The 56,899-nt window shown below is 74.0% G+C and carries 54 protein-coding genes and 2 pseudogenes (2 of these 56 cut by a window edge); 29 read left to right on the top strand and 27 right to left on the bottom strand.

What is annotated here, in order from left to right:
• Positions 1-750, top strand: partial view of a diacylglycerol/lipid kinase family protein gene (locus AB2L28_RS13000; protein ID WP_370719385.1) — the 3' portion only. The gene continues 174 nt to the left of window position 1, outside the view; only the last 750 of its 924 coding nucleotides appear in the window; its start codon lies off the left edge, out of view; it ends in the stop codon at positions 748-750.
• Between the two features lie 34 nt (positions 751-784).
• Positions 785-3,601, top strand: coding sequence for a DEAD/DEAH box helicase (locus AB2L28_RS13005; RefSeq protein WP_370719386.1), 2,817 nt, complete (start codon positions 785-787; stop codon positions 3,599-3,601).
• Positions 3,602-3,680: 79 nt separating this feature from the next.
• On the opposite strand, the gene AB2L28_RS13010 is transcribed toward AB2L28_RS13005, so the two are convergent.
• Positions 3,681-4,589: a 5'-3' exonuclease gene (locus AB2L28_RS13010; RefSeq protein WP_370719454.1), complete on the bottom strand. Its 909-nt coding sequence runs from the start codon at positions 4,587-4,589 to the stop codon at positions 3,681-3,683.
• 175 nt (positions 4,590-4,764) lie between these two features.
• On the opposite strand from AB2L28_RS13010, the gene AB2L28_RS13015 reads away from it, so the two are divergent.
• The 4 genes from AB2L28_RS13015 to AB2L28_RS13030 all read left to right on the top strand — a co-directional run bounded on the left by AB2L28_RS13015 (position 4,765) and on the right by AB2L28_RS13030 (position 9,940).
• Positions 4,765-5,661, top strand: a complete 897-nt coding sequence (locus AB2L28_RS13015; protein ID WP_370719387.1) for an SCO4651 family lipoprotein — start codon at positions 4,765-4,767, stop codon at positions 5,659-5,661.
• A gap of 131 nt (positions 5,662-5,792) precedes the next feature.
• Complete coding sequence (locus AB2L28_RS13020; RefSeq protein ID WP_370719455.1) at positions 5,793-7,379, top strand: amidohydrolase; 1,587 nt, start codon at positions 5,793-5,795, stop codon at positions 7,377-7,379.
• 378 nt (positions 7,380-7,757) lie between these two features.
• The gene (gene lnt, locus AB2L28_RS13025; RefSeq protein WP_370719388.1) at positions 7,758-9,404 is read left to right on the top strand and encodes an apolipoprotein N-acyltransferase; all 1,647 of its coding nucleotides are present in this window, start codon (positions 7,758-7,760) and stop codon (positions 9,402-9,404) included.
• Positions 9,401-9,940 carry an FxsA family protein gene (locus AB2L28_RS13030; protein WP_370719389.1) on the top strand — a complete coding sequence of 180 codons (540 nt, stop codon included), beginning with the start codon at positions 9,401-9,403 and terminating at the stop codon, positions 9,938-9,940. The genes lnt and AB2L28_RS13030 overlap by 4 nt, the downstream gene beginning before the upstream one ends.
• A gap of 63 nt (positions 9,941-10,003) precedes the next feature.
• On the opposite strand, the gene AB2L28_RS13035 is transcribed toward AB2L28_RS13030, so the two are convergent.
• The 4 genes from AB2L28_RS13035 to AB2L28_RS13050 form a co-directional block, all read right to left on the bottom strand.
• Positions 10,004-10,351 carry an RNA polymerase-binding protein RbpA gene (locus tag AB2L28_RS13035; RefSeq protein ID WP_370719390.1) on the bottom strand — a complete coding sequence of 116 codons (348 nt, stop codon included), beginning with the start codon at positions 10,349-10,351 and terminating at the stop codon, positions 10,004-10,006.
• 168 nt (positions 10,352-10,519) lie between these two features.
• Complete coding sequence (locus AB2L28_RS13040; RefSeq protein WP_370719391.1) at positions 10,520-11,911, bottom strand: MFS transporter; 1,392 nt, start codon at positions 11,909-11,911, stop codon at positions 10,520-10,522.
• Between the two features lie 18 nt (positions 11,912-11,929).
• Complete coding sequence (locus AB2L28_RS13045; protein WP_370719392.1) at positions 11,930-12,730, bottom strand: glycerophosphodiester phosphodiesterase family protein; 801 nt, start codon at positions 12,728-12,730, stop codon at positions 11,930-11,932.
• The gene (locus AB2L28_RS13050; protein WP_370719393.1) at positions 12,730-14,040 is read right to left on the bottom strand and encodes a D-alanyl-D-alanine carboxypeptidase family protein; all 1,311 of its coding nucleotides are present in this window, start codon (positions 14,038-14,040) and stop codon (positions 12,730-12,732) included. Before AB2L28_RS13050 ends, AB2L28_RS13045 begins: the two co-directional genes overlap by 1 nt.
• A 263-nt stretch (positions 14,041-14,303) precedes the next feature.
• On the opposite strand from AB2L28_RS13050, the gene AB2L28_RS13055 reads away from it, so the two are divergent.
• The 6 genes from AB2L28_RS13055 (at position 14,304) to AB2L28_RS13080 (ending at position 19,704) form a co-directional block, all read left to right on the top strand.
• Positions 14,304-15,482, top strand: coding sequence for a PucR family transcriptional regulator (locus AB2L28_RS13055; protein WP_370719394.1), 1,179 nt, complete (start codon positions 14,304-14,306; stop codon positions 15,480-15,482).
• Positions 15,483-15,693: 211 nt separating this feature from the next.
• On the top strand, positions 15,694-16,659 hold the full coding sequence (locus AB2L28_RS13060) for a TerC family protein (protein WP_370719456.1): 966 nt from the start codon (positions 15,694-15,696) through the stop codon (positions 16,657-16,659).
• A gap of 82 nt (positions 16,660-16,741) precedes the next feature.
• Positions 16,742-17,065: a hypothetical protein gene (locus AB2L28_RS13065; RefSeq protein ID WP_370719395.1), complete on the top strand. Its 324-nt coding sequence runs from the start codon at positions 16,742-16,744 to the stop codon at positions 17,063-17,065.
• Positions 17,065-17,880: a nitroreductase family protein gene (locus AB2L28_RS13070; protein ID WP_370719396.1), complete on the top strand. Its 816-nt coding sequence runs from the start codon at positions 17,065-17,067 to the stop codon at positions 17,878-17,880. The genes AB2L28_RS13065 and AB2L28_RS13070 overlap by 1 nt, the downstream gene beginning before the upstream one ends.
• Before the next feature lie 9 nt (positions 17,881-17,889).
• Complete coding sequence (locus AB2L28_RS13075; protein ID WP_370719397.1) at positions 17,890-18,840, top strand: nucleoside hydrolase; 951 nt, start codon at positions 17,890-17,892, stop codon at positions 18,838-18,840.
• Positions 18,841-18,912: 72 nt separating this feature from the next.
• Positions 18,913-19,704: a CDP-alcohol phosphatidyltransferase family protein gene (locus AB2L28_RS13080; RefSeq protein WP_370719398.1), complete on the top strand. Its 792-nt coding sequence runs from the start codon at positions 18,913-18,915 to the stop codon at positions 19,702-19,704.
• Here AB2L28_RS13080 and AB2L28_RS13085 read toward each other — a convergent pair.
• Positions 19,635-20,918, bottom strand: a complete 1,284-nt coding sequence (locus AB2L28_RS13085; protein WP_370719399.1) for an EAL and HDOD domain-containing protein — start codon at positions 20,916-20,918, stop codon at positions 19,635-19,637. The two genes, AB2L28_RS13080 and AB2L28_RS13085, sit on opposite strands and share 70 nt — an antisense overlap.
• Positions 20,919-21,074: 156 nt before the next feature.
• On the opposite strand from AB2L28_RS13085, the gene AB2L28_RS13090 reads away from it, so the two are divergent.
• The 3 genes from AB2L28_RS13090 to AB2L28_RS13100 are packed head-to-tail and all read left to right on the top strand — an operon-like array spanning position 21,075 to position 24,222.
• Positions 21,075-22,613: a glucose-6-phosphate dehydrogenase gene (locus AB2L28_RS13090; protein WP_370719400.1), complete on the top strand. Its 1,539-nt coding sequence runs from the start codon at positions 21,075-21,077 to the stop codon at positions 22,611-22,613.
• A gap of 42 nt (positions 22,614-22,655) precedes the next feature.
• Complete coding sequence (locus tag AB2L28_RS13095) at positions 22,656-23,183, top strand: DUF421 domain-containing protein (protein WP_370719401.1); 528 nt, start codon at positions 22,656-22,658, stop codon at positions 23,181-23,183.
• Positions 23,184-23,199: 16 nt separating this feature from the next.
• On the top strand, positions 23,200-24,222 hold the full coding sequence (locus AB2L28_RS13100) for a YihY/virulence factor BrkB family protein (RefSeq protein ID WP_370719402.1): 1,023 nt from the start codon (positions 23,200-23,202) through the stop codon (positions 24,220-24,222).
• 70 nt (positions 24,223-24,292) lie between these two features.
• Here AB2L28_RS13100 and AB2L28_RS13105 read toward each other — a convergent pair whose 3' ends face one another.
• Positions 24,293-25,576: a GDSL-type esterase/lipase family protein gene (locus AB2L28_RS13105; RefSeq protein ID WP_370719403.1), complete on the bottom strand. Its 1,284-nt coding sequence runs from the start codon at positions 25,574-25,576 to the stop codon at positions 24,293-24,295.
• Positions 25,577-26,291: 715 nt separating this feature from the next.
• Positions 26,292-26,576 (bottom strand): annotated as a pseudogene (locus AB2L28_RS13110) (transposase); the annotation flags it as partial.
• Between the two features lie 300 nt (positions 26,577-26,876).
• Between AB2L28_RS13110 and AB2L28_RS13115 the strand changes: the two are divergent.
• On the top strand, positions 26,877-27,290 hold the full coding sequence (locus tag AB2L28_RS13115; protein WP_370719405.1) for a YunG family protein: 414 nt from the start codon (positions 26,877-26,879) through the stop codon (positions 27,288-27,290).
• 54 nt (positions 27,291-27,344) lie between these two features.
• On the opposite strand, the gene AB2L28_RS13120 is transcribed toward AB2L28_RS13115, so the two are convergent.
• Both AB2L28_RS13120 and AB2L28_RS13125 read right to left on the bottom strand, forming a co-directional pair.
• A complete protein-coding gene (locus tag AB2L28_RS13120; protein WP_370719406.1) occupies positions 27,345-27,794 on the bottom strand; it encodes an NUDIX domain-containing protein in 450 nt (149 codons plus the stop codon).
• Between the two features lie 267 nt (positions 27,795-28,061).
• On the bottom strand, positions 28,062-28,367 hold the full coding sequence (locus AB2L28_RS13125) for a hypothetical protein (RefSeq protein WP_370719407.1): 306 nt from the start codon (positions 28,365-28,367) through the stop codon (positions 28,062-28,064).
• Between the two features lie 191 nt (positions 28,368-28,558).
• Here AB2L28_RS13125 and AB2L28_RS13130 point away from each other — a divergent pair, with 191 nt between their 5' ends.
• Positions 28,559-29,584: a tyrosine-type recombinase/integrase gene (locus tag AB2L28_RS13130; protein WP_370719408.1), complete on the top strand. Its 1,026-nt coding sequence runs from the start codon at positions 28,559-28,561 to the stop codon at positions 29,582-29,584.
• Between the two features lie 12 nt (positions 29,585-29,596).
• Positions 29,597-30,067 (top strand): hypothetical protein, encoded by a 471-nt coding sequence (locus AB2L28_RS13135; protein WP_370719409.1) that lies wholly within the window; start codon positions 29,597-29,599, stop codon positions 30,065-30,067.
• Positions 30,068-30,092: 25 nt separating this feature from the next.
• On the opposite strand, the gene AB2L28_RS13140 is transcribed toward AB2L28_RS13135, so the two are convergent.
• The 7 genes from AB2L28_RS13140 to AB2L28_RS13170 form a co-directional block, all read right to left on the bottom strand.
• Positions 30,093-30,416, bottom strand: a complete 324-nt coding sequence (locus AB2L28_RS13140; RefSeq protein ID WP_370719410.1) for a hypothetical protein — start codon at positions 30,414-30,416, stop codon at positions 30,093-30,095.
• A gap of 37 nt (positions 30,417-30,453) precedes the next feature.
• Complete coding sequence (locus AB2L28_RS13145; protein ID WP_370719411.1) at positions 30,454-30,894, bottom strand: MarR family winged helix-turn-helix transcriptional regulator; 441 nt, start codon at positions 30,892-30,894, stop codon at positions 30,454-30,456.
• Between the two features lie 95 nt (positions 30,895-30,989).
• The gene (locus AB2L28_RS13150) at positions 30,990-31,466 is read right to left on the bottom strand and encodes a MaoC family dehydratase (protein WP_370719412.1); all 477 of its coding nucleotides are present in this window, start codon (positions 31,464-31,466) and stop codon (positions 30,990-30,992) included.
• Positions 31,463-32,377: an amidohydrolase family protein gene (locus tag AB2L28_RS13155; RefSeq protein WP_370719413.1), complete on the bottom strand. Its 915-nt coding sequence runs from the start codon at positions 32,375-32,377 to the stop codon at positions 31,463-31,465. The genes AB2L28_RS13150 and AB2L28_RS13155 overlap by 4 nt, the downstream gene beginning before the upstream one ends.
• Positions 32,378-32,382: 5 nt before the next feature.
• A complete protein-coding gene (locus tag AB2L28_RS13160; protein WP_370719414.1) occupies positions 32,383-33,315 on the bottom strand; it encodes an SDR family oxidoreductase in 933 nt (310 codons plus the stop codon).
• Between the two features lie 35 nt (positions 33,316-33,350).
• Complete coding sequence (locus tag AB2L28_RS13165) at positions 33,351-33,809, bottom strand: DUF3237 family protein (RefSeq protein ID WP_370719415.1); 459 nt, start codon at positions 33,807-33,809, stop codon at positions 33,351-33,353.
• Entirely contained in the window at positions 33,806-35,482 is a 1,677-nt protein-coding gene (locus AB2L28_RS13170) for an acyl-CoA synthetase (protein ID WP_370719416.1), read from the bottom strand. Before AB2L28_RS13170 ends, AB2L28_RS13165 begins: the two co-directional genes overlap by 4 nt.
• Before the next feature lie 63 nt (positions 35,483-35,545).
• Here AB2L28_RS13170 and AB2L28_RS13175 point away from each other — a divergent pair, with 63 nt between their 5' ends.
• From AB2L28_RS13175 to AB2L28_RS13185, 3 genes are read left to right on the top strand one after another with little or no spacing between them, the layout of a single operon-like run.
• Positions 35,546-36,370, top strand: coding sequence for an IclR family transcriptional regulator (locus AB2L28_RS13175; RefSeq protein ID WP_370719417.1), 825 nt, complete (start codon positions 35,546-35,548; stop codon positions 36,368-36,370).
• Positions 36,367-37,530 (top strand): aromatic ring-hydroxylating dioxygenase subunit alpha, encoded by a 1,164-nt coding sequence (locus AB2L28_RS13180; RefSeq protein ID WP_370719418.1) that lies wholly within the window; start codon positions 36,367-36,369, stop codon positions 37,528-37,530. The genes AB2L28_RS13175 and AB2L28_RS13180 overlap by 4 nt, the downstream gene beginning before the upstream one ends.
• The gene (locus tag AB2L28_RS13185; RefSeq protein ID WP_370719419.1) at positions 37,527-38,522 is read left to right on the top strand and encodes a PDR/VanB family oxidoreductase; all 996 of its coding nucleotides are present in this window, start codon (positions 37,527-37,529) and stop codon (positions 38,520-38,522) included. Before AB2L28_RS13180 ends, AB2L28_RS13185 begins: the two co-directional genes overlap by 4 nt.
• 1 nt (position 38,523) lies before the next feature.
• Here the strand turns inward: AB2L28_RS13185 and AB2L28_RS13190 are convergent, their stop codons facing one another.
• A complete protein-coding gene (locus tag AB2L28_RS13190) occupies positions 38,524-40,071 on the bottom strand; it encodes a methyl-accepting chemotaxis protein (protein ID WP_370719420.1) in 1,548 nt (515 codons plus the stop codon).
• A 69-nt stretch (positions 40,072-40,140) separates the two neighbouring features.
• Positions 40,141-41,478 (bottom strand): M20/M25/M40 family metallo-hydrolase, encoded by a 1,338-nt coding sequence (locus tag AB2L28_RS13195; protein ID WP_370719421.1) that lies wholly within the window; start codon positions 41,476-41,478, stop codon positions 40,141-40,143.
• A 33-nt stretch (positions 41,479-41,511) separates the two neighbouring features.
• On the opposite strand from AB2L28_RS13195, the gene AB2L28_RS13200 reads away from it, so the two are divergent.
• The 6 genes from AB2L28_RS13200 (at position 41,512) to AB2L28_RS13225 (ending at position 47,293) form a co-directional block, all read left to right on the top strand.
• On the top strand, positions 41,512-42,168 hold the full coding sequence (locus tag AB2L28_RS13200) for a GntR family transcriptional regulator (protein ID WP_370719422.1): 657 nt from the start codon (positions 41,512-41,514) through the stop codon (positions 42,166-42,168).
• Between the two features lie 163 nt (positions 42,169-42,331).
• Positions 42,332-43,255: a sugar phosphate isomerase/epimerase family protein gene (locus AB2L28_RS13205; protein WP_370719457.1), complete on the top strand. Its 924-nt coding sequence runs from the start codon at positions 42,332-42,334 to the stop codon at positions 43,253-43,255.
• A 22-nt stretch (positions 43,256-43,277) separates the two neighbouring features.
• Positions 43,278-44,987, top strand: a complete 1,710-nt coding sequence (locus AB2L28_RS13210) for a dihydroxyacetone kinase family protein (protein ID WP_370719423.1) — start codon at positions 43,278-43,280, stop codon at positions 44,985-44,987.
• 14 nt (positions 44,988-45,001) lie between these two features.
• Entirely contained in the window at positions 45,002-45,502 is a 501-nt protein-coding gene (locus tag AB2L28_RS13215; RefSeq protein ID WP_370719424.1) for a ribose-5-phosphate isomerase, read from the top strand.
• Positions 45,503-45,535: 33 nt separating this feature from the next.
• Positions 45,536-46,309, top strand: a complete 774-nt coding sequence (locus AB2L28_RS13220; RefSeq protein ID WP_370719425.1) for a triose-phosphate isomerase family protein — start codon at positions 45,536-45,538, stop codon at positions 46,307-46,309.
• Positions 46,310-46,318: 9 nt separating this feature from the next.
• Positions 46,319-47,293, top strand: a complete 975-nt coding sequence (locus tag AB2L28_RS13225) for a 3-hydroxyacyl-CoA dehydrogenase family protein (protein ID WP_370719426.1) — start codon at positions 46,319-46,321, stop codon at positions 47,291-47,293.
• A 165-nt stretch (positions 47,294-47,458) separates the two neighbouring features.
• Here AB2L28_RS13225 and AB2L28_RS13230 read toward each other — a convergent pair whose 3' ends face one another.
• The 3 genes from AB2L28_RS13230 to AB2L28_RS13240 are packed head-to-tail and all read right to left on the bottom strand — an operon-like array spanning position 47,459 to position 50,263.
• Positions 47,459-48,238, bottom strand: coding sequence for an ABC transporter ATP-binding protein (locus AB2L28_RS13230; protein ID WP_370719427.1), 780 nt, complete (start codon positions 48,236-48,238; stop codon positions 47,459-47,461).
• The gene (locus AB2L28_RS13235) at positions 48,235-49,188 is read right to left on the bottom strand and encodes an ABC transporter substrate-binding protein (protein WP_370719428.1); all 954 of its coding nucleotides are present in this window, start codon (positions 49,186-49,188) and stop codon (positions 48,235-48,237) included. Before AB2L28_RS13235 ends, AB2L28_RS13230 begins: the two co-directional genes overlap by 4 nt.
• Positions 49,189-49,198: 10 nt before the next feature.
• Complete coding sequence (locus AB2L28_RS13240) at positions 49,199-50,263, bottom strand: FecCD family ABC transporter permease (protein ID WP_370719429.1); 1,065 nt, start codon at positions 50,261-50,263, stop codon at positions 49,199-49,201.
• Positions 50,264-50,350: 87 nt separating this feature from the next.
• Between AB2L28_RS13240 and AB2L28_RS13245 the strand changes: the two genes are divergently transcribed.
• Positions 50,351-51,118, top strand: coding sequence for an alpha/beta hydrolase family protein (locus AB2L28_RS13245; protein WP_370719430.1), 768 nt, complete (start codon positions 50,351-50,353; stop codon positions 51,116-51,118).
• Between the two features lie 718 nt (positions 51,119-51,836).
• Here the strand turns inward: AB2L28_RS13245 and AB2L28_RS13250 are convergent.
• Positions 51,837-52,539, bottom strand: a pseudogene (locus AB2L28_RS13250) (dihydroxy-acid dehydratase domain-containing protein); the annotation flags it as partial.
• 6 nt (positions 52,540-52,545) lie between these two features.
• Here AB2L28_RS13250 and AB2L28_RS13255 point away from each other — a divergent pair.
• Positions 52,546-53,559 carry a site-specific integrase gene (locus tag AB2L28_RS13255; protein ID WP_370719431.1) on the top strand — a complete coding sequence of 338 codons (1,014 nt, stop codon included), beginning with the start codon at positions 52,546-52,548 and terminating at the stop codon, positions 53,557-53,559.
• A gap of 62 nt (positions 53,560-53,621) precedes the next feature.
• On the opposite strand, the gene AB2L28_RS13260 is transcribed toward AB2L28_RS13255, so the two are convergent.
• The 4 genes from AB2L28_RS13260 to AB2L28_RS13275 form a co-directional block, all read right to left on the bottom strand.
• Positions 53,622-54,863: a Dyp-type peroxidase gene (locus AB2L28_RS13260; protein WP_370719458.1), complete on the bottom strand. Its 1,242-nt coding sequence runs from the start codon at positions 54,861-54,863 to the stop codon at positions 53,622-53,624.
• A 98-nt stretch (positions 54,864-54,961) separates the two neighbouring features.
• Positions 54,962-55,720, bottom strand: a complete 759-nt coding sequence (locus tag AB2L28_RS13265) for a copper chaperone PCu(A)C (protein ID WP_370719432.1) — start codon at positions 55,718-55,720, stop codon at positions 54,962-54,964.
• A gap of 92 nt (positions 55,721-55,812) precedes the next feature.
• Positions 55,813-56,457, bottom strand: coding sequence for a copper resistance CopC family protein (locus AB2L28_RS13270; RefSeq protein ID WP_370719433.1), 645 nt, complete (start codon positions 56,455-56,457; stop codon positions 55,813-55,815).
• Positions 56,454-56,899, bottom strand: the final stretch of a protein-coding gene (locus AB2L28_RS13275; protein WP_370719434.1) for a PepSY-associated TM helix domain-containing protein. The gene runs 1,135 nt beyond the window's last position; 446 of the gene's 1,581 nt are visible here — the last part of the coding sequence; the start codon falls outside the window, past its right edge; the stop codon is at positions 56,454-56,456. The genes AB2L28_RS13270 and AB2L28_RS13275 overlap by 4 nt, the downstream gene beginning before the upstream one ends.

Below are 56,899 nucleotides of genomic sequence, written 5' to 3' on the forward strand. Positions count from 1 at the left end.
GAGTTCGAGGCCCTCGTCGTCGTCGGCGGCGACGGCCTCGTGCACGCCGGGGTCGAGGCCGTCGCCGGCACCGGCACCCCGCTGGGCATCGTCCCGGCCGGGACGGGCAACGACATCGCCCGTGGTCTGGACCTCGCCCTGGGGAACCCGGTGGCCGCCGCGGAGTCCGTCGCCCGGGCCCTGCACGCCGGCAGCCACCGCCGCGTCGACGCCGTCCGCGTCGAGCACGCCGGTGGTGCGGGCTGGTTCGCCAGCATCCTCTCCTCCGGCGTGGACGCCCTCATCAACGATCGCGCCAACGCGTGGCGCTGGCCCAGGGGCCCGGCCCGCTACACGCTCGCCGCGCTGCGGGAGCTGGTGGTGGTGCGGGCGGTGCCCGTGCGCCTGACCCTCGACGGCGTCGCCCACGACCTCGACAGCCTCCTCGTCGCGGTCGCCAACACCCGCTGCTACGGCGGCGGCATCCTCATGGCCCCCGAGGCCGACCCCGCCGACGGCCTGCTCGACGTGGTCGTCGTGGACCGCCTCAGCCCGGTGGCGGCGTTGCAGCTGTTCCCGCGCGCCCGGCGCGGCCGGCACGTCGGGCTGCCCGAGGTCAGGGTCCACCGGGCCCGGCGCGTGGTGCTCGAACCCCTGGGCGACGGGGGGCGGGAAGGGCGCAGACCCCGGCCCCACGCCGACGGTGAACCCCTCGGCGGGACGCCCGTGACCTGCGAGGTCGTGCCGGGGGCCCTGACCGTCCTGGCGTGAGCGGGCCCGGGGACCACGATGTACTGTCGCGACCATGGCAAGCCCCGCGGAACGCTACGCGGCAGCGCGCCGCCGCACCGAGGAGTCCCGCACCGAGCTCGCGCAGTTCGCCGGCACCCTCGGGTTCGACCTCGACGGTTTCCAGCTGCAGGCGTGCCAGGCCCTGGAGTCCGGTCGCGGTGTCCTCGTCGCCGCCCCCACCGGTGCCGGCAAGACGGTGGTGGGCGAGTTCGCCGCCCACCTGGCCCTGCGCACCGGCCGCAAGGCGTTCTACACCACGCCCATCAAGGCGCTGTCGAACCAGAAGTACGCCGAGCTCGTCGCCCGGCACGGCTCCGGTGCCGTCGGTCTGCTCACCGGGGACAACTCGGTCAACGGTGAGGCGCCCGTCGTCGTCATGACGACCGAGGTGCTGCGCAACATGCTGTACGCCGGGTCCTCCCTGCTCGACGGCCTCGGCTACGTCGTCATGGACGAGGTGCACTACCTCGCCGACCGCTCCCGCGGGGCGGTCTGGGAGGAGGTGATCATCCACCTGCCCTCCGACGTCGTCGTCGCCTCGTTGTCGGCGACCGTCAGCAACGCCGAGGAGTTCGGGGCGTGGCTGGACACCGTCCGCGGGGACACCGAGGTGGTGGTCTCCGAGCACCGTCCCGTCCCGCTGTGGCAGCACCTGCTCGTCGGGAACCGCCTGTACGACCTGTTCACCGACCCCGACGGCGACCCGCTGGAGGGCGATGAGGGGTCCCTCGTGCCCGGCGCGATCGTCAACCCCGAGCTCGTCGCGATGTCCCGCCAGCAGGTCCGCACCGACCGGCTCGCCTCGCACCCCGGGCGTGGCCGGCGGCGCGGGCAGGCCCGGCCCGCCCCCCGCGGCGGTGGTGGTGGTGGGCACGTCGGTGGGGGCCGGCGCCCGGCCTCGCGGGCGCAGGTGCTCGACACCCTCGACCAGGCGGGGCTGCTGCCGGCCATCACGTTCATCTTCAGCCGCGCCGGCTGCGACGCGGCCGTGGAGCAGTGCGTGGCGTGGGGGCTGCGGCTCACCACGCCGGAGGAGGGCAAGGAGATCCGCGCCGTCGCCGAGGAGCGCTGCGCGGAGATCCCCAGCTCCGACCTGGCCGTCCTGGGCTACTGGGGCTGGCTGGAGGGGCTGGAACGCGGCCTGGCCGCCCACCACGCCGGGATGCTGCCGGTGTTCAAGGAGACCGTCGAGCACCTGTTCGCCCGCGGCCTGGTCAAGGCCGTGTTCGCCACCGAGACCCTCGCCCTGGGCGTGAACATGCCGGCGCGCTCGGTGGTGCTGGAGAAGCTCGTGAAGTGGAACGGGCAGACCCACGTCGACGTGACGCCGGGGGAGTACACCCAGCTCACCGGCCGCGCGGGCCGGCGCGGAATCGACGTGGAGGGCCACGCCGTCGTCGTCTGGTCCGGCAGCACCGACCCCGAGGCGGTCGCCGGGCTCGCCTCGCGGCGCACGTGGCCGCTGCGCTCCAGCTTCCGCCCGACGTACAACATGGCCGTCAACCTCGTCGAGCAGGTCGGGCGCGACCGGGCCCGCGACATCCTGGAGACGTCGTTCGCGCAGTTCCAGGCCGACCGCGCCGTCGTCGGGCAGGCCCAGCAGATCAAGAACCAGACCGAGGCCCTCGCCGGGTACGCCGAGGCGATGACGTGCCACCTGGGGGACTTCGGGGAGTACTTCGCGCTGCGGCAGGCCGTCGGGGACCGGGAGAAGGACCTGTCCCGCGCCGGGGCGGCCGCCCGGCGCGCCGAGGCCCGCGCCACGGTCGAGAACCTGTCCCGCGGGGACGTGGTCCGGCTGCCGGGGGGCCGCCGGTCCAGCTTCGGCGTCGTGCTGGACCTGGTGCCGGGCAGGGGTTTCGACGGCCCCTCGCCCCGGATCCTGTCCCAGGACCGGCAGGTGCGGACCATCGACGTCCACGACTTCTCCGGCGCCGTCGACCCGGTCGCCCGGGTCCGCGTCCCGAAGGGCTTCAACTGGCGGTCCCCGCAGGAGCGGCGCGACCTCGCCTCCTCGCTGCGCAACGCCCTCGCCGAGACCGGCGGGGGTGACCCGCCGCCGCGGCGCCGGCAGGGCTCGGGCGCGCAGGAGGACGCCGAGCTGGCCCGGCTGCGCGAGGCCGTGCGCGCCCACCCCTGCCACGGTTGCGCGCAGCGGGAGGAGCACGCCCGCTGGGCCGTGCGCGAGGAGAAGCTGCGCCGGGACACCCAGGGGTTGCAGCGCAAGATCGAGGGCCGCACCGGCACCATCGCCCGGACCTTCGACCGGGTGTGCGACCTGCTGGCCGAGCTGGGGTACCTCACCGCCGACGGCGGTGCCGTCACCGACGCCGGGCGCACCCTGCGCCGGATCAACGCCGAGACGGACCTGCTCGTGGCGCAGTGCCTGCGCCAGGGCGCCTGGTCGGGGCTGCCACCGGCCGACCTGGCCGCGGCGGTGTCCACCCTCGTGCACGAGTCCCGCCGCGACGAGGGCGGCCGGCCCGACCGGATCCCGCGCCGCACCGAGAACGCGATCGCCGCGACGCACCGGTTGTGGAGCGACCTCACCGACCGCGAGGACCACCACAAGGTGCCGATGACGCGGGAACCGGACCCGGGACTGGCGTGGGCGGTGCACCGGTGGGCCAGCGGGCACCGCCTGGACGCCGTGCTGCGCGAGGCCGACCTCGCCGCGGGCGACTTCGTCCGCCGCTGCAAGCAGCTGGTGGACCTGCTCGACCAGATCGGTGCCGCCTCGCTCGACCCGGGTCTGCGGTCCGCGGCGCGCGAGGCCGTCGACGCCGTCCGCCGCGGTGTCGTCGCCCACACCTCCCTCACCGAGACCTGAGCGCGGCGCGGGTTCTGCCTCGTTGCCTCCCCGCGGCCGGTCATCGGCCGCGGGGAGGCAACGAGGCCACTGCGCGCGGTCAGCCTCGAGCGAACGCGGCCAGGACGCGGTCGACGCTGGAGCGCAGGCCCCAGCGCTGCGCGAGCGCCTCCAGCCGTCCGGCGTCGGCGGGTGCGGTGGGCAGCGCGTCCTCGACCTCACCCAGCGGCACGTCCCGCACCGTCTGCACGACGACGGGCGCGGCGGCGAGGTAGTCCCGCGCGGCGAGCAGCTTGGCGCGCTGACCCGCCGGCAGCTGCGCACCGGGGTCGTCGGCGGCGGCGAGCAGGCCCGCGAGGTCGCCGTACCGGCTGACGAGCGCGGCCGCGGTCTTCTCCCCGATCCCGGCCACCCCGGGCAGCCCGTCGGAGGGGTCCCCGCGCAGGACGGCCGCGTCGGCGTAGGCCGGCCCGGTGCCGACGCCGTACCTGCCCCGCAGCCACGCCTGCGTGACGACCTCGGCCTTGCGGACGCCCTTGCCGCAGTAGAGGACGCGCACACCGGCGGCGTCGTCGACGAGCTGGAACAGGTCCCGGTCACCGGTGACGACGTCGACGGGGTCACCGCTCGTCGCGGTGCAGCGGGTGGCGAGCGTGGCCATGACGTCGTCGGCCTCGTAGCCGGCGGCGCCCACCCGCGCGATCCCCAGCGCGGCGAGCACACCCGCGATGACGTCGACCTGGGGCAGCAGCAGGTCCGGGGCGTCCTCGGTGCCGTCGGCGCCGACGCGGTGGGCCTTGTACGAGGGCAGCGCGTCGACGCGGAAGGCCGGGCGCCAGTCCTCGTCCCAGCACGCCACCAGCCGGGTCGGGCCCCACGTGCCCACGAGGTGGGCCAGGGAGTCGAGGAACCCGCGCACCGCGTTGACCGGGGTGCCGTCCGGGGCCGTCACCGAGTCCGGCACACCGTGGAACGCGCGGAAGTACAAGGACGCGGAATCGAGCAGCATCAGCCGACCGGCGGGGTGGGACACGCGGGGCAGTCTCCCAGAGCCCTGCCTCCGGGGGCGGGGGTCATCCGGACGGAGCGGACGAAGGCACCGTACGGGTGACCCGGACAGGCGACCGGCCGCGCAGACTGTGACAGTAGTCCCGCACATCAACGGCTCGACCAGGGGGAACACCATGACCACGCACTCGACCACTCGCCCGACCTCGCGGCGCCGGCGCCGCATCGGGACGCTGGCGGCCGGCGGTGCGGTCGTCCTCGCGCTCGGCCTGGGGGCCTGCGGTGGCGGCGACGACTCCGCCTCCGGCACCCCGTCGCAGGGCACGGCGGCCTCCTCGCCCGCCACCCAGCTCACCGCGTTCGAGGCGGTCAAGGCCTCGGCGCGCAACTCCGAGGAAGCCGGGAGCGCGAAGTTCGCGCTGACGATGTCCGGCACCGGCGAGGCGGCCTCCGTCGGGGACGTCTCGGCCGAGGGGTCCTTCGACTCGGCCCAGGGCGCCGTCGAGATGACGATGACCCTGCCCGCGCAGGCCGGCGGGACCGAGCTGACCATGCGCCTCGTCGACGGCACGGCGTACCTGTCCGGCGCCCCGCTGACGGCCGAGGGCCAGTGGGTGCAGGTGCCGCTGGACCAGATGGGCGCCGCCGGCGTGGACACCGCCGCGATGGACCCGACCCAGCAGCTCCAGCAGCTGCAGGCCGTGGCCGAGGACGTTCGGGAGCTGCCGGCGCAGGACGTCCGCGGCGTCCAGGCCAAGGGGTACTCCGGCACCATCGACGCCGCGAAGGCGATCGAGCAGCTGCCCGCCGAGCAGCAGACGCAGGAGGCGAAGGAAGCCGCCGCGCAGGTGGGCTCCATCCCCTTCACCCTCTACGTCGACGACCAGGACCGCCCGGTCCGCATGACCGAGGAGGTCACCGTCGAGGGCTCCACGCTGAACGTCCAGATGGACTTCTTCGACTGGGGCTCGACGGTCGACGTGGCGGCTCCGGACCCGGCCACCGTCACGGAGATGCCCGGGGCGGGTGCGATGACCGGGGGGACGACCGGCGAGGCGCCGGCCGCCGCCTGAGGCACCTGACCGACGGTCCACGTCGGGCGGCTCCTACGCTGCCCGACGTGGACCGTTCTGCTGCCCGCCCGGCTCGTCGTCTCTACCGGGGCGGGGCGGTGTACTCCCCGGCCGACCCGTTCGCGACGGCGATGCTCGTCGAGGGCGCGACCGTGGCGTGGGTGGGACCGGACGAGGCCGCCGCAGCCTGGACCCGCGAGGGGGACGAGGTCGTCGAGCTCGAGGGCCGGCTCATCACCCCCGCCTTCGTCGACGCCCACGTCCACCTCACCGAGACCGGTCTGCGGCACACGGGGCTGGACCTGCACGGGGTCACCGGCCCGCGCGAACTGCTGGACGCCGTCGCCGCGCGCGCGGTGCCCGGGGAGCTGCTGGCGGGGTTCGGCTGGGACGAGTCGCGCTGGGGCGGGGCCCCGGTGCCCACGCGGGCCGAGCTGGACCGCGCCGCTCCCGGCACCCCCGTCGTCCTGTCCCGCGTCGACGGGCACAGCGCCCTCGTCAGCTCCCCCCTCACCGACGCGGCCGGACTGCGCGACCTGCCCGGCTGGGACGAGGACGGCTGGGTGCGCGCCGCCGCCCACCACGCCGCCCTCGACGCCCGCTGGGCGGCGCTGACCCCCGGTGCCGCCGACCGGGCCCGGCGCAGCGCCCTGCACGCCGCCGCCGCCGCAGGCATCGGCACCGTGCACGAGATGTCGGGTCGCTGGCTCGCACCGCCCGGTGACCTCACCGCCCTGCAGCGCCTCGCCGCGACCGAAGCCCTGCCGCACGTCGTGGGGTACCTCGCCGAACGCGTCACCTCCGCCGAGCAGGCCCGAGCTGTCCTGGGCGCTGCGGCCCGGGAGGGCGCCGAGCTCGCCGGGCTCGGTGGTGACCTCACCGTCGACGGGGCCCTCGGATCGCGCACCGCGGCCCTGCGCGCGGACTACGCCGACGCCCCCGGCTCGCGCGGCGCGCTGCACCTGGACGCCACGGCCGTGGCCGACCACCTCCACGCGTGCACCCTGGCGGGCGTGCACGCCGCGTTCCACGCCATCGGTGACGCCGCCCTCGACGTCGTCGTGGACGCGCTGGAGGCGGTCGCGGCCGACCTCGGCGTCCCCGCCCTCGCCTCGGCGGGGCACCGGGTCGAGCACGCCGTCGTCGCCGACCCCGGCCACGTGCGGGCCCTCGCCCGCCTCGGCACGGCGGTCAGCGCCCAGCCGGCGTTCGGGGCCACGTGGGGCGGCCCGGGCGGGGTCTACGCGCAGCGGCTGGGGGAGCGCGAGCAGCACGTCCAGGACCTCGCGGCGTTCGCCGCCGCCGGGGTGCCGTTGGCGTTCGGGTCCGACACCCCCGTGACGCCGTTCGCGCCGTGGGCGGCGGTGCGGGCCGCGGGGTTCCCGGCCCGCGAGGAGCACGCCGTCTCGGTGCGGGCCGCGTTCTTGGCCCACACCCGCGGTGGGCACCGGCTCGCGGGCCGCGGCCACCCCGGGGTGCTGCGCCCCGGCGCCCCCGCCACGTACGTGGTGTGGGACGTGCAGGACCTGCTCGTGCAGGCGCCGGACCGGCGGTTGTCGGGGTGGAGCACCGACGCCCGCTCGGGCACCCCGGGACTGCCCGACCTGTCCCCGGGGGCCCCCGAGCCGGTGTGCCGGCGGACCGTCGTCGACGGCGTCGTCGTCCACGACGCCCCCTGGTCCGACGCGCGGCCCGACACGCCGGGCGACACGCCGTGAACGTCGACGGGAACCACCTCCCGTGACCCGGCTGTGACCTGCCCCGATGGGCGTTCGCGCAGGTCACGGGCTGGTTGACACGAGGCGGCGACGGAGTAGCTTCGATGTGCAGTCCACGAGCAACACGACCGGCCAGACCCCCGTCCCGCCGTCGTCGCAGCCGCACCACCTGCGACGACGACCGGGCCGCTCGTCCAGCCGGTGTGGACGTGGTCGAGTCCGCGCGCCCTTAGACAACGGCGCGCTCCTCGTGGCCGACGGGGAGCGCGACGGCCCGACGGGTGCGTGGACTCGGCCCCTGACCACCGTCCGCCGCCGGGTCGTGCTGGCTCGTGCGGTGGGGAACCAGCGGCCGACGGTGGCGGTTACCCTCTCGTGGTGTCTCCCCGCCCGGTCGACCCAGCCCCGCTGCGGCTGCCGCTCAGCCTGCTCCTGGCCGTCTTCGGCGGGGTCGCCGCCTGGGCGGCGTTCCCGGGAGCGGTCTCGCGGCAGGGGTGGTGGTTCACCGCCGTCCTCGCCGTGACCCTGCTGGCGCTGGCCACCCACCGCGTCCGGGCCCGGCGGGGTTTCGCCGCCGGTCTCCTGTTCGGCCTGGCGTTCATGTTCCCGCACCTGTCCTGGAGCGGCACCTACGTCGGTCTCCTGCCGTGGTCGGCCCTCACCGTCGCCTGCGCGCTCTTCTACGCCGTCCTCGGCGCGGTCCTGCCGCGTCTGCAGCGCGCCCGCTGGCGCCTCGCGCCGCTGGCCGTGGCGACCGGGTGGGTCGCCCTGGAGGCCGCCCGCGCCCGGTTCCCGTTCGAGGGGTTCCCGTGGGGCCGGCTCGCCTTCTCCCAGGCCGACGCCCCGACGCTGGGGCTGGCCGCCCTCGGCGGTTCCCCGGCCGTGACGTTCGGGGTGGCGCTGTCCGGGGCCCTGCTCGCCTCGGCGGTCCTGGCGCTCCTGCGGCTGCCGGCACCTGCGGGCGCTGCGCGCGGGGTGCCGCGGCTTCGGCCCGCGGTCCTGTTCGCGGTGGCGGCCGTCGCCGTCGCGGCCTCGGGGGCGCTCGTCCCGCGGCCCACGGCCGCGCAGGACGGGACGAGCTCCGTCGCCGCGGTGCAGGGCAACGTCCCCGAGGCCGGGCTGGAGTTCAACGCCGAGCGCCGCGCCGTCCTGGACAACCACGCCCGCGCGACCGAGGCGCTGGCTCGCGCGGTCGAGGCCGGTACCGCCCGGCAGCCGGACGTGGTGCTGTGGCCGGAGAACTCCAGCGACATCGACCCTTACGAGAACCCCGACGCGGCCGCCGTCATCGAGCGGGCCGCCCGCGACGTCGGCGCCCCGCTGCTCGTCGGCGCGGTCCTGGACGGGCCGGGCCGCTACGTCTCCAACACCGGGCTGGTCGTCACGCCCGAGGACGGGCTGGCCGGTGCCCGCGACGACGACGCGCGGCACTACGTCAAGCAGCGGCCCGCCCCGTTCGGCGAGTACATGCCGTACCGGTCCTTCTTCCGCGTGTTCAGCGACAAGGTCGACCTGATCTCCCGCGACTTCGCCCACGGCGACCACGTCGGGCTGCTGCGGATGGGCGGGGTCCCCGTCGGTGACGTCATCTGCTTCGAGGTGGCCTTCGACGACACCGTGCGCGACTCCGTCCGCGCCGGCGCCCAGTTCCTCGTCGTGCAGACCAACAACGCGACGTTCGGCTACTCCGACGAGGCCGTGCAGCAGCTGGCGATGTCGCGCCTGCGGGCGGTGGAGTCGGGGCGGGCCGTCGTGCAGATCTCGACCGTCGGCGTGAGCGCGATCATCAGCCCCGACGGCGTGGCCCACGAGGAGTCCTCGCTGTTCACCACGGACGTGCTCACCGGTGAGGTCCCCCTGCGCTCGGCCCGGACGATCGCGACCCGCGTCGGGGACGCCCCGGAGCTGGTCCTGACCGGTCTGGCGCTGCTCCTGCTGCTCACCGCGCGGTCCGGGGATCGTCGCCGACCCCGTGGTGGGCGGCCGGTGCCGGCGCGGTCGGCCGACCCGGTGCCGACCGCGTGAGCGGGCCCCGGGCGCCGAGGCGTCGCTGGACAACCTGGATCCCGCTGGCGCTGGTCCTGCTCGTCGTGCTGGAGGTGTGGCTGCTCGTCCAGCTCGGCCACGTCGTCGGCGGCGGGTGGGTGCTGGTCCTGCTGCTGGCCGAGACGTTCGGTGGGCTGCTGGTGCTGCGTCGCGCCGGCCGGCGGGCCCTGGGGGCGTTCCGCCAGACGGCGTCCGTGCCCTTCGGTGCGCCGGTGCCCGGCCAGGAGCCGGGCGTGGTCGGTGACGCGGTCCTCACCGGTCTCGGTGGGGTGCTGCTCGTGGTCCCCGGGCTGCTCAGCGACGTGCTGGGTCTGCTGTGCCTGGTGCCGGCCACCCGGCGGCTGCTGCAGCGCCTGTTCGTCCGCACGGTCCGGCGGCGGGTCGAGCGTGCCGTGCGCGAGGCCGGGGGCACCGTCCCCGGCCGCGTCGTCGACGGTGACGTGGTGGGCGGTGACCCGGTGGACGACGTGGTGGACGGTGAGGTCGTGGAGGACCCGCGCGAGCTGGGTCGCTGAGCCCGGGGTCACGACGAAGGCCGGCCCACCCGTGCGGGTGGGCCGGCCTTCGCGGTGCGCCGCTCAGGCGCTGCGCTTGATGAGCTCGCGGCTGCGGAGCAGTTCGAGCCTCTCGTCCAGCAGCACCTCGAGGTCGGCGATGGAACGCCGCTCCAGGAGCATGTCCCAGTGCGTGCGGGCCGGCTTGCCGGCCTTCTTCTCCGGGGCGTCGGTGTCGGACCGCAGCGCCTCGGCGCCGCAACGGCACTCCCACAGCGGAGGCACGTCGGCCTCCAGCGACATGGGCACCACGACGGTGTGACCGTTCGGGCAGTGGTACGTGACCTGCTGGCGCTCGGCCGGCTCGACGCCGGCTTCGCTCTCGAGGCTGGCGCCTCCGAGACGGGACCCTCGTAGGTTGCGCTCGCTCATGTGACCTCCCCACCGTCCCCTCCGTACGGCGGCCCCCGGGGATCCGAGGGGGTGAAGGGGACTCGTTGGTTGAACGCGGTGCCCACCCCGGCTGTTCCCGCGACCACCACGACCGGGATGTGGAGGTCGTGTGCGCGTCGGGACCGAGCCCGTACAGGAGGGCGTCACTCAACGTACTGGATCTGCACCCCGCTGTGCCTGCTGAACCCCGGCGGCGACGTCCACCCGGGTGAGCAGGACCGCACCGACGACGAAGAAGGCCAGCAGGGCCACGAGGGCGGGCCGGTAGGACCCGCTCAGCTGCGCGACCAGACCGAAGACGAGCGTGCCGAGCCAGCTCGTCCCGCGTTCCCCCGCCTGGTAGAGACTGAAGTACTCGGCTTCGGCCCCCCGCGGCACCAGCCGGCTGAACAGGGAGCGCGACAGCGCCTGCGTCCCCCCGAGCACGAGACCGATGAGGACGGCGAGCGCCAGCCAGGTGCTGAACGCCCCGCGCGGCACGCCGAAGGCACCCAGGACGACGACGATCCACAGCCCGAGACCGCCGAGGATCGTGCGCTGGGCGCCGAGGCGCCCGGCGATCCGGCCGAAGAGGAGAGCTCCGGCGAAGGCGACGGCCTGCACGAGCAGCACGGTGGTCAGCAGTTGCGCCGAGCTGAAGCCCAGCTGCTCCTGGCCGTAGACGCTGGAGGCCGCGATGACGGTCTGGATGCCGTCGTTGAAGATCAGGTAGGCCAGCAGGAACCGCAGGACCTGCGGGTGGTGGCGCAGCCCCCGCAGCGTGGTCAGGAGCTGGCGGAACGGTGCGGTGAGCGAGCGGGCCTGCGCGGGGGTCTGGTCGGGGGTCTGGTCGGGGGTCTGGGCGAGGTCGAGCACGGGGCGCGGTGGCAGCCGGCGCAGGCCGAGGACGGGGACGACGGTGAACAGCCCCCACCACAGGCCGGCCGAGGCGAGGGAGACGCGCACGGCCCACTCGTCGGTGAGCCCGAAGGTGGCGGGGCTGGAGACGACGAGCAGGTTCAGGGCGAGCAGCGTGAACCCGCCGAGGTAGCCGGCGGCCCACCCGCGCGAGGACACCGCGTCGCGCTCCTCGGGGGCCGAGACGTCGCAGAGCAGGGCGTCGTTGACGACCAGGGAGCAGGTCAGGCTGACGACGGCGACGAGGGCGAGCAGGACGCCGAGCCACCAGCGGTCCCCGCCCATGGCCACCATCGCGGTGGCCGCGGTGGCACCGACCCAGGCGAAGCCGCCGAGCAGCCGGTGCCGGTGCGGGGTGCGGTCGGCGAGGGCGCCGACGAAGGGCAGCAGCACCGCGGACAGCAGCGTGGCGACGGTGATCGTGTACAGGGCCAGTGAGCCGGGGGCGACGGGCAGCCCGAGGACGGACAGGTCGCGCGTGCACCCGGTGGGCTGGTCGGGGCAGGCGGCGCGGCGGGCCAGGACGGTGAGGTAGGGGGAGAACAGGACGGTCTGCGTGGTCGTGACGAAGGCGGAGTTCGCCCAGTCGTAGACGTACCAGGACCGGCGCGCCCGCAGCAGGGTCGGGTCCACCGCGTTCATCGGGGGCTCACCACGGGATCAAGCGTGCCACCGGCCCCGGGCGAGGAGGACGTCCTTGAGCACGTCGGCGCGGTCGGTGATGATCCCGTCGACGCCGAGGTCGAGCAGCGCGCCGATCTGGCCGGCGTCGTCGACGGTCCAGACGTGCACCTGGGCCCCGGCGCGGTGGACGGTGTCGACGAAGCGGGCCGAGACCACCTCAAGGCCGCCGTGCCGCACGGGCACCTGGACGGCGTCGACCCCGGCCAGGGCGTGACGGGCCAGGGCGGGCAGGTGCAGGGCGTTGCCGGCCAGCGCCAGCGCGGTGCCGGTCGAGGCGGCCGAGGTGGCCTCGCCGCCGCCGGCGGCGGCGAGGGCGGCGCGCCGGCGCCGGTCGGCGAAGGCGGTGACCAGGACCCGGCCGTGGGCGCGGGTGCGGCGCAGCACCTCGCCGAGCCCGGCGACCGCGGCCCGCGTCTTGACGTCGAGGTTGAAGCGGGCGCCGGGGAAGGTGCCCAGGACGTCCTCCAGGCGCGGGACGGCCTCGCGCCCGGCGACGCGCAGGTGCCGCACCTGCTCCCAGGTGAGGTCGGACAGGTCGCCGCGACCGTCGGTGACGCGGTCGAGGTGCTCGTCGTGGAAGGCGACGAGCACCCCGTCGGCCGTGGCCCGCACGTCGGTCTCGAGGTAGGTGTACCCGAGCTCGACGGCGGCCGCGAAGGCCGGCAGCGTGTTCTCCAGGCCCCGGGCCGGGCCGGTGGCGGAGAACCCGCGGTGGGCCATCGCGATCGGCCCGTCCCACGCGCAGAACGCGTGCCGGGCCGGCGGCCGGGGGACCATCAGCCCGTGAACTCCCAGTGCCAGGGCTCGAACTGCCCACCGCGGTTCTGCGCCCAGGCCGGGTTGATCCAGCCGTAGAGCGCGGCGTTGCGGTCCATCCACAGGTGCTGGGCCGAGGTGGCGTTCTGGATCCCGCCGCCGAGGTCGACCGCGATGCCCAGGCCGTGCCGGCTGGTGCCGGGTCGCGCGGCGAGCGTGGGCTTGCGGGCCTTGACGTCGATCTGCTCGGCGAGGGTGCGGTAGGAGTCGGTGATGGCGATGTTCGTCCCGAACTGGGAGGCGTAGGCCTGGTTCAGGGCGGCGAAGGCGTTGGCCGCGTCCGAGCGCAGGACGTGGCGCGGCGCGCTGGCGAGCGGGCACAGGGCGTTGCGCGGGATGAGGCCGTTGGCGAACCCGGAGAGGTTGACGCCGGTCTCGCAGTCACCGACGGCGGTGTAGCCGCCGGCGGTGGCCGCGGCCGCGGCCGCCGCCGCCTGGGCCTGGGCGGCGGCGAGGTTGGCGGCGAGGTCGGCGGCGAGCCCGTCGGCGCGGGCGGAGTCGGAGGTGGCGGTGCCGGCGGCCGCGGACTGCAGGACGGCGAGGGCCTCGACCTGGCTGCGCTGCTGGGCGAGGAGGTCGTCGGCCTGCTGCTTGGCGGCGACGGCGATCCCTGCCTGGCGGACCGCCTCGGCGGCGGCGTCGGCGGCGCGGGTGGTGGCGTCGGCCTGGACCCGCTGAGCCTCTTCGAACGCCTCGACGGCGCTGGTGCGCCCGTCCCCGATGCGCTTGGCCGAGGCCACCGCGCTGGCGGTGTCGTCGGTGGCGCCGCTCTTGAGCACCGAGACGAGCCCGGAGTACTGCTCCAGGGAGGCCCCGCCCCGGTAGGTCTGGGAGGCCCACTGGCCCAGGTCCTGGCGGCCCTGCTCCAGGGCCGCCTCGGCCTCGGCCAGGCGCTGGCGCTGCAGGACCTCCTCGTTCTGGGCGGCCCACTGGGCCTCCATCGCCTGCTGGTACGCCTCCAGCGCGGTGCTGGCCTCCCGGGCCAGGGCGTCCAGACGGCCCTGGGCGGCGGCGAGGTCGGCCTGCGCCTGCGTGAGCTGGGCGGCGGACTCGGCGGCCTTCCGGCGAGCCTCGTCGACCTGGGCCTGCGTGGGGGGCTCCTCGGCGCGCACGGCGGCGGGGGCGACGGCGGGGGCGGTGGGCAGGGGGGCCGCACCGGCGGCCGGGACGACCACCCCGGAGGTCAGGGTCCCGGCGGCGGTCGCCGCCAGGAGCAGCGCCGCGCGCAGGCGGGTGGGTCGAGCGGTGGTGCGGGCCGTGGGGGAGAGCACGTCGTGCACATCCAGAGCGGTCGGGGGCGTTAGCCCGGATCGGCTGTCGGTGACGCGCGGGGGGCACGCGGAGGGACGGTGCGGTCGGGTCCGGTGGAGGTCCTGTGGGGACGTCCTCGCCGGACCCTACCCTCCGCTACCTCGGCACCGGGAGGCCCGACACGAAGGTGTGGACGGTCGATGTGAGGAGCATCACGTACCGCACGGCTCACCAGTGGTCACGTTCCGTCTCACCCGTCGAGGGCGGGTGGCATCATCCGGCGGTGCCCGAACCCGACCCCGCGCGCCCCGACGGCACCCGCCTGGACGCGGTCGCCCACGACGCCGCGCAGGACGCCGGGGGCATCGACCCGGCGTTGCTGGGGGACTTCCTCGACGCCGTCTGGCGCGCCGTCGTCTCCGGCCGGCGCCTGTCGACGGCGCGCACGGCCCGCTACCGGGCCGTGGGGGAGGACGCCGCGGCCTCGGGGGTCGCGCTGCGCGCCCTGCTCGACCTGTACCTGTCGGCGGCCTGGCGGCTGTGGCGGTCCCTGCCGCCGGTGCGCGACGCCGCCGAGGACCCCGCGGGGGTCGTGACCGCGGGGGAGGTCGTCCTGCGTGCGACCGACGACGCCGTCGCCGCCTTGACCGAGGGCTACCAGATCGCCCGCCGCCAGCTCGTGCGCCGCGAGGAGTCCGACCGTCGCGAGTTCGTCGACGACCTGCTCGCCGGCACCTCCGACCTGCCCGGGCTGCTGCGCCGGGCCCCGCGCCACGGCCTGGACCTCACCGGCCCCCACGCCGTCTGCGTCGTGCGCGCCGCCACGCCCTTCACCGACGGCACGGCGCAGGTCGCCGCGATCGAGCGGCGGCTGCAGGGGACCCAGGCCGACGCCGACGCCCTGGTGGCGACGAAGGACGGCGCGCTGGTCCTCGTCTTCGCCGCTCCCGACCGCGCCGCCGTCACCGAGGTCCTGGACCGGCTGCGCGACGTGCTCGGCAGCCCGCGGCGCACCGGCTGGCGGGCCGGGGTGGGACGGCCCGGACCCGGGGCGGGCGGTGTGGTCGGCTCCTACGAGCAGGCCCGCCGCGCCCTCGCGCTGGGTGACCGCCTCGGCGTCACCGACCCCGTCGCCGACGCGGCCGACCTGCTCGTCTACGAGGTGCTGCTGCGCGACCGCGACGTCGCCACCGACCTCGTCGAGTCCACCCTGGGACAGCTGCGCGGCGTGCGCGGCGGCGTCGAGCCCTTCCTGCGGACGCTGGAGGTCTACCTGGCCACCGGCGGCAACGCGACCGAGGCCGCCCGCCGGCTGCACCTGTCGGTGCGCGCCGTCACCTACCGCCTGGCCCGGGTGCGCGACCTCACCGGTGTCGACCCCACGCGCCCCGAGCAGCGCTTCGGGGTGCAGGCCGCCGTGCTCGCCGCCCGCGCCCTCGGCTGGCCCGCGGCGCCGCCCTGAGCCCTTCCGGAGCCCGCTTTGCCGGGACTCGGCAAGCATCGTCCCGGAAGTCGTCACGTCTTCGACAGGGCACTGCCCGGTCCCGGCAGTCACCATGGAGGTGGGCGGCAACCGCCGCCCACCGATCCTCGACCTCCAGGAGCACGCAGTGGGTCTGGACCTCAACGTCCCCTTGTGGGCCTGGGTGGCACTCGGCGTCGTCATCGTCGTCATGCTGGCGATCGACCTGCTGGGCCACCGCGGCGCCCACGTCATCCAGTTCAAGGAAGCCGCCATCTGGAGCGGTGTGTGGGTGACGGTGGCGCTGATCTTCGGCGGCATCATCTTCTGGGCCTACGGGGCCGAGGCCGGCACGGCCTACACGACCGCCTGGTTGCTCGAGAAGAGCCTGTCCGTGGACAACCTCTTCGTCTTCGCGCTGATCTTCGGGTACTTCAAGGTCCCCCGCGAGTACCAGCACCGCGTGCTGTTCCTCGGCGTCCTCGGCGCCCTGGTCTTCCGCGGCATCTTCCTCGGCGTCGGCGTGGCCGTCGTCGAGCGGTTCACCGCCATCCTCTTCGTCTTCGGCGCGATCCTGCTGTGGTCGGCGTGGAAGATGCTCAAGGGTGACGACGACGACATCGACCCGGGCACCAACATCGGGGTCCGGATGCTCAAGAGGGTCGTCCCGCTGAAGGACGAGTACCACGGCACGAAGTTCTTCATCAAGGAAGCCGGCAAGCGCTACGGCACCCCGCTGCTCGCGGTGGTCGCCGCCATCGAGGCCGCCGACCTGATCTTCGCGGTCGACAGCGTGCCGGCCGTCCTGGCCGTCTCCGACGAGGCGTTCATCGTCTACTCGTCCAACGCGTTCGCCATCCTGGGGCTGCGCGCCCTGTACTTCATGCTCTCGGGCCTGCTGGAGCGCTTCCACCTGCTGAGCAAGGCGCTGGCCTTCATCCTCGCCTTCATCGGGGTCAAGCTGTTCTTCCAGGCCGGGCACGAGGTCATCAGCCCCTCGATCCCGCACATCCCGACCTACGTCAGCCTCGGCGTCATCGTCGTCTCGCTGACCCTGGCGATCGTCCTGAGCCTGAAGCGGCCGGCCCCGGAGCCGGCGCGGGGGCCGGACGAGACCGGGGCGGGGGCCGGCGGCGCACCGCGCCCCGAGGTGGAGGACACCTCCACCCAGCGCTGACCCGCTTCCCGTCCCGGAGGCGCCCGTCCCCGCGGGGACGGGCGCCTCCGTCGTCCTCGGGAGGCCGTGGTCCACTGGGCGCGTGCCCTCCTCGCACCCGCCGCTGCTGGTGGCCGCCGCCACCTCGTACGCGGCCAACTGCGCCCTGGGCGCGGCCGTGGCCGCCCGCGTGGTGGACACCTCCGGGGCGCGGTGGGTGCACCACGCCGTCTTCGTCGCCACCGCGACCCTCACGGCCGCCGCCGGCGCCGACCTCGCCCGCCGCCGCTCCGGCGCCTTCTGGCGACTGCTGCCGGTGGCCGCGCCGCTGCTGGCGATCCCCTCGGTCCCCGCCCGTTCGCGCTGGCACCCCGCCATCGCCCTCACCGCCGGCCCGGCCTACGTCGCCGCCCTGCGGGGCGCCTGATGGAACTGCGCGAGGCCATCGCCGCCCGGCGCACCACCAACGGCCCGTTCTTGCCCGACCCGGTCAGTCCCGAGCACCAGCGCACCCTCGTCGAGGTCGCGGCCCGGGCCCCCTCCCAGCTCAACAGCCAGCCCTGGCGGTTCGTCCTGGTCGAGTCGCGCGCCACCATCGAGGAGGTGGCCCGCATCAGCGGGGCCTCGATGACGACGGCCATGGGCAACGGCACGTTCTTCGAGCGGTACAAGCGGTACTTCCGGTTCAGCGAGCAGGAGATGCGCGAACGGCGCACCGGCATGCTGTTCGACCGCATGCCCGCGCCGCTGCGCCCCTTCACGCGCAGCGTGTTCACCCGCCGCGGGCAGTGGGCCATGAACGTCCTGCGCGTCCCGCGGCGCCTGGGGGAGCAGAACCGCGAACTCGTGGCGGGTTCACCGCTGCTCGTGGGGGTGATGCTCGACCGCGCCGAGCACCGGCCGGGGGAGCTGTCCGCGTTCTACTCGCTGTTCTCCATGGGCGCCGCGATGGAGAACGTGTGGCTGACGACGACGGAACTCGGGCTGGGGATCCAGTTCGTCAGCTTCCCCATGGAGGTCCCCGGGGCCTGGGACCGCGTCGCCGAACTGCTGCACGTCCCCGACGACCTCGAGCTCATGGCCGTCTACCGGGTCGGGTACGTCCCGCAGCAGGCGCGACGACCGGCCATCGACTGGACGAGCTCGGAGCGGCTGCCGGTGTCGCGGTACGTGTTCCGCGAGACGTGCGACCGGCCGCAGACGGGGTGGGACGCCCCACCCGCGCCCGGGGGCCGGTCCTAGACTGCCGCGGTGAGCACCCCCTTCTTCCTCGACTGCGACACCGGGATCGACGACGCCATGGCGATCGGCTGGCTGGTCGCCTCCCCCGACGTCGACCTCGTGGGCGTGGCGACCGTGAGCGGGAACCTGGACGCGGCCGGGGGAGCGCGCAACACCCTGGACCTGCTCGCCCTGCTGGGCCGCCCCGACGTCCCCGTCAGCGTGGGTGCGCACGACTTCCTCGACCACCCCTACTCCGGCGGGGCGCCGGAGGTCCACGGACCCAACGGGATCGGTGGTGTCGAGCTGCCCAGGGCCGCAGCCGCGCCCACCGGGGTGAGCGGTGCTGAGGCGATCGTCGAGGCCGCCCGCGCCCACCCGGGGGAACTGCACCTGCTGGCCATCGGCCCGTTCACCAACCTCGCCCTCGCCCTGGACCTGGAACCCCGGCTGCCCGAGCTCGTGGGACGGGTGACCGTCATGGGCGGAGCGGCGATGGCGCCGGGCAACGTCTCGGCCCTGGCCGAGGCGAACGTCGCCAACGACCCGCTCGCCGCGCACCGGGTGTTCACCGCGGGTTTCGACCTCACGATGGTCGGGCTCGACGTCACGATGCGGCACGTCTTCGAGGAGTCGCACCGGACGGAACTGCTGGCCGTCGGCACGCCGGGGGCGGTCGCCGTCGCGCAGATGCTGGAGTTTTACTTCGCGTTCTACGCCCAGCGCTTCGGGCGGCCGTGCGCCGTCCTGCACGACCCGCTGGCCGCGGCCGTCGCCACGGGGGACGTCACCGCGGCGCTGGCCCCGCAGGTCCCCGTCGTCGTCGACCACACCGACGGCCCGGGCCGGGGGCAGACGATCGCCGACCTGCGCGACGTCTACCAGGGTTTCCCGCACACCTACCCCGGTGGCACGAAGGTCCTGCTGGAGGTTCCGGGCGACTTCGCCGGTGACCTGCTGCGGCGGTTGCGGACCCTCTGAGGGCTTCGTCCCGCACCGGCCGGGGAACCTGCGGGCCCGCCCCACCGTGTACCCACCGTGGGATCGGGACGGGTGAGGGGGACCGGGCGGCGCGACGCCGGGCTGGCGCTGGCGCTGGCCGCCGTCGTGTGCACGGGGCTCGTGCTGGTGACCGCGCTGACGGGTTCGCTCGGGGTGCTGCTCGCACACGGCACGGCCGCCGTCGCCGGTGTCGCGCTCGTCGCCTGCGCCGCGGTGGCCGTGGCCTCGCGCCGCGACCGCTGGTGCGGGCCGGCCGACCGCGTCACGCTGGTCCGCACGGTCCTGGTGGGTGGGTGCGCGACGGTGGCCGTGCTGGCCCTCGCCGGGGTGACGGGGCCGCGGCCGTGGTCGCTCCTGGCCCTGGCGGTGCCGGCGCTCCTCCTGGACGGCGTCGACGGGTACGTGGCCCGGCGGACCGGCACGGCGTCCACCGCCGGGGCCCGCCTGGACATGGAGGTGGACGCCGCGCTCCTGCTCGTCCTGTCCGCGGTGGTCGCGCTCACGCAGGGTCCGTGGGTCCTGGCGATCGGCCTCATGCGCTACCTCTACGTCGTGGCGGGCTGGTGCTGGGCCCCGCTGCGCCGCACCCCGGCGCCGCGGTTCTCCCGCAAGGTCGTGGCCGTCGTGCAGGTCCTGGCGCTGCTCGTGGCCCTCCTGCCGCCGGTCCCGCCCCGAGCCGGCGCGGTCGTGCTGGGCCTCGCCCTGGCCGCCCTGGTGCTCTCCTTCGGCCGGGACGTGCGCTCACTGGGACGTCGTGCCCCCGCGCAGGACCCTCAGCGACCCGCGGGGGCCGTGGTGAGGGACCGGACCCGGGCGCGGGCCGCCAGCGTGGCCCCCAGGTAGATCTCCCCGGACAGGTCGGGTGCGCCGGGAGCGGGCGCGTCGGGAGCGGGCGCCTCCTCACCCGCCGGTCCGGTGGTCCCCGCCTCGTGCGCGAGGACGGCCTCGATGGCCGCGCCGAGCCGCCCGCGCCGGTGCAGCAGCGCGTCCTCGACCTCGGGGGCCAGGGCGCAGCCCCGCGTGAGGTCGGCGGGGGCGATGCCGAGGACGGAGGCGGCCGCCGACAGCAGCCCGACGGTGAACCCGGCGTCGGGGTCCTCGGCGGCCAGGGCCCGGCAGGCCTCGGCCCGCGTGAAGATCCAGCCCAGGGTGTCCGGTCGCGCCGGCGCGGTCGACGTGCCGCCCACGAGGACGAGGGTGACCCAGGAGGCCAGTTCCCGGCGTCCCAGCAGGACGACCGCCTGGCGCAGGGACGTGACGCCCTGCCGGGGCGCGTGCGCCGCCGACCCGACGGTCTTGAGGATGCGCAGGCTCAGGCCGGGGTCGTGGGCCAGCAGCCGCAGCACGTCCTCGGTGCTCGTGCGCAGGTCGTGCAGCGCCGCGATGAGCTGCACGCAGGTGAGGTGGGAGGCGTCCAACGTCTGCTTCTGCACGACGTCCGGCCGGTGCAGGTGGTAGCCCTGGAACAGCTCGACGCCCAGGGCCACGCACCGGTCGAACTGCTCGGCGGTCTCGACGCGCTCCACCACGAGCTGCGCCCGCGGGTTCACCCGCCGCACCAGCTCCACGAGCTCGACCAGCCGGTCACCGCTCGTCTCCAGGTCGAGCTTGACGTAGTCGGCCAGGCGCAGGGCCGGCACGCGGTGCAGCTCACCGTCGAAGTCGTCGACGGCGATCGCGAAACCCCGGTCCTTCAGCCGGCGGACGCCGTCCATGACCCGGTGGTCGACGTCGACCGTCTCCAGCAGTTCGAGCACGACGCCCTGGGGGCTGAACGGCAGCGGCAGCTCACCGGTGAAGAAGCTGCGCGTGGTGTTGAGGAACAGGGGTTTGCCGTCCCCGAGCTCGGCGACGCCGAACTCCCCGAACGTCGCCGTGATCACCTGAGCGGTCGCGTGGTCGTGCTCGGCCCGGCCTGTCAAGGCCGCGGCGTGGCGGCCGGGGGCGCGGAAGAGCAGTTCGTGGGCCACGACGGAACGGTCCGCCGTGAGGATGCCCTGCAACCCGACGCGCACGCGCGCACCGGGGGCGGACGGGCCACGGGTCGGATCGGACACGGTTCCGGAACCTCACGGGGATCGAAGGTGTTGTGGGTGCACCCCGGGGGGTGCACGTGAGCATCGGCATCCGCGGGTCGGCCTTGAGGGACGTTCCCCCGGGTGCTCGGCGACGTCCGCCGTGCGGGCGCGCCCGGCTCCGGGCAGGGTGACCGCGTGGACGGACGAGGCGACGGCCGGACGACGGAGCAGCACCAGGCGACGGGGGGGACGGAGAGCGGCGGGCACGGTGCCTCCGGGGGCCGTCTCGACGGGCACTCGGGGGGTGATCCGGTCGCCACGCTGCTGGTCCTGGGGGCCAGCGGGGACCTCGCCTCGCGGCTGCTGCTGCCGGGGCTGGCGCGCCTGCTCGTCTCGGACCGCCGGGAAGACCCCGGCCACGGTCACGGGTCCTCGCTGCAGCTCGTCGGGGCCGGCGCCGAGGACTGGGACGACGAGCACTGGCGCGAGGTCGTCACCAAGGCGTTCTCCGGGGTCGCCGAGCACGCCGAGCACGCCGACGCGGAGCAGGTCGACACCGCCGCCGCGGAGACCGTGCGCGACCGCAGCCGGTACGCCCGGGTCGACGTCACCGACCCCGACGCCCTCCTGCACCTCCTGCACTCCTGCACCGCCCCGGTCGCGGTCTACTTCGCGCTGCCGCCGGCGGTGACGGCGCAGGCCTGCCGGGCCCTCGTGGGCCGGAAGCTGCCCGAGAGCACCCGCCTGGTCATGGAGAAGCCCTTCGGTGCGGACGAGGAGTCGGCGCACGAGCTGAACCAGGTCGTCGCCCAGCTCGTCCCCGAGGAGCACGTGCACCGGGTGGACCACTTCCTGGGCACCTCGACCGTCCTCGGCACGCTCGGGATCCGGTTCGCCAACCGGCTGTTCGAACCCACCTGGAACGCCGGGCACGTCGAGCGCGTCGACGTGTACTACGACGAGGACCTCGCGCTGGAGGGCAGGGCGCGCTACTACGACAAGGCCGGGGCGCTGGTCGACATGGTCCAGAGCCACCTCCTGCAGGTCCTGGCCGTCCTGACGATGGACGCCCCCGCCTCCCTGGACGAGCGGGAGTTCCGCGACCGCAAGGCCCAGGTGCTGCGCGCGACCCGGTTGGCCGGGTCACCGGCGCAGGCCAGCCGCCGCGCCCGGTACACGGCCGGGAGCATCGGCGAGCGCGACCTGCCCGACTACACCGCGGAGGACGGGGTGGACCCCTCGCGCGGCACGGAGACCCTGGCCGAGGTGGTCCTGCACGTCGACACGTGGCGCTGGGCCGGGGTGCCGTTCCGGTTGCGGTCGGGCAAAGCGCTCGGTCGGGCGCGCAAGGAGGCCGTCATCACCTTCAAACCGGTCCCGCACCTGCTGGCCGGCCTGGACGGCACGTGCGTGCCGACGCGCCTGCGGCTGGGGTTCAAACCGAACACGGTGAGCGTCGACCTGAGCGTGAACGCCCAGGGGAACCCCTTCCACCTGGAGGAGACGACCCTCACGACGCACCTGGCGGACTCGCAGTTGCCCGCCTACGGCGAAGTCCTCGCCGGTGTCCTGGACGGCGATCCGCTGCTGTCGGTCCGCGGCGACACGGCCGAGGACTGCTGGCGGATCCTGGCTCCCGTCATCGCGGCGTGGCAGGCGGACGAGGTGCCGCTGGAGACGTACCCCGCGGGCAGCGACGGTCCGGGACCGACGGAGGTGTTCCCCGCCGTGTGAGCCTCCTCGGGCGGCCACGAGGCGTCGTGACACCGTGGGGCGATGGATGGTGTGACTCTCTGGTGGGGCGGCTGGGAGCCGCTGGTGCGGATCGTCGTCGTCGGCACGCTGGGTTACGTGTGGCTCGTGGGCATCCTGCGCGTCAGCGGTCCCCGCAACATGGCGAAGATGACCCCGTTCGACTTCGTGCTGACGGTGACCCTGGGATCGGCCTTCGGACGGGTCCTGACGTCGAAGGACACCGCCTTGACCTCCGCGCTGCTCGTCTTCACGCTGCTGGTCGGGTTGCAGTGGCTCATGGCGTGGCTGCGTCAGCGGTCGACGACGGTCAAGCGGGCCCTGTCCACCGATCCCGTGCTGCTGTTCCACGACGGGACGTTCGTGCAGGACGCCATGCGCCGTCAGCGCTTCGTCGAGTCCGACATCCACTCCGCCGCCCGGGAGAACGGTCTGGGGTCGTTGGAAGAGGTCGCTGCGGTCGTCCTGCAGGCCGACGGGTCGTTCTCGGTGATCCGCAAGAGCGCTCTGGGCGACGCGTCCTCGGTCGAGCCGTACGTCATCCGGCACTGAGGCGGGGGGAGGGCTGGTGGGGAGCACCTCGAAGGTCCGCCGCCGGTGGCGGCGGTTGCAGTCCTGGCGGACGTCCTTCGACCCCTGGCGGTCCTTGGAGGAGGTGACCACCCGGCGACGGGTCCGCTTCCTCGGCCGGAACCCGGCGCACCTGCTGCTGCGGGTCGTGCGGCGGGCGCTGGAGGTCCGCGTCGCCGGGCTGGCCGCGGAGATCGGGTACTACCTCGTGGTGTCGCTGCTGCCGTTGATCACCATGCTGGGAGCCAGCTTCGGGGTGCTGCGCGAGGTGCTCGCGGACCGGACCGTCGACCGGATGCAGGAGAGCATCACCTCCGCGATGGAGGCGGTGTTCAGTCCGGGGGTCGCCGACGACCTCGCCGTCCCGCTGGTGCGGCAGTTGCTGCAGCAGCAGCAGTTCGGCCTCGCGATCGGGAGCGTCCTGGCGGCGCTCTGGTTGGGCAGCCGGGTGTTCCGGGCCGCGGTGCGCGCGCTCGGCGACGCCTACCGGACCCCGGAGCGGCGCAACGTCGTCGAGTTGTGGGCGCTGGGTTTCCTGTTCACCCTGGCCGCCGTCGTCGTGACGGCGGCGTTCCTGGTCCTGGCGGTCGTCGGGCCGCTGCTGGGCGGGGGACGCCGGCTCGCGGACAGCATCGGTGCCGGACCGGGTTTCGAGACGGCCTGGTCGCTCGGGCGCTGGCCCGTCCTCGTGGTGCTGGTCGTCGCGTTCCTGGGGTGGCTCTACACCGTCGGCCACAACGCCGACACCCGGTGGCGGGACTCCCTACCCGGCGCCGTCCTCGCGACCGCGGGTCTGCTGGTGCTGGCGGCGGTCTTCCGCAACTACCTGGAGATCGCCGGCCCGCGCAGCCCAGACCTGCAGGGTGGTGGTCAGGCGCTGCAGGTGGTCGGCGAGTTCATCGGTTCCGCGCTGGCGGTCGTCCTGTTCGGCTGGCTGGCGAGCATCGTCGTCCTGACCGGTGGGGTGTTCAACGCGGAGTGGCAGGACGACGGGAGTGATCACGACGGGGAGCCCGGTTGACCGGGTGGTACCGGCACGGGAGTTCCCCGCGGGCTCGTCCCTGGGGACAGCGGAGGCCGGCGGGGTGACCTCAGCGCTGCCCGACACTGGTGGTCAGCAGGGCCCAACGGGCGGAACGACCTGCTTCGTCGGGGTGGACCTCGTCCTGGATGAATTCGGGGTGGGCCTTGACGATGGCGGACCAGTCCATGACGTGCAGGTTGGGCCAGCGGCGAGTTGCGGCGTCCAGGCGGTCGTTGCGGGCGCGGAAGAAGCCGTTGGTGGACGGGTCCGTACCGTTGAAGCCGACGTTGTACCAGTAGACCGGCTTCCCAGCGGCCAGGTCCATGAAGTAGTCGATCTTCTGGTCGAAGTAGCCGTTGCCGACGGGCACGTGCCCGCTGGGGGCGGGTGCGACGTCCCCGGCGGGCCAGGACCTGGTGGGGAAGGGGGCCCTGTCGCGCAGGGAGTCGTTGGTGCCCAGGCCGACGACGAGGATGTCGCTGTCGGCGATGGCTCGGCGCAGGTCGACGGTGGGCAGGGGAGTGGACATGCCCGGCCAGGCAGAGCGGAAGGTCTGGTTCTGGATGAACGCCTGCATCTCATCGCTGGTGGAGCCGGGCCAGCCGAAGCAGGCGGTCCCGACCGCGGGGACCGTGGCGGGGACCACTTGAGCGGTCCCGCCGCACGCACCGTAGGTGATGGAGTCGCCGATGACCGCCATCCGCGGCAGGACGGTGGTGGTGGTGGCGCCGGTGGCGGCGTCCCAGGTGATGGACCCGCCCTGGAAGGTGCTGCGTTTGCCGCCGGGCACATCGAACTCGTCGCTGGTGGGGTAGCCCAGCTTGCCCCATTCGTAGCCCGCGCCGGCCCACGCGCCCTGGATGGCGCCACCCACCGCGTGAGCGCCGGTGGCCGGGGTCCAGTACACGGACCCGCCTTGGAAGTGCTGCACCCGCCCTCCCGCGCGAGGCAGGCTCGTCTGGCTGGTGAGGGGGTAGCCGAGGGAGGAGTTCTCCCAACCCGAGGCCGCCCACTTCTCGCGGATCGCGCCGGTGACGTCGTGCGCGCCGGTGGCCGGGCTCCAGTAGATCGACCCGCCCTCGAAGTGCTGGCCGCGCCCACCGCGGACGTCGAACTCGTCGGTGGTGGGGAAACCGAGGGAGGAGTTCTCCCACGCCAGGCCCGCGTAGTGGTCGCGGATGGCGCCGGAGATGGTGTGCGAGCCGGTGACCTGGCTCCAGTACAACGAGCCGCCCCGGAAGGGTTGAGCTGTCCCGCCCTTGCTGACCGGCCCTTCGTTGCTCAGGCAGGGGCCCAGCCAGGACGCTCGTCCGCCGAGGGTGGAGTACTTGCGAGCGAAGTCGCCCGTCACCAGGCATCCGTTGGGTGGTGCCAGGAGGCGGGCTCGCGAGCTTGCCAGCGGGCTCTTGGTCGGAACGGGCGGGGCTGCGTCGTGGGTGTCCGCGCTCGGCGCGGCAGGAACCGACGGACTCGTGTCCGACGGGCTCTCGTTCGAGGGGCTCGCGGTCAGGGGGGCCGTGGTCAGCGGGGCCGTCGTGGAGGCGACTGCCGTGGTGCTCACGGACACGCTCACCAGGCTCAGCGTCGCAGTGGCGACGACGAGCGCCGCGCGGCGAAGGGACACACCCACCGATCGACCGGTCAGGCGCGCGAGCCAGCACAGGATCGGCCGGACGGGTGATCTTCCTCGGGCGCTCACCCGTCTGGACCAGTGCCGCCTCAAGGTGCGCCGCGGTGCTCGCCGGACAGGACCAGGGTCCGGGACCGAGCGCCGACGACGGCCGTCGGCGGCGGAGAGCGTGCAGGTCCCAGCTCGGTCGACCGCGGCAAGGGCGGCACGAAGCCTCCGCTGCACGTGGGAGTCGCCGGCGCCGACTGCTGCGACTCACCGCTGCTGGCCCCCACGCTGGCCGGGTTGAGCTCGCTGCGCCCGCTGCCGAAGCAGGTCACGGTGCACTTGGACGCCGGGTACGACCCCCAGGACACCCGGGCACTGCTCGCCGAGCGGGGGCTGGGTGGGTGCCTCGCGAGGAAGGGATCGAGGCCCCGGTCCAGGTCGCGAAGCAGTACAGGTGCGGCTGCTGACGCAGGACGGCTAGGTCGCTGATCGCCTCACCGCCGTCGGCGAGCAGGACCGCCAGGTCGGTGAGGACCTGGCCGGGGTCGTGGCCGGCGCGGCGGGCGCGGGTGGCGGCGAGGACGTCACTGGACGCTGCGGTCAGGCCGGTGGCGTCGGCGACCTGGGCCAGCAAGAGGGTCCCGGCGTGGGAGACGACCCCGGTCCCGCCGGTGGTGACCCTCACCGGGGGGCGATGCTGGTGGGCGGTCCGAACTCGGCGTCGGCGGCGGATCTTGCGGGTGGGACGGGATCGGGACGGCCTTGTAGTCTGCACCTGCGGAGTGCCTTTCACGTACTGCGGATGTGGACCTTCGACAAGCCCACGATCCTATGCGAGACAGGCACTTCCGTGCGTTCGGGACCCTCAGTGACGAAGGGTTACTGGAAGATCCGGGCTAGCAGGCGGCTTGGACTGCCTCTTCGACGTCCTCGACGCGGCACGCTGCTTGGGTAGCCGTCCAGCGATCTTGGCAGGCGACGCGTGACGCCGGACTGGAGGCCGGGTGTCGGAGGGGTGCGGCACGATGCCCTCATGGCTGCCACGGTGACGCTGACCCTGAGCGCGATAGAGGCGGCGGTGCGCTGCTCGTGGGGGCCGGACACCGTCTTCGCCTCCCCGGAGTACATGGCCCGCGGCGGCGGGCAGCCCTCACGTGGTCAGTGCGGCACGACCGCCCTGGTCGTGCAGGAGCTGCTGGGCGGGGACCTGATGGTCGCCGACGTGGAGCACGAGGGCCGCGTGGAGGGTGTGCACTACTGGAACGTGAGCGTCGGGGGGATCGAGCTGGACCTGACCGGTGACCAGTTCGCCGCTGGTGAGGCGTTGGTCAACGCCCGCCGCGTCACCATGCGCCGCAACCCCGCCGGGGCGGGGGAGGTGCCGTTCCAGGTGCTGCGGGGCAGAGTCGCCGCCGCGTTGCGGGCCCAGGTCGCGGCGGCGTCCTGACGGGGACAGGGCGCCGACGGTCCTGGTACCAGGTCGGCCCCTGCGCCAGGACAGTCATGGATCAACCGCGCCGCGGTGTCGCAGCGCCATCGGGGTGAGCAGGTTGTGCAGCATCTGCTGGTGCTCAGGGTGCGCCCACGTGAGCTGCGACAGCTCGCCGGCGCTGAACCAGGCCAGCCGTTCGTGCTCGGCGGGCAGCAGGTTGGCGGGTTCTCCGTGCCACGCTGTGACGTGCCAGGTGCGCAGGCGCACGTCGGGCTGAGGGCCGTCCGGGGCGCCGGTCGGCAAGATCAGCTCCGAAATGGGAGTGCCAGTGACGCCGGCGACGTCGATGCCGAGTTCTTCGCCCAGTTCCCGGCGCAGGGCGTGGAGTTCATCCTCGTCTGGTTCGACGTGGCCACCGGGTAGGGCCCAGGTGCTGGGGTAGGCGCGGCGGGTCGCGCTGCGCAGGGTCAGGAGAACCCGTTCATCGGTGATGAGGATCCCGGCGACCACGGTCTGCACGGCGCCCAGCCAAGCAGGTCACCTCCGGTGGCTTCACTCCGAGCCCGGTGCCCCGGTGGGACGAGTAGCTGGGACGTTGGGACGTCTTGAGTCGGACGTGGGACAGGTTCACTGGGATTGGGACATCTTCACTGGGACAGGACAACGACGTTGCTGTGGGGAAGACCCCTTCGGCGCCCTAGTTGTCATAATGAAGATTATCGGTACGCTCGAGCGAGTGGCGGAACGACCGGGAACGAGTATCTCGACACCGGCACCCGAGCCCCGTCAGCACCGTTGCGTGACGTCGATGTCGGTGTCGGTGTCGGTGTCGGTGTCGGTGTCGGTGTCGGTGTCGGTGTCGGTGTCGGTGTCGGTGTCGGTGTCGGTGTCGATGTCGATGTCGGTGTCGGTGTCGGTGTCGGTGTCGATGTCGATGTCGCCGAACTCGCGGACGACGAACCCCCTGCCGGCGATCTCCCTGACGCACGTCGGCTCGCCACCACCGCGCGCAACCACTCGTCGCAGGTCGTCGCCGATCGTCGACACCCACTGACACCGCACATCGACCCGGACCATCGAGTCGGCCGCCACACAGACGCGCACCGAGGCGTTCCAGTGGTTGAACCCGGTCCGGCCTCGGGCGACCAGCGGACGAAGTCGGCGCCTCCTCGCGTTCCGCATAACGACGGATATGCGGAGACGACGAGCAGTACTCCCCCAAAGCCATTGCAGCGCAACGGATCTGGTTGACACGGCACTCCCCCGCCGAGTACGATCCTGACATGGCTCCCCTGAACCCCGGGGTTCTCGAGTCCCTCACCACTTCCTCCAGCCTGTCGACCGCCGTCCAGGCCTACGAAGTGGTTCGGCTCCCCCGCAAGGACTCCCCCAACACCCTCGCCGCGCGCGCCCGCGACGTGGCTGGGATCACGCCGCGCCTGGCGGTGGCCGTCGGGACCGGCGACCCCCTCGTCGGCGACCTCACGACACCCGCCCTGCGCGCAGCCTTCGCGGACTTCTCCGTGGACCACGCCCGCAGTTCCATCGCGCGCTGCTGGTCGACGTGGAACGGCCTGTGCGGTTTCCTGGTCGCCGAGGACGTCCTGCCGGGGAACCCGATGGCCGGGGTCCACCGGCCCCGTCCGCTCGACCAGGGTCCGAAACCGTTGCGCGGCAACGACACGCCCGAGGTGCTGCTCGACGCGGTCGCGGCGGGCCGGCAGGCGCGCGATCCCTGGCCCGAACGTGACCTGGCGGTCGTGGCGACCTTGCTGGTGACGGGCATCCGCAGTGCCGAACTCGTGGGACTGCGGATCGGCGACCTCGCCGGGACCGCCGGGGAACAGCGGATCCGGGTGCGCGGCAAGGGCGGGGCCGAACGCAGCCTGCCCGTCGAGGAGGCGCTGGGAGAACTCCTGGAGCGGTACCTGGCGGGCCGGGCCCGACGGTTCCCGGCGGTCCGGGGGCTGCGCCTGGATGCACCGCTGTTCGTCGACACCCGGGGCCGGGAACTGTCCCGGCACCAGCTGCAGTACCTCGTCGAGCAGTGCTACCGGGCTGCCGGGGTCAGCGACCGCGTCCAGCGCGGCGCCCTCGTGCACGCGCTGCGGCACACCTTCGCCACCCGCGTCGTGGCCGGCGGGGCCAGCGCGGTCGAGGTGATGCGTCTGCTCGGTCACCGCAGCCTGGCCACCTCGCAGCAGTACGTCGACGCCGGGGCCGACGAGCTGCGCGCGGCGGCGGCGGCCAGCCGCTCCTATGCGGCCCTGCGGACACTGGCCACCGGACCCGCTGACCCGCGACCGTGACATGATCCGGGCATGGCGACGACGCGGCGGACGCACTGCGCGAACAAGATGCCCTGGCCTGCGGGGAACCACCGCAGCCTGGAGCGCTTCCTCGACGACGCGGAGCGGGCCGGCACGCTCGACGTCATCGCCGACCACCCGCAGGCGGCGACGGTGCTGGCCTTCGCCCCGCACGGCCTGGACGCCGAGACCGTCGGGACCGTCCTGCGCTTCGCGGAGTCACCCGAGCAGGGGCAGGCGTTCCCGGCGGCCTGGCAGCACTGGCTGCAGGCCACCGAGGGCACCTACGAGGACCGGGCGGCCGCGGCGGCCGGTTTCGCGCAGTTCGCCGAGGCCGTCGACCACGACCACTGGGAGGCTCGGGGGGACGCTGCCGTGGAGGACACGCTCACGGGCTTCATCGACGCCGTCGTCGCCCGCGAGGACGGTACGAGCCCGCGGGAGGCGCTCGACGCCGCCACGGGCGTCACGACCGGGGACTGAGACAGCCTCCGGGGGGTCGCGCACGTCAGCCCCGGCGGTCCCGCTGGTAGGTGGTCCACGCCGCCGTGCACCGCTCGCAGCGGCACCGCAGGTTGCGGTAGCCGTTGGCCGAGCCGTGTCGGGGGTCCTGGAGATCGGCCCGGAACGCCGCGGCGCGGTCGACGGCCGAGGGGCGGGCGGCGCCCGGGGCCAGGCCCAGCTCGGCCCGCCAGAGGCGGATCGTCGGGTGGCTCACGCCGAGCAGGCGCCCCGCCTCCTGCTGCGGCAGGTCCGCCGTGGCCTCGACCGCCGCGCGCCAGCTCGCGTGCCCGGAACGGCGGGCGATCTCGTCTCGGTCGTGTCGGGGCACCGGGGCACCCTACGGCCCACCTGACGGCACCCCCTCCTCAGCGCGGCGGCGCCTCCCCCAGCGCCCGGCGCGACACCTGCAGCGCCTCGCGGAACGTCTCGCGCTCCCGGACCTCCAGGCCGCGCACCATCTCGTCCTCGATCTGCGCCACGGGGTCGCGCAGCTCGTCCAGGACGCGCTGGGCCAGCGGGGTCAAGGTCAGCAGCATCCGGCGCCGGGACCGCTCGTCGACCTCCCGCGACACGTGCCCCTTGGCCTCGAGGTCGACGACCATCTGCGCCATCGTCTGGGCCCGGACGAAGGAGTTGCGCGCCAGGTCGGCCGAGGTCATGCCCGGGTGCCGCTCCAGGACGGTCAGAGCCGTGTACTGCAGCGACGTCAGACCGTGCTCGCCGGTGACGGCGTCGAGCCGGGTCCGGATGGCGAGCTCGACCTGCTTGATGAGGTACAGCAGGGTCACGTCGGTCTGGCTGGTCACCCGCCCATCCAACAGCACGGCCCGGCCCCGGTGCGGCCCAGCACCCGGCGGCCGGGCCGCACCGACGCGATCAGGCGATCACGCGATCACGGGACTCAGGCGTAGAACCGGGTGAGGAAGTCGACCACGACGGCCGGTCGTTCCTGGCCCTCGATCTCGATGACGCCCGAGACGGCCAGCTGCACCCCGCCCTTGACCTCGGTGACCTCCTTGAAGGTCCCGCTGAAGCGCACCCGGGCCCCGGCCGGGACGGGGGCGGTGAAGCGCACGCGGTCCATGCCGTAGTTGACCTTCGTGCTCACGCCCTCGACGTCGAACACCTCCGACCACAGCGGGATGAGCAGCGACAGCGTGAGGAAGCCGTGGGCGATGGTGCCGCCGAAGGGTCCGTCCTTCGCGCGCTCGGGGTCGGTGTGGATCCACTGGTCGTCCCCGGTCGCGACGGCGAACCGGTCGATGCGCTCCTGGTCCACGAGCAGCCAGCTCGACGGGCCGATCCCGGTGCCGGCCAGAGCGGTCAGTTCGTCGAAGCGCACGACCTTCTGGGCGACGGTGGTGTCCTGGGTGGTCATGACGGCTCCTGGGTCTGGGTGGGGGTGGTGGTCTCGGGCGTGAGCCCGAGGATGCGCAAGGCGTTGTCGCGCACGATGAGGGGCCGCACCTCCGGGCGGATCGGCAGGTCGGCGAAGTCGCTCATCCACACGTCGGGGTGGATGAGCGGGAAGTCGGACCCGAACAGCACCTGGCGGCGCAGGAACGTGTCGGCGGCCCGCACCAGCGCCGGTGGGAAGTACTTCGGGCGCCACCCCGACAGGTCGATCGCCACGTTCGCCTTGTGGGTGGCGATCGAGATGGCCTGGTCCTGCCAGGGCACCGAGGGGTGGGCGAAGATCAACGTCAGGTCCGGGAACCGGGCGGCGACGTCGTCGAGCAGCATCGGGTCGGAGTACCGCAGCCTGAACCCGTGCCCGCCCCGGACGCCGGCACCGATGCCCGTCTGCCCGGTGTGGACGACGACGGGCAACCCCAGCTCCGCCAGCGCGGCCCAGAAGGGCAGGAACCGCTCGTCGGAGGGGTCGAACCCCTGCACCGTGGGGTGCAGCTTGAAACCCCGCGCGCCGTGGTCCAGCGCGAGGGAGCGCAACCGGTCCACGGCGTCGGGCCGGTGCGGGTCGACCGACCCGAACGGGATGAGGACGTCGGCGTGGTCGGCGGCCCGCTCGACGACCTCCTCGCTGGGGATGGGCGGGTGGGCCAGCTGGTGCTCGGCGTCGACGGTGAAGACGACGGCGAGCATCCGGCGCTCGCGGTAGAACTGCGCGATCGAGGCGACGTCGGGGGTGGCGCCGTCGGTGCGGAAGTACTTCGCCGCCGCGGCGGCCAGGTCCGGTGGCAACGAGCAGTGCCCGTGGTCGCCGACCTCGACGTGCACGTGGGTGTCGACGGCCGTGACGGCTTCGACGTCGATCTCGGGGCGGTACACGCCGATCAGTCCTGCGGGCGCACGAGGTCGGCGGGCAGCTCGGGGAACCGTTCGCCGACGGGCTGCAGGTTCTGGCGCAGCGTCGGGGCGAACTGCTCGGCGATGGTCTCGGCGTCCCAGCCGCCCTCGTGGTGGACCGTGACGACGGGTTCGGGGTGGCTCCACACCTGCAGCCGGTCCCCACCGGCGCCCAGGACCTGACCGCTGATGCCGGCGGCCTCCTCGGAGGCGAGGAACACGACGAGACCGGCGACGTCCTCGGGGGTGCCGAAACCCAGGTCGTGCCGGTAGAACGAGGGGATCGGCTGCCCGGCGTCCATCGCCTCCACGGCGGCGGCGAAGTACGGGACGGTGCGGGTCATCGCGGTGGCGGCGACCGGGACGACCGCGTTGACGGTGACCTGCGCCTTCTTCATCTCCAACGCCCAGGTGCGGACCATCCCGACGATCGCGGCCTTGGCGGCGGCGTAGTTCGTCTGGCCGAAGTTCCCGCGCTGCCCGGTGGGGGAACCGATCGTGACGATGCGCCCGGCCACCCCACGGTCCTTGAACGAGGCGTACGCGGCCCGGACGCAGGCGAACGTGCCGCGCACGTGGACGGCCAGGACGGCGTCGAAGTCGTCGTCGGTCATCTTCAGCAGCGACCTGTCGCGCAGGATCCCCGCGTTCGTCACGAGGACGTCGAACCCGCCGAACTCGGCCAGGGCGACCTCGACGAGCTGCTCGGCGGTCTCGGCGGGACCGACCGGTGCGACGACGGCCACGGCACGTCCACCGGCGGCCTCCACGGCCTCGACGGTGCTGCGCGCCGCGGCGTCCACGGCGTCGTTGACGACGACGGCGGCCCCCGCGCGGGCCAGGGCCAGCGCGTAGGCGGCGCCCAGACCCGCTCCCGCGCCCGTGACGACGGCGACCTTGCCCTGCAACGTGGTGCTCATGTGCTGCTTCCTCCTGTGGGGAACCGATCGGGTGGTCAGAGGACCGTGAAGACCTGGACGTCGACGCGGTGCGGGTGGCGGTGGGCGGTGGCGACGAAGACGCGGCCGCAGACCCACGCCCAGCCGGGGGCGGCGCTGGACAGCCGCGGGGTGCAGCGGAAGTAGACCCGTTCGGGGTCGACCACCTCACCGCGGGCCAGGGCCGCCACGTCCTGCCGGGACCCGCTGCGCACGCCCCGGTTGTGGACCGAGAGACGTTCCCCCGCAGCGGTCTCGACGACGTACTGGGCATCGAGCAGCGCGAACCCGGGGGTGAGGACCTGGTGGTCGGCGCCGCCGGGCAGCACCTGCCCGGCGAGTCCCCCGGGGCCCTCGAGGGTGCCGCCGAGGATCGGCACCATGCGGCGGTGCCCGTCGGGGGCCGGTCCGAGGTCGACGGGGTCGCCGACCTCGACGCGTAGGGTGAACAGCTCCTCCAGGGCCGGGGCGGTCACGGCGCGACCCCCTGGCGGGCGGCGAGGAGGGCCGCGACGTCGGCGGCGGCGCGCTGGCGCAGGTCGACGCGACGGACCTTGCCGGTGCCCCCCATGGGCAGTTCGTCGACGCAGAACACCCACCGGGGCACCTTGTAGGCCGCGATGCGGGTGCGCAGCTGCTCGCGCAGGTCGTCCGGGTCGAGCGTGGCCCCCTCCAGGGCCGTCACGTACGCGGCACCGACCTCCCCCCAGCGCTCGTCGGCGACGGCGACGAGGGCCGTGGTGGCGACCCCCGGCAGGCTGGCGATGACGGCCTCCACCTCGGCGGGGTAGACGTTCTCCCCGCCGGAGATGAACAGGTCCTTGAGCCGGTCCACCACCCGGACGCGCCCCTGCTCGTCGACGTCGACGACGTCACCGGTGCGGTACCAGTCCCCCGCCTCGCCCGTGAAGGCGTCGGCGGTCTCGGCCGGTCGGTCCCAGTACCCGGCGAAGACGTTCGGACCGCGCACGAGCAGTTCCGAGGGGGTCGTGGTGGGGTCCAGCGGGACGGGCCGGCCGTCGGCGCCGACGGCCGCGACGTCGACGAAGAAGTGCGGGGCGCCCACCGAGGTGGGCCGGCCGCGCCCGTCGGCGGGGGTCTCCATGAACACCCCGGGAGCGGCCTCGGTCATCCCGTAACCCTGCACGACCTCGACCCCGCGCTCGCGCCAGGCGCGGGCGACGCGTTCCACGACGGCCGAACCGCCGTAGACGACGGTGCGCAGGGAGGACAGGTCGGCAGCCGACCAGGCCGGGTGGTCGACCATCATCTGCAGCATCGTGGGGACGACCGCGAAGCTCGTGGCCCGGAACTCCTCGACCGTGCGCAACAGGCCGGCGGCGTCGAACCGCGGGAGCACCTCGACCCGGCCCCCCTTGAGCAGCGTCGGCAGGGTGATCTGGCCGAGCCCCACGGCGTGGAAGAGCGGTGCGGTGCACAGCGCGCGTTCCCGCCGCGACACGTCGAGGTGGGTGAGCTGGTTCAGGGTGTTCCAGGTGAGGTTCCCGTGGGTCAGGACGGCGCCCTTGGGGCGGCCGGTCGTGCCCGAGGTGTAGAGGAGGACGGCGGGGTCCTCACCGCAGGCGCCCCGCGCGGTCGGGTGCTGCCCGCCACCGGCGCCGTCGGTGAGTAGGTCCTCCAGCAGACGGCCCTCGACGCCGGTGACCGGCCCGAGGGTCAGCACGGTGCGCAGCGGCACGTCCTCGGCCAGGACCGCGGCGGCGACCGCGTCCACGCCGGGCCCCACGACGAGGACCTCGGTGCCGGAGTCGCTCAGCGCGAACGCGAGCTCGCGGGCGACGAGCCGGACGTTGAGGGGGACGAACACCGCCCCGGCCCGGCCGCAGGCGAAGAGGAGTTCGAGGGCGGCCAGGTCGTTCAGGCCCAGGTAGGCCACCCGGTCCCCCCGGGCGACGCCGAGACCGGCCAGACCGGCCGCCAGCTGCTCCGTGCGCACGGCCAGTTCGCGGTAGGTCCGCTCCCGGCCACCCTGGCTCAGGGCGGTCGCGTCCGGGTCGATGCGGGCGCGACGCGCGGGCCACGACCCCAGTCCGCTGTCCAGGAGGGTGTCGAAGCCGTCCACGGGCGCTGCTCCTTCGTCCACGTCATCGGGGTCCCGGCGGTTCGTGCGCAGGCCCGCGAGGGCCACGGCACGAGTGTGCCGATCGACAGTAATCCTGTCAATCACCCCGGGAGGGGGCATGCTGTCGACGTGACCCTCACGTCGCGCACCTTCGAGGTGCTCGCCGCCTTCACGCCCGCGCGCCGCTTCCAGCGCCTGGCCGACCTCGCAGCCGCCACCGGCCTGCCCCTGACGACCACCCACCGCATCGTCGGTGACCTCCTGCGCTGCGGCGCCCTCGAACGCGACCCCGACGGGGTGCTGCACGTCGGCCTGCGCCTGTGGGAGATCGGCTCCCTCGCCCCCCGCGGCAACGCCCTGCGCGAGGCCGCGCTGCCGTTCCTCGAAGACCTCTACGTCGCCACCCGCGAGAACGTCCAGCTCGCCGTCCGCGAAGGCCTCGAGAGCGTCTTCGTCGAACGCCTCACCGGCCGCGACGCCGTCACCGTCATGACCCGCGTCGGCACCCGCTTCCCCCTGGCCTCCACCGGCGTCGGGCGCGCCCTGCTCGCCCACTCCCCCGCCGACGTCCAGGAGGCCGCCCTCGCCCTGCCCGTGCGGCGCTGGACGGCGCACACCGAGACCGACCCGACCCGCCTGCGCGCCACCCTCGCCGAGGTCCGACGCACCGGCGTGGCCGTCAGCGACCGCGAGGTCACCCGCGACGCCGTCTCCGTCGCCGCCCCCGTCCGCGGCCCCGGCGGGGACGTCGTGGCCGCCGTCTCGCTCGTCGTGCACGCCGGCACCGCCTCCCCCCTCACCCTCGGCCCCGCCGTGCGCGCCGCCGCGCTCGGCATCTCCCGCGCCCTGGGCGCGCCACCTTCCGCTGCGCGGAAGTCCCTCTGGCGCGAGGGCACCCCCGCAGCCGAGGGTGCCGACCACGAGCCACCGGCTCCCACCGCACCGCCGCGATGACCAGGAGGACCACCGTGACCGAGCTCGACGTCCCCGGGCGGGTGACCGCCAAGATCTTCCCCCACCCCCTCAACGCCTGGTACGCGGTGGCCTGGGACCACGAGGTCACGGCCAAGGCCCCCACGGCCCGCACCGTCGCCGGCCGCCCCCTGGCCCTCTACCGCACCCAGGACGGGCGCCCCGTCGCCCTCGACGACGCCTGCTGGCACCGCCTCGCCCCGCTGTCCCTCGGCAAGCTCGTCGGCCGCGACGGCATCCAGTGCCCCTACCACGGCCTGCAGTACAACGCCGCCGGCCGCTGCACCGCGATGCCCGCCCAACCCACCGTCAACCCCAGCGCCCTCGTCACGTCCCACCCCGTCGTCGAACGCCACCGCTACGTCTGGGTCTGGCCCGGCGACCCCCTGCTCGCCGACGCCGCCACCATCCCCGACATGCACCAGATGGACTCCCCCGAGTGGGCCGGCGACGGCCTCACCATCGAGGCCCCCTGCAACTACCAGCTCATCCTCGACAACCTCATGGACCTCACGCACGAGGAGTTCGTCCACGGCTCCAGCATCGGCCAGGCCGAACTCAGCGAGAGCGAGTTCACCACCCGCCACGAGGACGACGGCAGCGTCACCGTCACCCGCTGGATGCGCGACGTCGAACCCCCGCCGTTCTGGCGCAAGAACATGCGCGACAAGTTCCCCGGGTTCGAAGGCCGCGTCGACCGCTGGCAGATCATCCACTACTACGCGCCCTCGACCATCTGCATCGACGTCGGCGTCGCCGAAGCCGGCACCGGCGCCCCCGAGGGCGACCGCTCCCGCGGCGTCAACGGCTACGTCATGAACACCATCACCCCCGAGACCGACACCACCTCGCACTACTTCTGGGCGTTCATGCGCAACTACCGCCTCGACAGCCAGCTCATCACCACCCAGCTGCGCGAAGGCGTCCGCGGCGTCTTCGCCGAGGACGAGGCCATGCTCGTCGCCCAGCAGCGCGCCATCGACGCCAACCCCGACAAGGTCTTCTACAGCCTCACCGTCGACGCCGGCGGCATGTGGGTCCGCCGCACCCTCGACCGCATGCTCGCCGCCGAGGGCCGCGCCCTGACCATCCCCGCCAGCCCCGCCAGCCCCGCCACCGCACCGGCCCGGGCCACCTCGTGACCAGCCGCACCCTCCACGACGCCCGCGTCGTCGAGACCACCGACGTCGCCGTCGGCGCCCGCCGCGTCGTCCTCGAACCCCCCACCGGCGCTCGCCGGCGCGCCGACCCCGGAACCCACCTCGACGTCCGCGTCGAGGTCCCCGGCGGCCGCCCCGAGATCCGCTCCTACTCCGTCGTCGACTCCACCCCCGACGGCTCCCGGCTCGCGATCACCGTCCTGCGCTCACCCACCAGCCGCGGCGGCTCCGCCCACGTCCACCGCCTGCGCCCCGGCGACGTCCTGCGCTGCACCGCCCCCCTGCAGAACTTCCCCGTCCGCATCGGCGCGCAGCGCTACCTGCTCCTCGCCGGCGGGGTCGGCATCACGGCGCTCGCGGCCACCGCCCGCACCCTGACCCGCCTCGGCGCCGACGTCGACCTCGTCTACGCCGGCCGCTCGCGCGACCGGATGCCCTACCTGCAGGACCTGCAGGCCGAGCTCGGGGACCGGGTCCACCCCGCCGTCTCCGAGGAGGGCGACCGCCTCGACGTCGACGCCCTCATCGCCCGCACGGCCCGCGAGGCCCCCGGGACCGAGGCGTACGTGTGCGGCCCCCTCGGCCTCCTCGACGCCGTCACCCGCGCCTGGCGCCGGCACGGGCTGCCCCCCACCGCCCTGCGCTACGAGACGTTCGGCAGCTCCGGGCGGCACAGCGCCCAGGCGTTCCGCGTCCAGCTCCCCGCCCTGGGGATCGAGACCGTCGTCGAGCCCGGCAGCACCGTGCTGGAGTCGTTGCAGCGCAGCGGCGCCGACCTCATGTACGACTGCCTCAAGGGTGAGTGCGGCCTGTGCGTCCTGCCCGTCCGCCACGTCGACGGCCTCGTCGACCACCGCGACGTCTACCTGTCCGAGCAGCAACGGGAAGCCGCGGACTCCCTGTGCGTCTGCGTGTCCCGGGTGGCCGCCGGGCCGCAGGGGCGCGAACCCCTCCTCGTCCTCGACCTGCCCTGACTCAGAACCGGAAGCGAGCGACCAGCGTCTGCAGCTGCGAGGAGATCCCCGCCACCTCCTGCGCCGCCTCCTGGGCGTACTCCACCGTCCGGACCGTCGTGCGCGTCGCCTCCGACACGTCCCGCACCCCGCCGTCCACGCGGTCCGCACCGGCCGCCGCCTCCGCGATCGACCGCGCGATCTCCGACGTCGTCGCCGTCTGCTCCTCCACGGCCGAGGCGATCGTCGTCTGCAGGTCGTTGATGCGGGCGATGACCTCCGCGATCGAGCCGATCGCCGACACCGCACCCGTCGTGTCGTCCTGGATGGCCTGCACCTGCCGGGAGATGTCCTCGGTGGCGCGCGCGGTCTGCTGGGCCAGCTCCTTGACCTCCCCGGCCACGACGGCGAACCCCTTGCCCATCTCCCCGGCCCGGGCGGCCTCGATGGTGGCGTTCAGGGCCAGCAGGTTCGTCTGCTCGGCGATGGCGGTGATGACCTTGACGACCGAGCCGATCTGAGCGGAGGACTCCCCCAGCCGCGAGACCGTCGCGGTCGTGTCGTCGGCGACCTGCACGGCCTGGGCCGCGACACCCGTGGCGTCGGCGGCGGAGGTCGAGATCTCCCGGATCGCGCTGCCCATCTCGTCGGCGCCGGCCCCGATCGCCTGCAGGTTGGTCGCCACCGCGGCCACGTCCCCGGCCACGCGCTCGACGCCGCGACCCGTCCGCTGCGAGGCGCTGCCGGCCTCCTGGCTCCGCTCGGCCAGCGCGCTCGACGTGCGACCGAGCGTGTGCGCCCCGGCGGCCACCGAGGCCACGTCCGTCCGCAGCTGCGCGAGCGCGCGGTCCAGCGCCGAGGCCGCCCGACCCAGCTCGTCGTCCACGTCGATGCCGCTGCTGGCCGTCAGGTCACCGCGTTCCAGCGCCTGGGCGACGTCGACGATCGCCCGGGCGTCGGCCCGGATGCGGCGGACGGCCAGGGTGACGATCCCGGCGGACACCCCCAGACCGACCGTCAGCAGACCGAGGGTCAGCAGCAGCGCCCGGCGCGCCTGCCCCCGCCCGTCCGCCACGGCCTGCGCCACGGCGGCGGCCGCGCTGTCGTTGAGCGCCTGGACGTCCTTCGCGAACGCCTCGCTCGCGGCGTCGTACTCCTGCCCGGCCGCCGTGGCCGAGGCGGTGTCGGTGGCCGAGAGGATCTTCTGACCCGCTGCCGCGCCCGCCTCGTACTGCGCGCGCAGGTCGGCGACGAGGGCCCGCTCGGAGGCCGGGACGAGCGTGGCGAGCCGGTCGAGGCTGGACGTGAGGGACTGCTGCCGCTCGGTGAGCTGGGGGGCGACCGCCTCGGCCTGCCCCGGGACGAACCGGCCGTTGAGGGCCAGCGTGGCGATCTGGCTGCTGGCGAGCTCGATCGCCCGCACGGTGCTCTGCCGCTGCAGGGGGCCGCGGGACAGGTCCTCGACGTCCTGGGACACCGACCGGGTCGCCAGCACGCCGCACGTGCCCGTGGCGACGGCCACGACCGCCAGCGACGCGGCGGCCCCCACGATGCGAGTGGTCAACGACACGGTGCACAGCTCCCCTCGAGACGTCCGACGGGTGGGCATCGGCACCCGGGGGATCCCGCTTGAGCCGTCTCAGCAGGTCGCGACGAAACGACGCAGCACGCGGACGCCGAACCCGAGGGCGTCGACGGGGACCCGCTCGTCGACGCCGTGGAACATGCCCGCGAAGTCCATCCCCGCCGGCAGCCGCAGGGGCGCGAACCCGTAGCCGCGGACCCCCAGGTGGGAGAAGGACTTGTTGTCGGTCCCCCCCGCCAGGCAGTACGGCAGGACGTTCGCACCCGGGTCCTCGGCCTCCAGGGCCGAGCGCATCCGGTCCACCAGCGGCGCCGCGAACCCCGTCTCCAGGGCGACGGACTCGTTGACGACCTCGACGTCGACGCGGTCCCCGGCCAGTTCCCGGATCGTGGCCATGAGCTCGGCCTGCCGGCCGGGCAGGAAGCGGGTGTCGATCAGCGCGGTCGCCGTCCCCGGGATGACGTTGTGCTTGTACCCGGCCTCGAGCACCGTGGGGTTCGCGGTGTTCTGCAGCGTCGCCCCGACCCAGCGCGCCGTCGTGCCCAGGGTGGCGAGCAGGGCCGAGGGGTCGTCCTCGTCGAAGGCGACACCGGTGATCTCCGAGACGCCCTGCAGGAACTGCCGCACCGTGGCGGTGTACTCCAGCGGCCACGTGTGGTCCCCGATGCGGGTCACCGCCGCGCACAACCGCGTCACGGCGTTGTCGGTGCCCACCTGCGACCCGTGCCCGGCCCGACCGTGTGCGACCAGGCGCAACCAGGCCAGGCCCTTCTCCGCCGTCTGCAGCAGGTACGTGCGGCGGCCGTCGAGGTCGACGGAGAAACCCCCGACCTCGCTGACGGCCTCGGTGACGCCCTCGAACAGGTCGGCCCGGTTCTGCACCAGCCACTGCGCACCCTGCGTCCCGGCGGCCTCCTCGTCGGCGAGGAACGCGAACACGAGGTCGCGCGGCGGGCGCGTCCCGGTGCGCGTCATCTCCCGCAGGACCGCGAGCAGCATCGCGTCCATGTCCTTCATGTCGACGGCGCCGCGGCCCCACAGGCAGTCGTCGGCGACCTCGCCGGCGAACGGGTCGACCGTCCAGTCCGCGGCCCGGGCCGGGACGACGTCGAGGTGCCCGTGCAGGAGCAGGGCACCGCGTTCGGCGGTGCCGCGCTCGTCACCGGGGACCCGCACCACGACGTTGCCGCGTCCCGGGAACGCCTCGACGTACTCCGGCTCCAGGCCGACCTCGTGCAGGAGCCCGGCGACGTGCTCGGCGGCGGCGCGTTCACCGGGGCCGGAACCGTCGCCGTGGTTGGAGGTGTCGATCCGGATCAGGTCCCGGCAGAGGTCCAGGACCTCGTCCTCGGCGGAGGGGGTGGCCTGCGCGGTGCTGGTGTCGGCGCTCACCCCCGCCACCGTAGCCGGTAGCGTCCCGGTCCCATGGACGACTGGTCGGTGACGACTCCTCGCGGGCTCACGGACACCGTGCACGACACGATCCTGGAACTCCTCATGAACCGCGGCCTGGAACCCGGCTCGGCCCTGCGCACCCAGACGCTGGCCGACCGCCTCGGCGTGTCGGCCACCCCCGTCCGCGAGGCCCTCGCCCGGCTGGAGGGTTCGGGTCTGGTGGTCCGCAGCGCCCGGCGCGGGTACCGGGCGGCGCCGCTGCTGTCGAACGAGGAGCTGGGCCAGCTGGTCGACGTCCGCCTGCTGGTCGAGCCCGGCAACGCCGAACGGGCCTGCGCCCGGACCGACGACGCCTTCGTGGCCCGGCTGTGGACCGCGGTCGAGGAGCAGCGGCAGGCCCCCACGGGCCCGGGGTACAGCGGTTTCAAGCACTACCTGGAGGCGGACTGGTCCTTCCACGAGCTGCTGGCCGAGGGGACGGGCAACCCCTTCATCGTCCGGACGCTGGACTCCTTCCGCGGTTTCGTGCAGCGCCTGCACCAGGACGAGGAGCGCGTCAGCGACGCCCGCGAGAGCGTCGCCGAGCACGAGGCGATCGTCCGGGCCTTCGAGCAGCGGGACCCCGCGGCCGCCGCCGCGGCCATGCGGGCGCACCTGCGGGGGGTGCTGGAGCGGGCGTTCGGGTGAGGGGCGCGGACACGGCGCCCCGGCACTCGCCAAGCTCCATGATTTTCTATAGAATCCTTGTCACGACGACCTCAGGAGTGAGAACGTGAGCGACGACGCCACCCGCGTGTTCGACGGCTTCCCCGACGTGCTGACCCGCCAGAACTGGCCGATCACGGTGCCGATGATGCCGCACCCGCACGTCCTGCCGGACGGTACGACGGTGCAGGAGCAGTCGGCCGAGGGCTGGGCGCAGACCCTCGAGGTCATGACGGACGCCGGGTACACGTGCATCGACCCCACGGACACCTGGATCCGCATCGCGGACCTGTCCCCGCAGCGGCAGCAGGAGTTCGCCCGCACCGTGCGCGCAGCGGGACTGCAGATCCCCGCGTTCTCGACCTCGCGCCGATCGGTGATGGACCACGAGAAGGCCGAGGAGAACCTCGCCTACTCCCACCGCGCCATCGACGCGTGCGCGGCCATCGGCATCCCCGTCGTGAACTTCGGCTTCATGCGGGGGTTCACCCCGGCGCAGGCCAAGGCCCTGTGGTTCTGGCTCGAACCCGGCTACGCCGACGACTTCAGCGACGACGTCCGCGCGGTCGCCGTCGCGAAGATCAAGGAACTGGCCCAGCACGCCCGGGAGGTCGGGGTGCAGATCGCGCTGGAGATGTACGAGGACACCTACCTCGGCACCGCCGACCGCATGGTGCAGTTCGTCCAGGACGTCGGCTACGACAACGTCGGCCTCAACCCCGACTTCGGCAACATCCTGCGCCTGCACCGCGAGGTGGAGCCGTGGGAGGAGATCGCCGCCAAGACGTTCCCGTACACGAACTACTGGCACCTCAAGAACTACTACCGCGACGAGGAACCCTCGACCGGTTCGGTGCGCACGCACCCGGCTCCCCTGGAGTTCGGCACGATCAACTACCGCAAGGCCATCACCACGGCCGTCGAGGCCGGTTTCCGCGGCGCGTTCTGCGTGGAACACTACGGCGGCGACAGCATCGGCGTGGGCGCGACGAACCGCGAGTACATCCGTCGCGTGCTGCCCAAGGTGACCCCGTTCCAGCCCTTCAGCAGCGGCGCTGCGAACCACTGAGCGATCGAAGGAGACCGTCCAGATGACCAAGATCTTCGGTGACCCCTCGAAGTTCGTCGACGAGTCCGTCGCGGGTTTCGTCGACCTCTACCCCCACTTCGTCCAGCCCGTCCCCCACGGGGTGATCCGCTCCACCGCCACCCCCGAGGGGAAGGTGGCCGTCGTCGCCGGCGGCGGGTCGGGCCACTACCCCGCCTTCGCCGGGTACGTCGGCCCGGGCCTGGCCGACGGGGCGGTGTGCGGCAACGTCTTCGCCTCCCCCTCCACCCGCTGGGTCTACGACGTCGCCAAGGCCGCGCACCGCGGCGGCGGTGTCGTCCTGGGCTTCGGCAACTACGCCGGGGACATCCTCAACTTCGGCCTGGCCGCCGAGCGCCTGCGCGCCGAGGGCATCCGCGCCGAACTGCTCGTCGTCACCGACGACGTCGCCTCCGAGGGCCAGGGTGCGAACGGGCAGCGCCGCGGCATCGCCGGTGACGTCGTCGCCTTCAAGATCGCCGGGGCGGCCGCCGAGGCGGGGTACGACTTCGACGAGGTCGTGCGCGTGGCCCGCCACGCCAACGACGTCACCCGCTCCATGGGCATCGCCTTCGCCGGCTGCACCCTGCCCGGGGAGACCGAGCCCCTGTTCACCGTCACCGAGGGCCACATGGGCATCGGGCTGGGCATCCACGGCGAACCGGGCATCAGCGAGGAGCCGATCGGCACCCCGACCGAGATCGCCGACCTGCTGGTCGAGAAGGTCCTGGCCGGCAAGCCCGAGGGTGCCCCCGAGGGCGGCAAGGTCGCGGTCCTGGTCAACGGGCTGGGCTCGACGAAGTACGAGGAGCTGTTCCTGCTGTACTCCCCCGTCGCCGCCAGGCTGCGCGAGGCCGGGTACGAGATCGTCGCCCCCCAGGTCGGTGAGCTCGTCACGAGCCTGGACATGGCCGGGTGCTCGCTCACCGTCACGTGGCTGGACGAGGAGCTGGAGACGTTGTGGACCGCGCCGGCGCAGTGCCCGGCCCTGTCCGTCGGCCCCACCATCGAGACCACCGCGGCCCCGGTCTACGAGGTGCCCGAGGACGAGGTCGCCGACTACTCCGGCACCCCCGAGGCGGCCCAGGCCGCCGGGCAGCAGGTGGCTTCCCTCCTCGAAGCGGTGCGCGAGGTGCTGAAGGACGCCGAGGCCGAGCTGGGCCGCATCGACGCCATCGCCGGTGACGGCGACCACGGCACCGGCATGGTCAACGGCTCCGTGGCCGCCGCCGAATCGGCCCGCGCCGCCGCCGACGCCGGGGCGGGGGCCGGTGCCACGCTGTCCGCGGCCGGTGGCGCCTGGGCCGACCGCGCCGGCGGCACCTCCGGGGTCATCTGGGGGGTGCTGCTGCACGCCTTCGCCGACAAGCTGGGCGACGAGGGCGCACCCAGCGCCGCGCAGGTCTCCGAGGGCGCCACCGCCAGCGTCGAGGCCGTGATGCGCCTGGCCGGGGCCCGGGTGGGGAACAAGACCATGCTCGACGCGCAGGTCCCCTTCGCCGAGACCCTCGCGCAGCGCGTCGAGGCCGGGGACGACCTCAAGACCGCGTTCACGGCCGCCGCGCAGGCCGCCACCGACGCGGCCGAGGCCACGAAGGACCTCCGCCCGCAGATCGGGCGGGCCCGGCCGCTGGCCGAGCGGTCCCTGGGCCACCCCGACGCCGGCGCCGTCTCGCTGGCCCTGGTCACCCGCACCGTCGCCGACAAGCTCTGAGAGAGGACAAGCACATGACTGACCTGCAGTGGCGCGTCGTCGTCGCCGCCGACGAGGCCGGTGTCTCGTACAAGGACGCCATCAAGGCCGACCTGTTGAAGGATCCCCGCGTCAAGGAGGTCATCGACGTCGGGGTCGGGTCCGACACCGACAAGACGGCCTACCCGCACGTGGCCGTGGCCGGGGCCCGCAAGATCGCCGCGGGGGAGGCCGACCGGGGGATCTTCGTGTGCGGGACGGGCATGGGGGTGGCGATCGCGGCGAACAAGGTGCCCGGGATCCGGGCCTCGGTGGCGCACGACTCCTTCTCGGTGGAGCGGCTGGTGCTGTCCAACGACGGTCAGGTCCTGACCTTGGGTGAGCGGGTCGTCGGGCGGGAGCTGGCGCGGCGGCTGGCCCGGGAGTTCCTGGGGTACGTGTTCGACACCTCCAGCGCCTCGGCGGCCAAGGTCGAGGCGATCACCGGGTACGAGACGGGGGCGGAGGGCGAGGCGGGTACCGTCGGCTCCTGCTGAGACCTGCCCCTCGAGACCGGAGCCCTGCGCACCATGACGACCCGCCCCCGCCCGCTCGTCGGGGTCAGCCTCAAGATGTACTTCTCGCTGGCCCGGACGCGCAGCTACCTCGCCGACGTGGCGGCCCTCGGCCCGGTGGCGGCCGAAGCCGGCGTGGACGCCTTCGTCATCCCCGACTTCCTCACCGTGACCACGGGGCTGGACCTCCTGCGCGGGACGGGGATCTCCGTCGGGGCCCAGGACGCGTCCTGGGAGGACTTCGGGGCCCTCACGGGTGAGGTGTCCCCCGCCGCGCTGCGCGAGGCGGGGGCCCGGTTCGTCGAGATCGGTCACGCCGAGCGGCGTCGCATGTTCGCCGAGGACGACATCGTCACGGCGCACAAGGCCGCCGCGGCCGCCCGCAACGGCCTCGTCCCGCTCGTCTGCATCGGCGAGAACGTCCGGATCGACGTCGACGACGCCGCCCGCACCACCGTCAGCCAGGTCCTGGCCGCGCTCGAGGACGTCCCGTCCGAGGCCGAGGTCGCGATCGGCTACGAACCCAACTGGGCGATCGGGCAGACCGAACCGGCCCCGCCCGAGCACGTCGTGGGGGTCACCACGCGACTGCGCGACGCCCTGTCCCACCGCCGTGGCCTCACGCGCATCCTCTACGGGGGCAGCGCCGGCCCGGGTCTGTTCACCGACGTCGCCGAAGGGGTCGACGGCCTGTTCCTGGGTCGCTTCGCCCACGACGTCGCCAACTTCAGGGCCGTGATCGAGGAGATCGCGGCCCACCCGCTCAACCGAGCGGACGACCACTCCTAGGAGAGCTCCGTGCCCACTGCACCCCGCACCGACAAGATCACCAAGGTCGCCCAGATCGGCACCGGTTACATGGGCGGTGGCATCGCCCAGTCCCTCGCCCTCGCCGGCAACGACGTGTGGCTCGCGGACGCCGACAAGGAGTCGACGCAGCGCAACTACGAGCGCCTGCTCAAGGAGTCCGAGCTCTTCGAGGCGCAGGGCCTGTTCGCCCAGGGCAGCACCGAGGTCCTCCGGCAGAAGTTCCACCCCGCGGACTCGATCGAGGAAGCCGTCGCCGACGTCCACTTCGTCGAAGAGGCCGTCTTCGAGGACCCGGCGGTCAAGAAGAGCGTCCTCTCGCGCGTGGAGAAGGCCGTCGCACCGGGCACGATCATCGGCACGAACACCTCCACCATCCCCGTGAAGGTGCTGGCCGAGGCGTTCGAGGACCCCTCCCTGTTCCTCACGGTGCACTTCTCCAACCCGGCGCCGTTCATCCCGGGTGTCGAACTCGTCATGGGCGAGGCGACCGACCCGGTCGTCCTGCCCATCGTCGATGACCTGCTGGCCCGCGCCGGCCGCCGCGGCGCCCAGGTCAAGGACGTCCCCGGTTTCGTCCTGAACCGCCTCCAGTACGTCCTGCTCAAGGAGGCGATGACGGTCGTCGAGGAGGGTGTCGCCACCCCCGCCGACGTCGACACCATCGTGTCCACGACGTTCGGCTTCCGGCTGCCGTTCTTCGGTCCGTTCGCGATCGCCGACATGGCCGGCCTGGACGTCTACGCCAAGGGCTTCGCGACCCTCGAAGGCCACTTCGGTGAGCGGATGTCCGCCCCCGCGAACCTCACCGAGCTCGTCGCCGCCGGCAAGTACGGCACGAAGACCGGCTCCGGTTTCCTGGAGCTCGAGCCGGAGAAGCTCGCCGAGCTCATCGACTACCGCAACAAGGCCTACCAGAAGATGGGTGAGCTCCTCGCCGAGCTCGGGCCGTCGCCGCTGGCCTGACCCGCACCCCCGCCCGGCTGGGGCGGACGCGCGATCCTCGGGGTCGGCCGGCAGGACGCGGCCGGCCCCGAGCGGGTTCCCGGCGGGAGCGTGCCCGCGACGTGGAACGGGCGACGGCCCCGCCGGTCCGGCCCTCCTGCACCCCTCACCTGCGGGTGAGCCCTGTCAGCCCCTCGGGGGACGCGGCCGGAACGCCAGGTGCAGCTCACCGTGGTGGTCGAGGCGACGGACGTCGACCTCGAAGACCGGTTCGAGCAGCGCGGGCACCAGCACCTCCGCGGGGTCACCGGCGGCACGCACCACCCCGTCGTGCAGCAGGACGACCTCGTCGCAGTAGGCCGCTGCGAGGGACAGGTCGTGGAGCACGACGACCACGGTCGTGCCGAGCGAGCGGACGAGGCTCAGGACCTCGTGCTGGTAGCGGACGTCCAGGTGGTTCGTCGGCTCGTCGAGGAGCAGGTGTTGCGCCGACTGGGCCAGCGCCCGGGCGATGAGGATCCGCTGACGTTCCCCGCCGGACACCTCGACGAGCCGGCGGCCGGCCAGGGGCAGCCCACCCACCCGGCGCAGGGCGGCCTCGGCGACGCGCACGTCCTGCGCCGTCGTCCCCCCGAACCGCCCTCGGTGCGGGGTGCGGCCCAGCAGCACCGACTCGGCCACCGTCAGGGGCAGGTCCGTCCCGGACCCGTGGTCGGTCTCCTGCACGACGACGGCGACCCGCCGGGCGAGCTCGTGCGCCGAGAGCCCGGCGACGTCCTGACCGTCCACCTCGACCGTTCCGCGCCGTGGGCGCAGCGCACCGTGCAGCAGGCGCAGGAGCGTGGTCTTGCCGCTGCCGTTGGGCCCCAGCAGCCCCAGGACCCGGCCGTCGGCGGCGTCGACGTCGACCCCGCGCAGCACGGCGTGCCGACCGTGCGCGAACTCCAGGCCGCGGGCGCGGATCACTGCGCGAAGCGGTCGACGATGCGCTGCAGACCGTCCAGCGCGAGCGGGGTGGGGGGTTCGGTGAAGTTGAACAGCAGCGGCAGGACGTCCCCCTCCTGAACGGCGGTCAACGCACCGGCACCGGGGGCGGAGGTGACCGCGTCGACGACGGCCGCCGGGTCCCCGCCGGAGTGCAGCAGGACCAGGACGTCGGGGTTGCGCGCGAGCAGCTCCTCGCGGGTGACCTCGAAGACGCGGTCGGGCACGTCGGCGAAGACGTTGGCCAGACCCGCCGCCTCGAGCTGCGGGTGGGCCGTGCTCGCGGTGCCGTAGGCGTACGTGACGCCTCCGCCGACCGTCGGGTAGAGGACGGCGGCGGTGCGCCCCGACGGCTCCCGGCGCAACCGCTCGAACCGCTCGGTCAGTTCCCGGGCGGCCACCGCAGCCTCGGCCTCGCGGTCGACCACGCGGCCGTAGAACTCCATCTGCTCGGCCACGTCGTCGAAGCGCACCTCCGACCCAGCGGCCCCGCACAGGGCCGGTTCCTCCAGCACCGGGACGCCCGAGGCGGCCAGCGTCGCCCGGTCGAGGTTGTCGGCCGTGCCCAGGACGAGGTCGGGCCGCTGGGCCAGGACGACCTCGCGGGAGATCTGCAGGTGCCCGCTGCTGTCGAGGCGGTCGCTGAGGACGGGGATCCCCGCCAGTGCGGTCCGGGTCGCCTCGTCGTAGTACTCCTGCGGGTACTGCCCGGCCCTGGCCACGACCCGGTCCAGGGCACCCAGCCGCTGCAGGAAGGGCACGGATGCGCTGTGCAGCAGCACGATCCGCTCCGGGGTGCGGTCGAAGGAGACCTGCGCGCCGCAGTTGGTGACGGTGAACCCCGTGACAGCCGGGGCGCCGGCGCCCCCGCACGCGGTGGCGCACGTCGAGGCCAGGGCGACGGTGGCGATCAGGGGCAGCAGGCGACGCACGGGGACTCCCTCAAGGACGAGTGGTCGAGTTCTGGTGGCGGACGAGGTGGAGCAGGAACGGCGCACCCACCAGCGCGGTGACGATGCCCACCGGGAGTTCCTGCGGTGCCATGAGCGTGCGGGAGACCAGGTCGGCCCACAGGAGCAGGCAGGCACCGAGCAGTGCCCCCACCGGCACGACCCACCGGTGGGAGGCGCCGACGAGCCGGCGGGCCAGGTGCGGCACGACGAGGCCGACGAACCCGATGCTGCCCCCGGCGGCGACGAGCACCCCGACCGTCAGCGACACCACCACGAGCAGCCGGGCACGCGTGCCCACCGGGGAGACGCCCAGGGCCTGGGCCGTGGCGTCGCCGTGGGCCAGCACGTCCAGGGCCGGGGCCCAGGCCCGCAGGAGGCCCACGGCACCGGCGACGACCACGATGACGACGACCAGCGCCGGACCCCAGCCGGCCAGGGCCAGCGACCCCAGCAGCCAGAACAGCACCGACCGCGCCCCCTCGGCGGAGTCGGAGGCGAAGACGAGGAAGCTCGTCGCGGCGGACAGGGCGTAGCCCACGGCGACCCCGGCCAGCAGCAGGCGCACCGAGGTCAGGGCCCCGCCCGAGCGGGCGACGGCGAACACGAGGGCCGTGGCCGCCAGGGCCCCGAGGAACGCGCTGACCGTCACCGCGTGCGGACCGAGCCCCGCGGCCACCCCGAACAGGATCGCGGCGGCCGCCCCGCAGGAGGCCCCGGAGTTGACCCCCAGGACGTACGGGTCGGCCAGCACGTTGCGCACGACGGCCTGCAGGGCCGTGCCGCAGACCGCGAGCCCCGCGCCCAGGGCCAGGCCGAGCAGGACGCGCGGCACCCGCACGGACCAGACGACGGCCTCGTGCTCGGGCGACCACGCCCCGGGCGCCCCGGCACCGACGCGGTGCCGCACGATCCCCAGGACGTCGGCCGGGGGCACGACCACGGCCCCCACCGCCGTCGCCACCAGGGCCGACACGACCGTGAACGCGACCAGGACGGCGAGCACCGACCCGTTCCGGCGGGTGCGCGACCGCACACCCAGCACGTCGGTCGTCACGTCGCTCCCCTCCTTGTTGCAAGCTGTTCGCAACAGCCAGGGAGCTTAGACGTCCGCCTGCGCACCGGGCCCACTAGGGTCTGCGGCATGGCTGACGAGGTGTCGTTCCGCAGCTCGACCGGGCACCGGCTGGCCGGCCTCCTCGACGTCCCCACCGGACCCGTCCGCGGGTGGGGGATCTTCGCCCACGGGTTCACGCTCGGCAAGGACTCCCCGGCCGCCGCACGGATCTGCAAGGGCCTCGCCGAGGAGGGCATCGGGATGCTCCGCTTCGACAACCTCGGCCTGGGCGGTTCCGAGGGCGACTGGGGCGACGGGTCGTTCACGCACAAGGTCGACGACACCGTCCTGGCGGCCGCGTTCATGGCCGGACGAGGAACCCCCGTGGCGCTGCTCGTGGGCCACTCCTTCGGCGGCGCAGCGGTCCTCGCGGCCGCCGGCCGGGTCCCCGACCTCCAGGCCGTCGTGAGCGTCGGCGCCCCCAGCGAACCCCGGCACGTCGAGCACAACTACGACGCCCTCGTCGACCGCGTCCTGGCCGACGGCCACGCCGAGTGGCTCGTCGGCGGCCGCGCGCTCACCCTCAAACGCGCCTTCGTCGAGGACGTCCGCGCCGCCGACCTCAAGCAGCACGTCCACCGGCTCACGGTGCCGCTGCTCGTCATGCACTCCCCCACCGACTCCACCGTCAGCGTCGAGAACGCCAGCGCCATCTTCAAGGCGGCCCCGCACCCGCGCAGCTTCGTCTCCCTCGAGGGGTCCGACCACCTCCTCACCGCGCGGGGTCAGGCCCGCCGGGCGGCCCGCATCATCAGCGCCTGGGCCGACCAGTACCTCACGGCCCTGGAGGCCTGAGCCCGAAGCGGACGCCGACGTCGTCCACGAGGACGTCGAGGGAACGGCCACCGTCGACGGTCAGCACCGCCGTCGGTGCGAGCTGCGCCAGCTGCCGCGCGAGGACCTCGGTGAAGAGCGCGTCACGGGCGAGCAGGTTCTCCAGGGCCCGTGGCGGGTCGCTCGTCCGCCCCGCCACGTCCCCCTCCCCACCCCGCTCACCGAACGCCCGGCGCCGGAACCCCGGCGTCGGCAGCAACCACACCGCCCGCTCCTGCACCCCACCCACGAGCGGGAGCACGAGCCGCGGCAGCAGCCGGAACCCCTCCACCACGACGACCCGGCCGCCCGGGCGGGCCAGCAGGTCCTCCACGACGAGCTCGAAGCCCTCCTCGGCGAACCAGTGGAAGGTCTCCAGCATCTCCACCGGGTCGCGCAGCACCCACCGCTCGTCCATCGACATCGCCAGGAAACGGTGCAGCAGCGGGGCCCGACCCGGGCCGAGCCGCCGCGCGTGGTCGACCATCGCGGCGTCGGTGTCCAGGACGTCGACCCCGAAGCGCCGGACCAGCTCCCGCGCCACCGACGACTTCCCCGCCCCCGAACCGCCGCCGAGCCAGCGCACGTGCCCCAGACGCCCCGCCTCCACCCGCGCACGGTAGCCCTGCCGCACGCAGTACCGCCCGACGGCGGAGTTCCACGGACGACGACCGCACCCCCACCCCGCGCGCTCCTGGCGCGGCGCGCGCCGTCTCACTGCGTCGATGTCGGCGAGCGTGAAGTCCAGACCGGCCTCCTGGGCCGCCGCCAGGACGTGCAGCACGGTGTCGGTGGAACCGTCCATCGCGACGTCGTGGGCCATCGCGTTCGAGAACGCGAGCTCGACGACCAGCGATCCCCCACGCGGGAACGGGTCCCGCCGCGCGACGCGCGTCGCCGGCGTGGACCCGTTCCCCGGCAGCGAGTGGCCGAGGGCCTCGGTGAGGCGGTTCACCGCGTTCGCGGTGAACATCCCCGAACGGGAACCGCACGTCGGGCAGGCCGACCGCTCCACCGCGTCGAGCCCGGTCTCGTTCACCTGCTCAGACGTCGGCGATGAGTTCCCGGCGCGGCGGGGAGCAGAGCATCCCCGGGTGGCCCGGGGCGACCCCGTCGTCGACGGCGACGGTGTTGAACTCCTTCGACACCCCGCCGGTCTCCGCGATCGCACCGGCCACGAGGTCACCCACGTCTTCGAGGTGGACGTGCCCCGGGGTGAACTGCCTGCAGGAGTCGGCGGCCGCGACGATCGGCTTCCCGAAGTCGCCGTCGGTCACGCTGGTGCACTCGGGTCGGGATCTGGTGCGGAACGAAGTCCAGGGTCGTCGTTTTGGCTGGGGCTGGCTGTCACCGTAAATTGCATTACATTGGCTCTGGTAACTGATGTTCCATTGTCTTACCATGGTGGTGTGAGCGCGAAGCCGGTAGCCGAGGTGCCCGACGAACTGGTGGCCGCGCTGCTGCCGCCCCTGCCGCCTCCCCCCGTGCTGGACGTCGAGACCCTCCTGGTGTGGTTCGCGTCCCTGGACCCGGTCCGGCTGGGCTTGCGCGCCCCGGCGACGTGGCGGGCGTACGCCGTCGACGTCACGCACTTCGGGGAGTGGTGCAGTGCGCAGGGGCTGGACCCCCTGCCCGCGGCACCCGAGACCGTCGCCGACTACCTCACGGCTCACGTCGAGTCGCTGTCGATCGCCACGTTGCAGCGCCGGCTGGCCGCGGTGTCGGTCGCGCACGGCCTCATCGGGGTCCCCTCCCCCACCGACACCGAGCACGTCAGCCTCGTCTGGCGCGGACTGCGCCGCCTGCACGCGCCGGGGCGACGTCGGCACCGCGTGGACGCGTTGGAGACGCGCGGGCTCGTCGACCTCGTCGCGCCGCTGGAGGACACGGTGATGGACCACCGGGACCGGGCGCTGCTCGTGCTGGGTTTCGCCGGGGCGCTGCGACGTTCCGAGCTCAGCGCCCTCGACGTCACCGACGTCGTGCCTGAACCCGAACGCCTCCTCGTCACCGTCCGCGCCATCGGCTCCCGCGACGAACGCGTCGTGGAGCTGCCCCGGGGGCAACGGGCGGAGACGTGCCCGGTGCGGTCGTGGCGCAAGTGGACGGAGGTCGCCCGGCTCACCGAGGGCCCCGCTTTCCGCCGCATGACCAAGGGCGGCCACTCCCTGCGCCCCGAACGGCTCGGCGACCGGGGGGTCGCCGAGGTCGTCAAGCGCCGCACGCTCGACGCCGGGCTCGACCCGAGCCTGTTCTCCGGGCACAGCCTGCGCGCCGGGTTCGTCACGGCGGCCACCCGGGCCGGGGTGCCGGGGGTCTCCATCGCCCGGCAGACCGGCCACCGGTCAGCAGCCGCGCTCGCCGCCTGCGTCCGCGAGGACAGGCCCTTCCCCGGGAACCCGGCCGCCCACGTGGGTCTGTGATCGGGTCCGGTGGACGCGGTCCTGACCCCACCGCGGGCGGCGGGGAGCCAGGACCGCGGGCATCACCCGAACAGGGCTTGGCCGAGGTACTCCCCTCGACGGCAGCCCCCCGGGACCGCGAAGACCGCCGACCCGATCGGGGTCGTCCACCGGTTCAACAGGTCCAGCTCGTCCAACCGCTGCTGGACGGGGACGAACTGGTGCGCCGGGTCGGCCTGGAAGGCGATGAACACCAGTCCTGAGTCGCTGAGCCGCCCCGGCGGGGGTGGGACGTCGTAGTTGTACGCCCGCCGCAAGAACGCCTGGGTGGCGTCGTCGGTGCGGGCGCGGCGGATGTGGGCGAAGGTGTCGATGACCGGCAGCCCCAGCTCGTCCTCCGCCTCCAGGTCCGGCTCGTCGTGCTCCCGGACCCCGGTCAGCGGGGCACCGTCGTACAGGCGGCGCCCGACCGCGGCTTCGCGGCCGGCACGGTCCAGTTCGTCCCAGGTGTCGAGGTCGATCGCGATGCGGCGCACGACCATGGACGTTCCCCCGGCCAGCCAGCGGGCCCCGTCGGCTGCCTCGGCCTCGCCGGCGCCGCCGGTGGTGGGGCCGATCCAGACCAGGGCCCGCCCAGCCGGGGTGGTGTGGTCGACGTTGCGGGTGCCGTCGACCTGGCCCATGAGGTTGCGCATCGTCGTCCCGGTCGGGGTGGACCCGACGCTGCGGCGAAAACCGTGCTGGACCCACCGCACGGTGGTGAAGGTCCGCGCCTCCTTGGTCAGCAACCGCACCGCGTGGGCGACGCTGACCTGGTCCTCGGCGCACACCTGCAGCACCAGGTCGCCCTCGGACCAGGACGCCTGCAGCCTGTCGATGCCGAACGGCGGCAGCGGTCCCAGCCACGACGGGCGCGCCGCCTCCAACCCCGCGGCGGTGAACACCGCGGGCCCGTAGCCGACCGTCACGGTGAGGTGCGCCGGGACGGTGGCCAGCTCCGGTTCGGTGTCGGCCAACCCGGCCAGACCAGAGGTCAGCCGGGCGATGTCGTCGGTCCAGACCCGCATGAGCCGGATCAACCCGTCGCGGTCGACGCCGGGGAGCAGGTCGAAGGCGACCAGGGTGGCGAACGCCTGCGGTGCGGTGGTGATCCCGGCCTGGTGCTCCCCGTGGAAGGGGACCTGGGAGCGACCGACCTCGTCCTGCTCACCGCTCGCGCCGCTGGTGCCCGCCGCGCCCGTCCCGCCGTCGCGGGCGGACGCCGCGCGGGCGCCCAGGGCCCCTGCACCGACCCCACCCAGAGCGGCGGCGCCGGAGGCGAACAGGGTCCGGCGGCCGAGGCCGTGGCTCCGTTTCGACTCCCCGCCGACGTTGTCGCGGTCGCGGCCCGCGGTGTGCCCGGGTGCGCTGTCCTCGGGCGTGGTCACGGCGTCGCCGTCGCCGTCGTCGGGGCGCCGGAGTGCTCCATCCCCTCCGTGCCGTGCCCTCCCTCCACCGTCCCCGTCCCATCGGCCTCGCCGTCCCCGTCGCCGTCGTAGGACTCGTTGGCGCCGGAGTAGGAGCGGGCCGGGGCGGTGAGGTCGACGGTGGAACCGTCCTCGGCGGTCAGGGTGATGGTGACGTCCTGGCCGGGCAGGACGGGGGCGGTCACCGACATGAGCATCAGGTGGTCCCCACCGGGGGACAGCTCGTGGGTGCCGCCGGCGGGGACGACGAACCCACCCTCCTTCGGGCGCATGACCATCGCGCCGGAGGCGTCGGTGGCCATCTCGTGCAGCTCCGTGCTGGTCGAGGACGCTGTGGTGGCCGAGACGATGTGCACGTCCTCGGCGCCGGTGTTGCTCAAGGTGGCGAACGCAGCCGTCATGCCGGTGTCGGCGGCTTTCACCCACGGGTCGGTGATGGTCACCGCCGACGCCTCCCCACCCCCGGTGCTGCCGGCCGAGGGTGCGGTGGAGGTGGTGGCGGCGGGTGCGGCCACGCCGTCGGTGCTCCTCGCTCCGCCGGAGCACGCGGCGAGCCCGACGACGGCCAGCAGCGGAGCAGCGGCCAACGCCAGCCGGCGGCGGGACTGCCCGGCGCCGCGCCCCGACCGGCCCGCACGAGCGGGTAGCGCGACGGTGGCGGGGACGGCCGTGGGGGTGGTGCCCTGCGAGGTGGTGGCCTGCGAGGTGGTGGTCATGGTCGAACTCCTGAACGTCGTCACGGGGTTGGGCTGAGGTGCGGGGGTGTCGTGGGTGTCGCAGGCGTCGTGGGGCCCGCTGGTGGGTCGGCTCACCGTTGCGGGCCCTTCGCACGGCGTCGTCGGTGCAGGGCGAGCGGCACCAGGCCGACCAGGACCAGGACCAGGACGACCGCCGCGACCGGGGCACCGGGGAACCCGCCGCTGCTGGTGGCGTCGGCGGGTGCGGGTGCGGCCCTGGTGCCCTGCGAAGCCGGCGCCGGGGTCGGTGCCGGTGCGGCCGTCGCGCCGGGCGCGGCGGGTGTGGAGGGTGCGCCGGCGACGGTGAAGCCGAAAGCGCCCTGAACGGGGTGCCCGTCGCCGGAGACGACCCGCCACACGACCTGGTAGTCCCCGCCGCCGAGCCCGTCGGGCCACGCCACGGTGAGGGTGTCGCCGTCGACGACGGGGTCGGCGGTGGGGATGTCGTTGCCGGCGCCGTCGCGCAGGACCGCCAACGGGGCGATGGGCAGGATCTGCGAACTGTACGTCATCTCCAACTGGGCCGGGACCTGCTCCAGTGAGGCCCCGTCAGCGGGGTTGGTCGAGCGCAGCTGGTCGTGGGCGGTGGCGGGCACGGCGGTGGCCAGGGCCCACACCAGGCAGCTCAGCACCCCCGCCGCGACCGCGACCGCGGTCCGCGGAGCCGGGGTCGGGGTCGGTGTCGGGGTTGGGCTCGAGGTCGAGGTCGAGGTCACGAGGTCCTCCCGGCCGTCGGGGTGGGGACGGCCGGGGACAGGTCGTCGCGGCGACGGGGCCGTCCGCGCCGGAGCCGGCCGAGGACGACGTCCACGACGAGGAAGGCCAGCAGTGAGACCCCCAGCAGCGGCAACGCCACGCCGACCGCGACGGTGATGACCACGACGAGGGCCAGGACCGGTCTGGGCAGGTGCCGCCAGGCGCCGGGGTGGACCGCCGGACCGACCGACGAGCGCCGGGCGGGGTCGGGGCGGCGCTGCCACCACATGCGGTAGCCCCACACGACCACCGCGCTCAGCCCCAGTCCCAGGACGAGCAGGGCCAGCTGGTTGCCCAGGCCGAAGGAGCCCATGTGCAGGTCGATGCCCCAGCGGGCCAGCTTGGCCGCGAACGGGTAGTCGGAGAAGCGGACGACGTCGAGGACCTGCCCGCTGAGCGTTC

Source organism: Kineococcus mangrovi (assembly GCF_041320705.1).
In the GTDB taxonomy this organism is placed as follows: domain Bacteria; phylum Actinomycetota; class Actinomycetes; order Actinomycetales; family Kineococcaceae; genus Kineococcus; species Kineococcus mangrovi.

Bases quoted from the DNA above. Each gene is read 5' to 3' on its own strand.
- AB2L28_RS13005 (WP_370719386.1), top strand. From the start codon at position 785: ATGGCAAGCCCCGCGGAACGCTACGCGGCAGCGCGCCGCCGCACCGAG.
- AB2L28_RS13010 (WP_370719454.1), bottom strand. From the start codon at position 4,589: ATGCTGCTCGATTCCGCGTCCTTGTACTTCCGCGCGTTCCACGGTGTG.
- AB2L28_RS13015 (WP_370719387.1), top strand. From the start codon at position 4,765: ATGACCACGCACTCGACCACTCGCCCGACCTCGCGGCGCCGGCGCCGC.
- AB2L28_RS13020 (WP_370719455.1), top strand. From the start codon at position 5,793: ATGCTCGTCGAGGGCGCGACCGTGGCGTGGGTGGGACCGGACGAGGCC.
- AB2L28_RS13035 (WP_370719390.1), bottom strand. From the start codon at position 10,351: ATGAGCGAGCGCAACCTACGAGGGTCCCGTCTCGGAGGCGCCAGCCTC.
- AB2L28_RS13040 (WP_370719391.1), bottom strand. From the start codon at position 11,911: ATGAACGCGGTGGACCCGACCCTGCTGCGGGCGCGCCGGTCCTGGTAC.
- AB2L28_RS13045 (WP_370719392.1), bottom strand. From the start codon at position 12,730: ATGGTCCCCCGGCCGCCGGCCCGGCACGCGTTCTGCGCGTGGGACGGG.
- AB2L28_RS13060 (WP_370719456.1), top strand. From the start codon at position 15,694: ATGCTGGCGATCGACCTGCTGGGCCACCGCGGCGCCCACGTCATCCAG.
- AB2L28_RS13070 (WP_370719396.1), top strand. From the start codon at position 17,065: ATGGAACTGCGCGAGGCCATCGCCGCCCGGCGCACCACCAACGGCCCG.
- AB2L28_RS13095 (WP_370719401.1), top strand. From the start codon at position 22,656: ATGGATGGTGTGACTCTCTGGTGGGGCGGCTGGGAGCCGCTGGTGCGG.
- AB2L28_RS13115 (WP_370719405.1), top strand. From the start codon at position 26,877: ATGGCTGCCACGGTGACGCTGACCCTGAGCGCGATAGAGGCGGCGGTG.
- AB2L28_RS13130 (WP_370719408.1), top strand. From the start codon at position 28,559: ATGGCTCCCCTGAACCCCGGGGTTCTCGAGTCCCTCACCACTTCCTCC.
- AB2L28_RS13135 (WP_370719409.1), top strand. From the start codon at position 29,597: ATGGCGACGACGCGGCGGACGCACTGCGCGAACAAGATGCCCTGGCCT.
- AB2L28_RS13150 (WP_370719412.1), bottom strand. From the start codon at position 31,466: ATGACCACCCAGGACACCACCGTCGCCCAGAAGGTCGTGCGCTTCGAC.
- AB2L28_RS13160 (WP_370719414.1), bottom strand. From the start codon at position 33,315: ATGAGCACCACGTTGCAGGGCAAGGTCGCCGTCGTCACGGGCGCGGGA.
- AB2L28_RS13180 (WP_370719418.1), top strand. From the start codon at position 36,367: ATGACCAGGAGGACCACCGTGACCGAGCTCGACGTCCCCGGGCGGGTG.
- AB2L28_RS13200 (WP_370719422.1), top strand. From the start codon at position 41,512: ATGGACGACTGGTCGGTGACGACTCCTCGCGGGCTCACGGACACCGTG.
- AB2L28_RS13205 (WP_370719457.1), top strand. From the start codon at position 42,332: ATGATGCCGCACCCGCACGTCCTGCCGGACGGTACGACGGTGCAGGAG.
- AB2L28_RS13210 (WP_370719423.1), top strand. From the start codon at position 43,278: ATGACCAAGATCTTCGGTGACCCCTCGAAGTTCGTCGACGAGTCCGTC.
- AB2L28_RS13215 (WP_370719424.1), top strand. From the start codon at position 45,002: ATGACTGACCTGCAGTGGCGCGTCGTCGTCGCCGCCGACGAGGCCGGT.
- AB2L28_RS13220 (WP_370719425.1), top strand. From the start codon at position 45,536: ATGACGACCCGCCCCCGCCCGCTCGTCGGGGTCAGCCTCAAGATGTAC.
- AB2L28_RS13245 (WP_370719430.1), top strand. From the start codon at position 50,351: ATGGCTGACGAGGTGTCGTTCCGCAGCTCGACCGGGCACCGGCTGGCC.
- AB2L28_RS13265 (WP_370719432.1), bottom strand. From the start codon at position 55,720: ATGACCACCACCTCGCAGGCCACCACCTCGCAGGGCACCACCCCCACG.